46 protein-coding genes, 1 tRNA gene and 1 pseudogene are annotated in these 56,688 nt (G+C 71.6%); 26 read left to right on the top strand and 22 right to left on the bottom strand.

Annotated features, from left to right (window positions below; translation table 11 throughout):
* The first annotated feature begins 1,132 nt into the window (after positions 1-1,132).
* Positions 1,133-2,569, top strand: a pseudogene (locus tag ACH5AO_RS18375) (IS1380 family transposase).
* Between the two features lie 152 nt (positions 2,570-2,721).
* Here the strand turns inward: ACH5AO_RS18375 and pknB are convergent.
* The 6 genes from pknB to ACH5AO_RS18405 form a co-directional block, all read right to left on the bottom strand.
* A complete protein-coding gene (pknB, locus tag ACH5AO_RS18380; RefSeq protein ID WP_398925804.1) occupies positions 2,722-4,710 on the bottom strand; it encodes a Stk1 family PASTA domain-containing Ser/Thr kinase in 1,989 nt (662 codons plus the stop codon).
* A gap of 168 nt (positions 4,711-4,878) precedes the next feature.
* Positions 4,879-6,345: a peptidoglycan D,D-transpeptidase FtsI family protein gene (locus ACH5AO_RS18385; protein WP_398925805.1), complete on the bottom strand. Its 1,467-nt coding sequence runs from the start codon at positions 6,343-6,345 to the stop codon at positions 4,879-4,881.
* A complete protein-coding gene (locus tag ACH5AO_RS18390) occupies positions 6,342-7,790 on the bottom strand; it encodes an FtsW/RodA/SpoVE family cell cycle protein (RefSeq protein WP_398925806.1) in 1,449 nt (482 codons plus the stop codon). The genes ACH5AO_RS18385 and ACH5AO_RS18390 overlap by 4 nt, the downstream gene beginning before the upstream one ends.
* 27 nt (positions 7,791-7,817) lie before the next feature.
* Positions 7,818-9,359, bottom strand: coding sequence for a Stp1/IreP family PP2C-type Ser/Thr phosphatase (locus ACH5AO_RS18395; RefSeq protein ID WP_398925808.1), 1,542 nt, complete (start codon positions 9,357-9,359; stop codon positions 7,818-7,820).
* Positions 9,360-9,500: 141 nt separating this feature from the next.
* A complete protein-coding gene (locus tag ACH5AO_RS18400; protein WP_217127360.1) occupies positions 9,501-10,010 on the bottom strand; it encodes an FHA domain-containing protein in 510 nt (169 codons plus the stop codon).
* A 10-nt stretch (positions 10,011-10,020) separates the two neighbouring features.
* Positions 10,021-10,860: an FhaA domain-containing protein gene (locus ACH5AO_RS18405; protein ID WP_398925810.1), complete on the bottom strand. Its 840-nt coding sequence runs from the start codon at positions 10,858-10,860 to the stop codon at positions 10,021-10,023.
* Between the two features lie 507 nt (positions 10,861-11,367).
* On the opposite strand from ACH5AO_RS18405, the gene ACH5AO_RS18410 reads away from it, so the two are divergent.
* Positions 11,368-11,451: transfer RNA gene (locus tag ACH5AO_RS18410), tRNA-Leu, on the top strand.
* 322 nt (positions 11,452-11,773) lie between these two features.
* Here ACH5AO_RS18410 and ACH5AO_RS18415 read toward each other — a convergent pair.
* Both ACH5AO_RS18415 and ACH5AO_RS18420 read right to left on the bottom strand, forming a co-directional pair.
* Complete coding sequence (locus tag ACH5AO_RS18415; RefSeq protein ID WP_398925812.1) at positions 11,774-14,230, bottom strand: ABC transporter permease; 2,457 nt, start codon at positions 14,228-14,230, stop codon at positions 11,774-11,776.
* Positions 14,224-14,970 (bottom strand): ABC transporter ATP-binding protein, encoded by a 747-nt coding sequence (locus ACH5AO_RS18420; protein ID WP_398925814.1) that lies wholly within the window; start codon positions 14,968-14,970, stop codon positions 14,224-14,226. Before ACH5AO_RS18420 ends, ACH5AO_RS18415 begins: the two co-directional genes overlap by 7 nt.
* Before the next feature lie 182 nt (positions 14,971-15,152).
* Here ACH5AO_RS18420 and ACH5AO_RS18425 point away from each other — a divergent pair, with 182 nt between their 5' ends.
* Entirely contained in the window at positions 15,153-16,436 is a 1,284-nt protein-coding gene (locus ACH5AO_RS18425; RefSeq protein ID WP_398925816.1) for a sensor histidine kinase, read from the top strand.
* A gap of 23 nt (positions 16,437-16,459) precedes the next feature.
* Positions 16,460-17,092, top strand: coding sequence for a LuxR C-terminal-related transcriptional regulator (locus ACH5AO_RS18430; protein WP_398926317.1), 633 nt, complete (start codon positions 16,460-16,462; stop codon positions 17,090-17,092).
* 56 nt (positions 17,093-17,148) lie between these two features.
* On the opposite strand, the gene ACH5AO_RS18435 is transcribed toward ACH5AO_RS18430, so the two are convergent.
* The gene (locus ACH5AO_RS18435) at positions 17,149-17,667 is read right to left on the bottom strand and encodes a hypothetical protein (RefSeq protein ID WP_398925818.1); all 519 of its coding nucleotides are present in this window, start codon (positions 17,665-17,667) and stop codon (positions 17,149-17,151) included.
* Positions 17,668-18,120: 453 nt separating this feature from the next.
* Here ACH5AO_RS18435 and ACH5AO_RS18440 point away from each other — a divergent pair, with 453 nt between their 5' ends.
* The 3 genes from ACH5AO_RS18440 (at position 18,121) to ACH5AO_RS18450 (ending at position 20,870) form a co-directional block, all read left to right on the top strand.
* Positions 18,121-19,560, top strand: a complete 1,440-nt coding sequence (locus ACH5AO_RS18440; RefSeq protein ID WP_398925820.1) for a DUF2252 domain-containing protein — start codon at positions 18,121-18,123, stop codon at positions 19,558-19,560.
* Between the two features lie 88 nt (positions 19,561-19,648).
* A complete protein-coding gene (locus ACH5AO_RS18445; protein WP_398925822.1) occupies positions 19,649-20,488 on the top strand; it encodes a hypothetical protein in 840 nt (279 codons plus the stop codon).
* Positions 20,489-20,540: 52 nt separating this feature from the next.
* Positions 20,541-20,870, top strand: coding sequence for a rhodanese-like domain-containing protein (locus tag ACH5AO_RS18450; RefSeq protein ID WP_398926319.1), 330 nt, complete (start codon positions 20,541-20,543; stop codon positions 20,868-20,870).
* 20 nt (positions 20,871-20,890) lie between these two features.
* Here ACH5AO_RS18450 and paaE read toward each other — a convergent pair whose 3' ends face one another.
* The 5 genes from paaE to paaA are packed head-to-tail and all read right to left on the bottom strand — an operon-like array spanning position 20,891 to position 24,513.
* Positions 20,891-21,949 carry a 1,2-phenylacetyl-CoA epoxidase subunit PaaE gene (paaE, locus tag ACH5AO_RS18455; RefSeq protein ID WP_398925824.1) on the bottom strand — a complete coding sequence of 353 codons (1,059 nt, stop codon included), beginning with the start codon at positions 21,947-21,949 and terminating at the stop codon, positions 20,891-20,893.
* Complete coding sequence (gene paaD, locus ACH5AO_RS18460) at positions 21,949-22,491, bottom strand: 1,2-phenylacetyl-CoA epoxidase subunit PaaD (protein ID WP_398925826.1); 543 nt, start codon at positions 22,489-22,491, stop codon at positions 21,949-21,951. Before paaD ends, paaE begins: the two co-directional genes overlap by 1 nt.
* Entirely contained in the window at positions 22,485-23,219 is a 735-nt protein-coding gene (gene paaC, locus ACH5AO_RS18465; protein WP_398925828.1) for a 1,2-phenylacetyl-CoA epoxidase subunit PaaC, read from the bottom strand. The genes paaD and paaC overlap by 7 nt, the downstream gene beginning before the upstream one ends.
* Complete coding sequence (paaB, locus tag ACH5AO_RS18470; protein WP_030215302.1) at positions 23,216-23,503, bottom strand: 1,2-phenylacetyl-CoA epoxidase subunit PaaB; 288 nt, start codon at positions 23,501-23,503, stop codon at positions 23,216-23,218. The genes paaC and paaB overlap by 4 nt, the downstream gene beginning before the upstream one ends.
* Positions 23,500-24,513: a 1,2-phenylacetyl-CoA epoxidase subunit PaaA gene (gene paaA, locus ACH5AO_RS18475; RefSeq protein ID WP_398925830.1), complete on the bottom strand. Its 1,014-nt coding sequence runs from the start codon at positions 24,511-24,513 to the stop codon at positions 23,500-23,502. The genes paaB and paaA overlap by 4 nt, the downstream gene beginning before the upstream one ends.
* Before the next feature lie 321 nt (positions 24,514-24,834).
* Between paaA and ACH5AO_RS18480 the strand changes: the two genes are divergently transcribed.
* Genes ACH5AO_RS18480 through ACH5AO_RS18490 form a run of 3 tightly spaced genes read left to right on the top strand, consistent with a single transcriptional unit; the run spans position 24,835 to position 27,705 of the window.
* Positions 24,835-25,677: a DUF5819 family protein gene (locus tag ACH5AO_RS18480; protein ID WP_398925832.1), complete on the top strand. Its 843-nt coding sequence runs from the start codon at positions 24,835-24,837 to the stop codon at positions 25,675-25,677.
* The gene (locus tag ACH5AO_RS18485) at positions 25,674-26,915 is read left to right on the top strand and encodes an HTTM domain-containing protein (RefSeq protein WP_398925834.1); all 1,242 of its coding nucleotides are present in this window, start codon (positions 25,674-25,676) and stop codon (positions 26,913-26,915) included. The genes ACH5AO_RS18480 and ACH5AO_RS18485 overlap by 4 nt, the downstream gene beginning before the upstream one ends.
* A gap of 10 nt (positions 26,916-26,925) precedes the next feature.
* Complete coding sequence (locus ACH5AO_RS18490; RefSeq protein ID WP_398925836.1) at positions 26,926-27,705, top strand: TrmH family RNA methyltransferase; 780 nt, start codon at positions 26,926-26,928, stop codon at positions 27,703-27,705.
* On the opposite strand, the gene paaN is transcribed toward ACH5AO_RS18490, so the two are convergent.
* Complete coding sequence (gene paaN / locus ACH5AO_RS18495; protein ID WP_398925838.1) at positions 27,706-29,397, bottom strand: phenylacetic acid degradation protein PaaN; 1,692 nt, start codon at positions 29,395-29,397, stop codon at positions 27,706-27,708. It lies immediately after the preceding gene.
* Between the two features lie 161 nt (positions 29,398-29,558).
* Between paaN and ACH5AO_RS18500 the strand changes: the two genes are divergently transcribed.
* Together ACH5AO_RS18500 and ACH5AO_RS18505 are read left to right on the top strand one after the other, a co-directional pair.
* Positions 29,559-31,073: a 3-hydroxyacyl-CoA dehydrogenase gene (locus ACH5AO_RS18500; protein ID WP_398925840.1), complete on the top strand. Its 1,515-nt coding sequence runs from the start codon at positions 29,559-29,561 to the stop codon at positions 31,071-31,073.
* On the top strand, positions 31,070-31,660 hold the full coding sequence (locus ACH5AO_RS18505) for a TetR/AcrR family transcriptional regulator (RefSeq protein WP_398925842.1): 591 nt from the start codon (positions 31,070-31,072) through the stop codon (positions 31,658-31,660). Before ACH5AO_RS18500 ends, ACH5AO_RS18505 begins: the two co-directional genes overlap by 4 nt.
* Positions 31,661-31,755: 95 nt before the next feature.
* Here ACH5AO_RS18505 and ACH5AO_RS18510 read toward each other — a convergent pair whose 3' ends face one another.
* Positions 31,756-32,241 (bottom strand): Lrp/AsnC family transcriptional regulator, encoded by a 486-nt coding sequence (locus ACH5AO_RS18510; RefSeq protein WP_398926321.1) that lies wholly within the window; start codon positions 32,239-32,241, stop codon positions 31,756-31,758.
* 185 nt (positions 32,242-32,426) lie between these two features.
* Here ACH5AO_RS18510 and pdhA (ACH5AO_RS18515) point away from each other — a divergent pair, with 185 nt between their 5' ends.
* The 6 genes from pdhA (ACH5AO_RS18515) to ACH5AO_RS18540 all read left to right on the top strand — a co-directional run bounded on the left by pdhA (ACH5AO_RS18515) (position 32,427) and on the right by ACH5AO_RS18540 (position 39,650).
* The gene (pdhA, locus tag ACH5AO_RS18515; RefSeq protein WP_398925844.1) at positions 32,427-33,566 is read left to right on the top strand and encodes a pyruvate dehydrogenase (acetyl-transferring) E1 component subunit alpha; all 1,140 of its coding nucleotides are present in this window, start codon (positions 32,427-32,429) and stop codon (positions 33,564-33,566) included.
* Positions 33,566-34,570: an alpha-ketoacid dehydrogenase subunit beta gene (locus ACH5AO_RS18520; RefSeq protein WP_398925846.1), complete on the top strand. Its 1,005-nt coding sequence runs from the start codon at positions 33,566-33,568 to the stop codon at positions 34,568-34,570. The genes pdhA (ACH5AO_RS18515) and ACH5AO_RS18520 overlap by 1 nt, the downstream gene beginning before the upstream one ends.
* Positions 34,570-36,024, top strand: a complete 1,455-nt coding sequence (locus ACH5AO_RS18525) for a dihydrolipoamide acetyltransferase family protein (RefSeq protein ID WP_398925848.1) — start codon at positions 34,570-34,572, stop codon at positions 36,022-36,024. Before ACH5AO_RS18520 ends, ACH5AO_RS18525 begins: the two co-directional genes overlap by 1 nt.
* A gap of 157 nt (positions 36,025-36,181) precedes the next feature.
* Positions 36,182-37,213, top strand: coding sequence for an NTP transferase domain-containing protein (locus ACH5AO_RS18530; RefSeq protein ID WP_398925850.1), 1,032 nt, complete (start codon positions 36,182-36,184; stop codon positions 37,211-37,213).
* Positions 37,213-38,559 (top strand): molybdopterin molybdotransferase MoeA, encoded by a 1,347-nt coding sequence (locus ACH5AO_RS18535; RefSeq protein ID WP_398925852.1) that lies wholly within the window; start codon positions 37,213-37,215, stop codon positions 38,557-38,559. Before ACH5AO_RS18530 ends, ACH5AO_RS18535 begins: the two co-directional genes overlap by 1 nt.
* A complete protein-coding gene (locus tag ACH5AO_RS18540; protein WP_398925854.1) occupies positions 38,556-39,650 on the top strand; it encodes a potassium channel family protein in 1,095 nt (364 codons plus the stop codon). Before ACH5AO_RS18535 ends, ACH5AO_RS18540 begins: the two co-directional genes overlap by 4 nt.
* Positions 39,651-39,677: 27 nt before the next feature.
* Here the strand turns inward: ACH5AO_RS18540 and ACH5AO_RS18545 are convergent, their stop codons facing one another.
* Both ACH5AO_RS18545 and ACH5AO_RS18550 read right to left on the bottom strand, forming a co-directional pair.
* Complete coding sequence (locus tag ACH5AO_RS18545) at positions 39,678-40,526, bottom strand: ABC transporter permease (RefSeq protein WP_398925856.1); 849 nt, start codon at positions 40,524-40,526, stop codon at positions 39,678-39,680.
* The gene (locus tag ACH5AO_RS18550) at positions 40,523-41,551 is read right to left on the bottom strand and encodes an ATP-binding cassette domain-containing protein (RefSeq protein ID WP_398925858.1); all 1,029 of its coding nucleotides are present in this window, start codon (positions 41,549-41,551) and stop codon (positions 40,523-40,525) included. The genes ACH5AO_RS18545 and ACH5AO_RS18550 overlap by 4 nt, the downstream gene beginning before the upstream one ends.
* 248 nt (positions 41,552-41,799) lie before the next feature.
* Between ACH5AO_RS18550 and ACH5AO_RS18555 the strand changes: the two genes are divergently transcribed.
* On the top strand, positions 41,800-42,783 hold the full coding sequence (locus tag ACH5AO_RS18555) for an NAD(P)H-quinone oxidoreductase (RefSeq protein WP_398925860.1): 984 nt from the start codon (positions 41,800-41,802) through the stop codon (positions 42,781-42,783).
* 173 nt (positions 42,784-42,956) lie between these two features.
* On the opposite strand, the gene ACH5AO_RS18560 is transcribed toward ACH5AO_RS18555, so the two are convergent.
* Positions 42,957-43,619: a hypothetical protein gene (locus ACH5AO_RS18560; protein ID WP_398925862.1), complete on the bottom strand. Its 663-nt coding sequence runs from the start codon at positions 43,617-43,619 to the stop codon at positions 42,957-42,959.
* 191 nt (positions 43,620-43,810) lie between these two features.
* On the opposite strand from ACH5AO_RS18560, the gene ACH5AO_RS18565 reads away from it, so the two are divergent.
* Positions 43,811-44,356, top strand: a complete 546-nt coding sequence (locus ACH5AO_RS18565; protein WP_398925864.1) for a bacterial proteasome activator family protein — start codon at positions 43,811-43,813, stop codon at positions 44,354-44,356.
* A 121-nt stretch (positions 44,357-44,477) separates the two neighbouring features.
* On the opposite strand, the gene ACH5AO_RS18570 is transcribed toward ACH5AO_RS18565, so the two are convergent.
* A complete protein-coding gene (locus ACH5AO_RS18570; protein WP_398925866.1) occupies positions 44,478-46,121 on the bottom strand; it encodes a protein kinase in 1,644 nt (547 codons plus the stop codon).
* A gap of 346 nt (positions 46,122-46,467) precedes the next feature.
* Here ACH5AO_RS18570 and ACH5AO_RS18575 point away from each other — a divergent pair, with 346 nt between their 5' ends.
* The 4 genes from ACH5AO_RS18575 to ACH5AO_RS18590 all read left to right on the top strand — a co-directional run bounded on the left by ACH5AO_RS18575 (position 46,468) and on the right by ACH5AO_RS18590 (position 52,126).
* A complete protein-coding gene (locus ACH5AO_RS18575; RefSeq protein ID WP_398925868.1) occupies positions 46,468-48,102 on the top strand; it encodes a protein kinase in 1,635 nt (544 codons plus the stop codon).
* A gap of 391 nt (positions 48,103-48,493) precedes the next feature.
* Complete coding sequence (gene pdhA, locus ACH5AO_RS18580) at positions 48,494-49,714, top strand: pyruvate dehydrogenase (acetyl-transferring) E1 component subunit alpha (RefSeq protein WP_398925870.1); 1,221 nt, start codon at positions 48,494-48,496, stop codon at positions 49,712-49,714.
* Position 49,715: 1 nt separating this feature from the next.
* Entirely contained in the window at positions 49,716-50,708 is a 993-nt protein-coding gene (locus tag ACH5AO_RS18585) for an alpha-ketoacid dehydrogenase subunit beta (RefSeq protein ID WP_217127327.1), read from the top strand.
* Positions 50,709-50,719: 11 nt separating this feature from the next.
* The gene (locus ACH5AO_RS18590) at positions 50,720-52,126 is read left to right on the top strand and encodes a dihydrolipoamide acetyltransferase family protein (protein WP_398925872.1); all 1,407 of its coding nucleotides are present in this window, start codon (positions 50,720-50,722) and stop codon (positions 52,124-52,126) included.
* 85 nt (positions 52,127-52,211) lie between these two features.
* Here ACH5AO_RS18590 and ACH5AO_RS18595 read toward each other — a convergent pair whose 3' ends face one another.
* Both ACH5AO_RS18595 and ACH5AO_RS18600 read right to left on the bottom strand, forming a co-directional pair.
* Positions 52,212-53,162 (bottom strand): Bro-N domain-containing protein, encoded by a 951-nt coding sequence (locus ACH5AO_RS18595; RefSeq protein ID WP_398925874.1) that lies wholly within the window; start codon positions 53,160-53,162, stop codon positions 52,212-52,214.
* A gap of 250 nt (positions 53,163-53,412) precedes the next feature.
* Positions 53,413-54,312, bottom strand: coding sequence for a D-alanyl-D-alanine carboxypeptidase family protein (locus tag ACH5AO_RS18600; protein WP_398925876.1), 900 nt, complete (start codon positions 54,310-54,312; stop codon positions 53,413-53,415).
* Between the two features lie 280 nt (positions 54,313-54,592).
* On the opposite strand from ACH5AO_RS18600, the gene ACH5AO_RS18605 reads away from it, so the two are divergent.
* A complete protein-coding gene (locus ACH5AO_RS18605) occupies positions 54,593-55,249 on the top strand; it encodes a GntR family transcriptional regulator (protein ID WP_398925878.1) in 657 nt (218 codons plus the stop codon).
* Entirely contained in the window at positions 55,246-56,559 is a 1,314-nt protein-coding gene (locus ACH5AO_RS18610; protein ID WP_398925880.1) for a nitrate/nitrite transporter, read from the top strand. Before ACH5AO_RS18605 ends, ACH5AO_RS18610 begins: the two co-directional genes overlap by 4 nt.
* The last annotated feature ends 129 nt before the right edge of the window (positions 56,560-56,688 follow it).

Below are 56,688 nucleotides of genomic sequence, written 5' to 3' on the forward strand. Positions count from 1 at the left end.
TACCACCCGCTGAAACAACTCCCACAACCCGTCCGGGACCAGCCGCTCCACGATCGTCATGCCTTAAGGTTACGAACCCAAATGAGACGACGTCTTAGAGTGACATGTTGTCACTCTCGAATTGTCGCGTGTCACAGCACCGACAGGTCGTGCCCCCGGAGTTGTCGTGCCAGGATCGGTCCGCCTGGCTCGCCATGCGGTGAAAACCAGCTCAATCAGCACCGGCGGGCGTTAAGACGTCACTGCAATTGCAGATTTAGGAGAATAGAACGCAGGAGCCCCAAAACCCAAAAGAATTGAGTCATGAGGCTCCTCCGGGTTGTGTCTATGCCATCCTAAGAGGAAGGTTTAGCCACAGTGGCCGACAGGCGACTGAACGGACGAGATTTTGCCCTTGTAGTTGATGCTTCCGGAAACCATGACGCAGTAGCCCTTCGCGTAGAGTGACACTGGGCCTGCGTATGATGCGTAATTCCCGAGGTCAGTCTTGTAGTAGGTGCAGCTCGATATCGAGGTTCCGGAACACCTGAACAAACTGACCATCATTTCCTTATAAACTCCGGCGCCGCCGTTGGAGTTCGCGACGGTCACCGCACAATTGTTTCCGGAGGATGAATCGTAGTAGAGGTGAACCACTCCGTACGACGGGCTTCCATCCGGGTATCCGGAGCTATTGCTGGTTACCAGTGGGTAGCTATTAATCAGGTTGCCGTTGCATCCGTACCCAGCAGCGCTAGCTGTGGGAGCAAGGGTGAACGATAGTCCCAGCATTGCAAAAAGCACCGTGAGTGCTGAGAGTGCTCTTCTTTTCATGACACCTCATTGTGGCCTTTAGGGGCTTGTGTGCGTCCGTTACCGCTCAGTTGATCTTGGTTGAGTGCTTGGATGCTACAGGTTGCCAGCCGCACGGGACAAGGGTTTGGGTGTCGGATGGGATAATTGGCCACGAATGTTTACGTAGAGAAATAAACGCCTCGACCTTCTCTATATGGAGAAAATCGAGGAATTCGTGAGTGTCTATCGTTATTGCGGCATTGATTAGCCTCGCCGTTTCGCTCGGGTACGACTGGCCTTGGGTCGGAAACGCGAAAGTGCCTTCCTGGCCTGGGACGATGAACCTTGCTGAGGGGTTCTGTCGGTCCAGGCGGAGGGCACTTTCTACGTGCAGAGTATCGGGTTGCGTCCCAAGGTCTGTGTCAGTGCCGATGGTTCGGGGGTGATCGGGCATGCCGGGGCACGGTTGCTGGCTGATCTTGCCGATGCCACAGGGCTGACCGCCGCGTACTCCGCCGCTCTCAGGCCGCTTCGGCCGCGCGGGACCGGGCATGATCCGGGACGGGTCGCCACCGACCTGGTGGTGATGCTCGCCGACGGCGGTGAGGCGGTCGCGGATCTGGCCGTGCTGCGGGACCAGGGCGAGGTGTTCGGCCCGGTCGCCTCGACACCCACGGCTTGGCGGTTGCTCGCAGACACCGACGAGGCCGCACTCGCCTCACTGTGAGCGGCCCGCGCTTCAGCCCGGGAAGTCGCCTGGATGCAGACCGCCGAGACCGGCGGGGGCATACCTGCTGCGCGGGCCGGCGGACGCGAGCTTCCCGGCCTGGTTCTGGACCTCGACGCCACACTGGTCGCCTGCCACTCGGAAAGGAACAGGCAGCCCCGACCTACAAGGGCGGCTTCGGTTTCCATCCGCTGCTGTGTTTCCTCGCGAACACCGGCGAGGCCGTGTCGGGGCGGCTGCGGCCCGGTAACTCCGGAGCCAACACCGCCGCAGACCACATCGCGGTGTTCGACCAGGCGCTCGTGCAGATCCCCGACGCGCACCGGCACGGCACCGACATCCTCATCCGCGCCGACAGTGCCGGATCCGCGAAAGCCTTCCTCGCCCACGTCCGCGGCCTGCGGAAACAAGGAATCCGTACCTTCTTCTCGGTCGGATACGCCATCACCGAGCCGGTCCGCCGCGCTGTCCGGGCCACGCCCGCCCGGCTCTGGTACCCCGCCCTGGACCAGGACGGCACCCTGCGGGACGGCGCCGAGGTCGCCGAGCTGACCGGCATGGTCGACCTGGCCGGCTACCCGGACGGCACCCGCATCATCGTGCGCCGCGAGCGGCCGCACCCCGGAGCCCAGCTGTTCCTGTTCGACCAGGACGAGGGTCTGCGGCACCAGGTGTTCCTCACCGACACCCCTTACTCCAGCGGTGGCTCCGCTCAGTTCCTGGAGGTCCGCCACCGTGGGCATGCCACCGTCGAGGACCACATCCGGTACGGCAAGGCCACCGGCTCCGGCCGCTTCCCCCTCCCGCCACTTCGTCGTCAACACCGTCTGGCTCGAACTCAGCCTCACGGCGATCGATCTGCTGGCCTGGACCCGCGTCCTGCTGCTGGACGGAGAGCTGGCCGCCGCCGAGCCGAAGAAGCTCCGCTACCGGCTGCTGCATGTCGCCGCACGCCTCACCCGCGGCGGCCGCCGCCTGTGCTTGCGGATATCGGCGACCTGGCCCTGGAGACACGAACTGACCACGGCCTTCCACCGCCTCGCCGCACTGCCCCGTCCCGCTGGCTGACCAGTAAATCCCGGACCGCCGACGACCCGAAGGACCTTGGAGAAACCCGACCACCGCGCCGGGTCTCCGCCATGTCCGAACACCGAAATCACGTCGGCCACCCGACAGTGGCCCCTCAGCGACGCCTCATCCCCTCAACCGAAACGGCGAGGTTAGCCGGTGAGACCGCCGAAGATACCGTCGTTATTGCCCCTGTTGTCGCCGCCCTGCTGGCCGCCGATGGCGATCAGGGTGACCTTGTCACCCTTCTTGACCTGCTGGCCTTCCGGCGGGGTGCTCTGAAGCACCGTGGCGTTGTCGTCGCCCCCGCCCTGAACCCTCTCGAGTTGCAGGCCTGCCTGGGCGAGTACCTGCTTGGCTGCAGCGACCGTCATCTGAGTGACCTTCGGCATGGCGAAGGTCTGGTTCTCCTTGGCCTTGCCGATCTGGATGGTCACCGGCGAGTTCTTGGCGAGCTGGGTGCCCTGCTGGGGATCGGTGCCGATGACCTTGCCGACCAGGGCCTGGTTGTCCGTCTCCACCTCGACGCAGTTGCCGACGAGTTCGTTGGCGGTCATCTGCGCCGTGGCCTCGTCACAGGTCCTGTTGGTGACGTCGGGCACGGTGGCCTTGTCCGCCTCCTTGGCGACGGTGAGGGTGATCGTGCTGCCCTTCTCCTGCTCCGTGTCGCCCTCGGGGTCCTGTCCGATGACCACACCCGGGGTCTGGTCGGAGACCTCCGTCTCCTGTTCGACCGTGAAACCCTTCTCCTCGAGCTGGGACTTCGCCTTCTCGTAGGTGAGGCCCTGCACGTCTGGCACCGCCACCTTCGGCGCCCCGGTGGACACGGTCAGGGTGACGGTGGAGTCCTTGTCGACCTCGGTGCCCGCGTCGGGGTCCTGGTCGCAGATCTTGCCCTTGCTCTGGTTCTCGCAGGGTGCTTCTTCGAAGGTCAGTTGCAAGTCGCCGTTGACGGCGAGTTTTTCGGCGTCCGCTTTGGTCTCGCCGACGAAGTTCGGGGTCGCGATCATGTCATTGCCCACGCCGTCGCCGCTGGTGGCCCAGCGGCCGATCAGGATCGCGCCGATGAGGACCAGGACACCCGCCACGACCAGCAATATCGTCGAGGTGTTGGTCTTCTTCGGCTGGCGTCGGCGGCTCTGGCGGTCGTCGTAGCCGTAGCCGCCGTCGTCCGGGTTCATGGGCGGCAGCATCGAGGTCGCCGCCGCGGCGCCGGCGTCCTGGCGCAGGGCCGTCGTCGGCTGCTCGTCGGGGTAGCCGCCGTAGCCGACCGCGCCCAGTGCGGCGGTCGCCGCGACGGGCTGGCCGTCGAGGCAGGCCTCGATGTCGGCGCGCATCTCGTCGGCCGACTGGTACCGGTAGTCAGGGTCCTTGACCAGCGCCTTCAGCACGATCGCGTCCATCTCGGGCGTGATCTCGGGGTCGAAGACGCTCGGCGGCTGCGGCTCCTCCCGTACGTGCTGGTAGGCGACCGCGACCGGGGAGTCGCCCACGAAGGGCGGCCGGACGGTCAGCAGCTCGTACAGCAGGCAGCCGGTGGAGTACAGGTCGGAGCGCGCGTCGACCTGCTCGCCCTTGGCCTGCTCCGGCGAGAGGTACTGGGCGGTGCCGATGACGGCCGAGGTCTGGGTCATCGTCATGCCGGAGTCGCCCATCGCGCGGGCGATGCCGAAGTCCATGACCTTGACCTGGCCGTTGCGCGTCAGCATGACGTTGGCCGGCTTGATGTCGCGGTGGACGATGCCGGCCCGGTGGGAGTACTCCAGGGCCTGGAGGATGCCGATGGTCATCTCCAGCGTCCGCTCCGGCAGCAGCTTGCGGCCGCTGTGCAGGAGCTCACGGAGCGTGGAGCCGTCGACGTACTCCATGACGATGTACGGGATGGAGACCCCGTCGATGTAGTCCTCGCCCGTGTCGTAGACCGCGACGATCGCGGGATGGTTGAGCGAGGCGGCCGACTGGGCCTCCCGGCGGAACCGGGCCTGGAAGGACGGGTCGCGTGCGAGGTCCGCGCGGAGCGTCTTCACCGCCACCTGGCGTCCGAGCCTGGTGTCATGCGCGTGGTAAACCTCCGCCATGCCACCACGGCCGAGCACCGGGCCCAGCTCGTACCGGCCGCCGAGGCGACGCGGCTCTTCCATAGCTACTACCAGCCCTCTCCGTCGGTCCCGGGCGGCACACGCGTGCCGCCGGAGGCTGCCGTCCGGGCCTACCGTACCCGGCTCTTTTTGTGTGACCTGGCCAAGTGCGTCAGCCGATACGGGACCGGTACCGCAACGTGCACCGATGTGAAGTAAAAGTGACCGGGGTCACTGCTTGCCCTTGAGGACCGCCTCCATCACGTCCTTGGCGATCGGTGCGGCCAGGCCACCGCCGGTGATGTCGGCACCGGTCGCTTTGCTGTCCTCGACGACGACGGCGACGGCGACCGGGGAACCCTGGTCGGTCTTGGCGTACGAGATGAACCAGGCGTAGGGCTTCTCGCTGTTGTTGATGCCGCGCTCGGCGGTACCGGTCTTGCCGCCGACGGTGACTCCGTCGATCTTGGCGTTGCCTCCGGTGCCGTCCTCGACGACGGTCTCCATCATTTCCTGGATCTTCTGGGCGTTCTCCGAGGAGAGGGGCTGGGACAGCTCCTGCGGTTCGGTCGTCTCGATGGTGTCCAGGTTCGCGGCCTTGAGCTGGTCGACCATGTACGGCTTCATCAGCTTGCCGTCGTTGGCGATGGCGGCGGTGACCATGGCCATCTGGAGCGGGGTGGCGCGGTTGGAGGCCTGGCCGATGCCGGCCATGGCGTTCTGCGACCTGTTGTCCTCGGGGAAGATGCTCTCGGCGGCGCGGACGGGGGTGTCCAGCTCGGGGTTGTTGTAGCCGAACTTCTCCGCGTACTCGATCATCTTCTCGTTGCCGACCTCGTGGCTGAGCTTGCCGAAGACGCTGTTGCAGGAGTACTGCATCGCCACGCGCAGGGTGGCGTTCTCACAGGGGATGTTCCCGTGGTTGCGCAGGGGCGTGGTGGTGTCCGGCATGATCCACGGTTCCGGAGTGTCGGTCTTGGCGTCGATGTCGTCGACCAAGCCCTCCTCCAGCGCCGCCGCGGCGGTGACCACCTTGAAGGTGGAGCCCGGCGAGTAGGTCTCGCGCAGTGCCCGGTTCAGCATCGGGTCGTCGGGGTTGTTCTTCTTCTGGACCGCCTGCCAGGCCTTGGCGTCCTCGTCGGAGGTCCCGGCGAACTTCGACGGGTCGTACGACGGCGTGGAGGCCAGTGCCAGGATCTTGCCGGTCTGCGGGTCGATCGCGGCGACGGCGCCCTTCTTGTCGCCGAGGCCCTCGTACGCGGCCTTCTGCGCGGCGGCGTCGAGGGTGGTGACGACGCTGCCGCCCTCCTTCGGCTTGCCCGTGATCATGTCGAGGGTGTTGCGGAAGAAGAGCCGGTCGTCGTTGCCGGTGAGGATGCCGTCCTCCAGCTTCTCCAGCTGGTTGGCGCCGAAGGCCTGCGAGGAGAAGCCGGTGACCGGCGCCCACATGGCACCGTCGGTCCAGGTGCGCTTGAACTTGTAGTCGCCGCTCTTGGACTCGACGGACCCGGTGATGGCCTTGCCGTCGACGATGATGTTGCCGCGCGGGGTGGCGTAGCGCTCGATGTTGACGCGGCGGTTCTCGTCGTCGGAGGCCAGCTCGTCGGCCTGGACGTACTGCAGCCAGTTGCCCCGGATGAGCAGGGCGAGGATGAGCAGGCCGCAGAAGATCGCGACCCGGCGCAGGGGCTTGTTCACGGGCGGACCACCTGGGTCATCTCGGCGTCGGGATTGGTGGCGGGGGCGGGCGCCGGACGGCGGGCGGTGTCGCTGATCCTGAGCAGGATGCCGATCAGCGCCCAGTTGGCGATGACGGAGGAACCGCCGTACGCCAGGAAGGGCATCGTCATACCGGTCAGCGGGATGAGACCCATGACGCCGCCGGCGACGACGAAGACCTGGAGCGCGAAGGCGCCGGACAGGCCGATGGCGAGCAGCTTGCCGAACGGGTCGCGGGCGGCGAGGGCGGTGCGCACGCCGCGCTCCACGATCAGCGCGTAGAGCAGGAGCAGCGCCATGACGCCGGCCAGGCCGATCTCCTCGCCGAAGGTGGCGAGGATGAAGTCGGAGTTGGCGGCGAAGCCGATGAGGTCGGAGTTGCCCTGGCCCCAGCCGGTGCCGAGGGTGCCGCCGGAGCCGAAGGCCCACAGGGCCTGCATGGCCTGCTCGGAGTGGACGATGCCGTCCTGGACCCCGGCGCGGCTGAGCTCGAACTCGTGCATCGGGTCGAGCCAGGCCTGCACGCGGGTCTGGATGTGCGACTCGAAGCTCGCCACGCCGACGGCGCCGACCGCGGACATCAGCAGACCGAAGACGATCCAGCTGGTCCGCTCGGTGGCGACGTACAGCATGATCACGAACATGCCGAAGAACAGCAGCGAGGTGCCGAGGTCGGTCTCGAAGACCAGGATCAGGATGGAGATGATCCAGACGACGATGATCGGGCCGAGGTCGCGTCCGCGGGGGAGGTAGAGCCCCATGAAGCGGCGGCTGGCGAGGGCCAGGGCGTCGCGCTTGACCATGAGGTAGCCCGCGAAGAAGACCGCGAGGACGATCTTGGCGAACTCGCCGGGCTGCAGGGTGCCGAGACCGGGGATCTTGATCCAGATCTTGGCGCCGAAGACGTTGTGGCCGAGGCCCGGGACCAGGGGCAGGAGCAGCAGGATCAGCGCGCCGGCCATGGAGATGTAGGTGTAGCGCTGCAGGACGCGGTGGTCCTTGAGGAAGAGCAGTACGGCCATGAACAGGGCGACACCGAGCGCGGAGTACATCAGCTGGCGTGGCGCCGCCTCGACGAACGTGCTGCTCGCCTGCAGTCGCTTCGACTGGTCCAGGCGCCAGATGGCGACCAGGCCGATGCCGTTGAGCAGGGTGGCCAGTGGCAGCATCAGCGGGTCCGCGTACGGGGCGAACTTCCGTACGGCGAGGTGACCGACGCCCGCCATCAGGCCGAGGCCCAGGCCGTAGCTCAGCAGCCCGGTGGGCAGCTCGTCGTTGATGGCCAGCCCTACGTTGGCGTAGGCGAAGACCGGGATGACGACGGCGAACACCAGGAGCGCGAGCTCGGTGTTGCGGCGGCTGGGTGCGCCGATCGCGCCGATCGTGGACGTGTGCTGCGTCGACGGGTTGGTAGTACTGCTCATCGTGTGACAGGGCCTCTCACGGCTTGCCTACTGCTTACCGCACAGGGAGACGACCTTCTGCTCCTCCTCCGAGAGGCTGGGGCCAGGGCTGGAAGTGGGTGCGGTCGTGGACGGGGGCGTGGACTGCTCCGGTGCCTTCGCCGAACCCGAGGGGTTCGGTGTCGGCGAGACCTTGGACGTGAAGGAGGCGGGTGTGGTTCCCGTGGTGCCTCCGGCCTCGCCCTCGCCGGTCTTCGCGTTCTTCTCGCTCTCGGCGGAGCGCCGCTCGGCCTGCTTCTTGCACGCGGAGGCCTGTACCGACAGTTCCTCGATCTTCGCGCGGGCGCCGTAGAGGTCGCCGTCGGCGATGGTCGCCTCGACCAGCTTCCGCTGGTAGGGCGGCAGGTACTTGAGTTCGATCTCCGGGTGGTCCTTCTTGATCTTGGAGAGGGAGACCCAGGCCAGGTCCTGGCTGATGCCCTGGTACAGGGCGACGTGCTCGCCGTTGGTGCCGACGTAGTACTGCGTCTGGGTCCAGCGCCAGCCGCCGTACATGCTGCCGCCGAGGACGGCGAGCGTGAGCAGGCTGTAGACGGACCGCTTGAGCCACCGGCGATTCTTGGCGGGTTTGACGAAGTCGTCGTCGCCGTAGGCGAAACCGTCGGTGGGGATGAAGCCGGTGATGTCACCGCTGCCGGGCGGGCCGAACTCGCCCCCGCCGCCCTCCTGGCGTCGGCGGCCGAGGCCGGAGGCGCGGCCGGCCGGGGTCTGCATGATGCCGTTGTCGGAGAGCTGGTTCTGGTTCTCGGCCACGGCGCCGACCACGACCGGGGTGTCGGACAGCTGCCCGGCGAGGGTGTCGCCGGTGTCGAGGTCCAGGACGTCGGCGACGATCACGGTGATGTTGTCGGGGCCGCCGCCGCGCAGGGCCAGTTCGATCAGGTTCTGGACGGTCTCCTCAGGACCCTGGTAGCTGGCCAGGGCCTCCTCGAGGGTCTGGTGGGAGACCACGCCGGACAGGCCGTCGGAGCAGATCAGGTAGCGGTCGCCGGCCCGGACCTCGCGGATGGAGAGGTCGGGTTCGACGTGCTCGCCGCTGCCGAGGGCCCGCATGAGCAGGGAGCGCTGCGGGTGGGTGGTGGCCTCTTCCTCGGTGATCCGGCCCTCGTCGACCAGACGCTGCACCCAGGTGTGGTCCTGGGTGATCTGGGTGAGGACGCCGTCGCGCAGGAGGTAGGCGCGGGAGTCGCCGACGTGCACCATGCCGAGGCGCTGACCGGTCCACAGCAGGGCGGTCAGGGTGGTGCCCATGCCCTCGAGCTGGGGGTCCTCCTCGACCATCATGCGCAGCTGGTCGTTGGCGCGCTGGACGGCGGTGCCGAGCGAGGTGAGCACGTCGGAGCCGGGGACGTCGTCGTCGAGGGCGACGATGGTGGAGATCGCCTCGGAGGAGGCGACCTCGCCGGCGGCGGCGCCGCCCATGCCGTCGGCGATGGCGAGCAGGCGGGGACCGGCGTAACCGGAGTCCTCGTTGCCCTCCCGGATCATGCCCTTGTGCGATCCGGCGGCGAAGCGCAGAGACAGGCTCATGCGCACCTCGCCAGTCGGCTCCGGGTACAGCCGGTCGTGTCGAGCCACACTGCCCACCCTCCGGTCGGGAGCGCGCCGGGACCCTGGGTGGGGACCCCCACTGCGTGCTCGCTCCGCTCGCGCTCATTCATTGGTGTAGCACTACTTCCGCAGCTCGATGACGGTCTTGCCGATGCGGATCGGTGCGCCCAGCGAAATCGGTGTGGGGGTCGTCAGCCGGGTCCGGTCCAGGTAGGTGCCGTTGGTGGAGCTCAGGTCCTCGACGATCCACTGGCCGTCGCGGTCCGGGTAGATCCTGGCATGGCGGCTGGAGGCGTAGTCGTCGTCCAGCACGATGGTGCTGTCGTGTGCCCGGCCCAGGGTGATGGTCTGGCCCTGGAGGGCGACGGTGGTGCCGGTGAGGGTGCCTTCGGTCACGACCAGCTTGGTGGGGGTGTTCCGGCCGCGGCGGCCGCCGCCGGACTGCTGGCGCTGCTGCGGAGGCGCCTGGCGGGCGGCCTGCTGTGGCCGGCCGGCGTCCCGCCGTGATCCGCGCTGGGTGACACGAGTGCCGAACAGGTCACTCCGGATGACCTGCACGGCCACGATCACGAACAGCCACAGTACGGCCAGGAAACCCAGCCGCATGACCGTGAGGGTCAGCTCTGACATTGCCCCCGCTTCACCCTTCGGCTTGCCTATAGATAACGGTGGTGCTGCCCACGACGATCCGCGAGCCGTCGCGGAGCGTAGCGCGGGTGGTGTGCTGCCCGTCCACCACGATGCCGTTGGTGGATCCGAGATCCTGGATCGTCGAGGGCGTTCCGGTCCGGATCTCGCAGTGCCGGCGGGAGACGCCGGGATCGTCGATCCGCACGTCGGCTTCGGTGCTGCGGCCCATCACGAGGGTGGCCCGGGAGATCTGGTGGCGGGTGCCGTTGATCTCGATCCAGTAGCGGGTGCGTCCGCCGGGCACGGCGGGTGGCCGCTGGCCGCCCGCGGGCGGCGGATAGCCGTAACCACCGCCGGGCGGCGGCGCGGCCGGCATGGGCGGGGCGCCTACGGGGCCGGCCGACGGGTAGCCGTAGCCGCCGGGGCGGCCGGCCGGCGGTGCGCCGCCGGGAGCGCCGGGGGCCTGGCCGGCGGAGGAGGAGGCGAGCGTGCGGCTGCGGACCCGGTACAGGCCGGTGTCGAGGTCGTCCGCCTTCTCCAGGTGCACCTTGATGGGACCCATGAAGGTGTAGCGCTGCTGCTTGGCGTAGTCGCGCACCATGCCGGCGAGCTCGTCGCCGAGCTGGCCGGAGTACGGGCTGAGCCGCTCGAAGTCCGGAGTGCTCAGTTCGACGATGAAGTCGTTGGGTACGACGGTGCGGTCGCGGTTCCAGATGGTGGCGTTGTTGTCGCACTCACGCTGGAGCGCTCCAGCGATCTCCACGGGCTGCACCTCGGACTTGAACACCTTGGCGAAGGTGCCGTTGACCAGACCTTCGAGACGCTGCTCGAACTTCTTCAGGACTCCCATGGGGCACCTCCTCCGTAGCTGCCGTCCTGTGTACTGCCCGGCGCACCGTTTCGTGCACCGCCTACCTGGTACTGCTTACTGATCGTATCCACGCGCCGGTCGATCGGCTGGTTCCCCCTGTCGGCCCGGTCGACGGGTGTCGACGCCTGACGAAGTTCCCTCCGGGGCCCCTCTTCGAACTCCTTCGGTCGTGCTCGTGCGCGTCGTTCTGCCATGGATCGTAGAGGGGGCCGCAAACCAGTGTCCCGCACCCGGCTGTGGACTCCGCCCGGCTCCTGTACAGACGGGGACTACCGGTACGAGGTTGATACGTGAAGCGGTCGCCGCCGCGACATCGGGGCCCGGGGGAGGCCGGCCGGGGCGATCCGGGCTCGTCGGGGCCGGTGGGGGGAGGCGGGGTGGCCGTGGGGAAAGGGATGTGAATCCATCCCGGCCAGCGTGCTAATGTTCTGGGTGTCGGAAGGCGCAGGGCCCCAGAAGGGGCAGGGCGCGGAAGACACACCCAATGCGCGGGTGGCGGAATAGGCAGACGCGCTGGATTCAGGTTCCAGTGCCCGCAAGGGCGTGGGGGTTCAACTCCCCCCTCGCGCACACCGTCGAAACGGGCGGCATCCCTCGGATGCCGCCCGTTTCGCATGCTCGGAGTGAGTGTGGCGGCCGGGGGGCGTGTGAGGAACATCTCATGATCCTTTTCTCTGTGGAGTGGTGTGCCGTTCCCCTTCGGGAGGGCGTGGCGAGGGTCTCCGGGGGGCCCTCGGAAGCACGTGGGGAGGGGCGGGTCGGCGGGGCATCCGGAGCGGGCCCCGCGGGCTCACTCGCGGACACCCGCCGGTTCCGGAGGGGGTCTCACGGGCTGGCCTACGAACCCCCGCCGGTTCGGAACGACCGTGGACACCCGCCGGTCCATGAGGGGTCACTCACGGACACCCGCCGATTCTGGTGCGGGCCGGCGCAGGGCGAGGGCGGCGGGGACGACCGCGGAGGCCATGGCGAGTACGGCGCAGGCGGCCGTGACGGCGGCGAGCGTGGACCAGGGGAGGGCGATCGGGACGGGGGCCGAGAGCAGAAACAGGGCTGCCCATATGCCGGCCAGGTTGAGCGCGGTCACGGCCAGGCCCAGGACCGCGCCGACCGCGACCACCGTCAGAGACTCCGCGGCCACCACGCGCAGCACCTGCCACCGTGTGGCCCTGGTCAGCCGCAGTACCGCGAGGTCGCGCACCCGGTCGGAGGTCGCCATGACCATGGTGTTGGCCAGGGAGACGCCCGTGTAGAGCAGGGCGATGCCGAGGACCAGCAGGAGACCGTAACGGGTGGTGCGTTCGCTCCCGGGGGCCGGGGCGGCCGCCCACCGGTCCCCGGCGTGGACCTGACCGCCGAAGGGCCGCACCGCCCGCTCCAGACCGGCGGCCACCGAGCGAGCGTCGGCACCGTCCGCGAGGGCGACGTCCACCCGGTCCACGCGTGCGCCCGGCGCGTTGGCCGGAGTGACGTAGACGCCGTTGTCGCCGGTGCCGGTGGTCATCACAGCGGCGATCCGCAGCGTCCGTTCCGTACCGTCCCCGAGCCACACCCGCACGTGCTGCCCGACCGTGTGCCGCTCCCACTCCTCGTTGACGACGATCGAACCGTCGTCGAGGCCGGTGACCCTTCCCGCGGCGATCGGCAACCGCGCGGTGGCCGTCAGCGCCCCGGGGTCGACGGCCCGGGCCTCGGACCTGATCAGCGCCACGCCCTCCTCCAGGACGTACACCGCGCTCGGCGCGCTCGCCGACACCCGCGCGCCGGGCACCGCACGCAGCCGCTCCAGGGTCCGCGCGTCGAAGGCCCCGTTCCCCGCGGCCGTGACGACGAACGCCGCGGCGGTCCGCTCCCGCGTCTCGGCGGCCCTGGCCCGGTCCAGGGTGGCGGTGGTGCCGAGCAGCGAGCCCGCGAGGGCGACCGTGACCAGCACGGGTGCCGCGACCGCGGCCGTACGGCGCGCCCCGGCGGCCGCGTTCTCCCGCATCAGCATGCCGACCGCCCCCGGCAGCCGGGCCGGAAGCCAGGCCAGCAGCCGGGCCAGCGGACGCACCACAGGCGGGGCGAGCAGCGCGGCGGCGGTGATCAGCAGCATGGGCCGGGTGATGTAGGTCTTGCGGTGCAGCAGGTCGCCCGGATCGTCGAGCAGCGCCACGGCGAGCGTCACCCCGGCGGTCAGCAGCAGGGCCGTGCCGCACAGTCGCCGCCCCCGCGTCATGGCCCCGTTGTCGGCGGACGCCTCGCGCAGCGCCTGGACGGGACCCGTGCGCCCTGCCCGCCAGGAGGCCACGACGGCACCGCTCAGGGCGACGAGGAGCCCCGTCCAGAACGCCACGGGGTACGGCCAGCCCGCGTCGCCGATGGTGAACCAGCCCGGCGCCAGCTCCACGTCGACCACCCACGCGGCCAGCAAGGGTGCCGCGTACCCGCCGAGCCCGCAGCCGGTGGCCGAGGCGAGCACCCCGACCAGCAGGGCCTCGGCGGCCACCGTGCGCCGTATCCGACCGGGTGTGGCCCCCGCGGCGCGCAGCAGCCCGAACTCCCGGCGCCGCCGGTCGACCGTGAAGGCGAAGGTGGACGCCACCACGAACACCGAGACGAAGGCGGAGATCCCGCCCGCCGTGCCGAACAGGGCGTTCATCGCGGTCAGCGCCTTGCTGTCGCGTTCGGGATCCGCGTCGGCGTACCGGCGGTCGTCCCCGGTGAGGACCTGGACACCCTCGGTTCCGCGCACCGCTTCCCGTACGGCGGCCGGGTCGGCGTCGACGACCAGCTGGACGACGGCCGGGGACAGTTCGGCGGCGCGCGCGTCGGTGTGGAAGACGGCGTGCTCGAAGCCGCGGTCGGCCACCGTGCCCACGACCCGCACGGTGCCGTGGTCCGTGCGCACCCGCGTGCCGGGGCGTGCCCAGTCGCCGCTGACGACGACCTCGTCGTCCGCGCGGGGCGCACGGCCCGCCTCGAGGGTGTACGGGGCGTACGGGGCGGTGGACCAGGGGTGGCCGGTCAGTTCGCCGGGACCGCCCCTGGCGCGGACGGGGTAGGAGCGGTCCTCGACGACCGTGCCGAGCCGGCGCAGCTTCGCGACGGTCGCCGCCGGCACCGCGCGCGGGTGCGCCAGTTCCTCGGTCTTCTCGCCGTTCGGCGTCGGTACGCGCAGGGTGTCCGCGCCCTTGACCACGGCCGGGGCGGCGGCGAACCGCTCCGGCTCCCGCGCGGGGGCGTCGAGGGAGGAGGCGAGGGCGAGCCCCATGACGGTGAGGAGGGCCACGCCCAGCGCGAGGGCGGTGAAGCTGCCGGCGAAGGTGATCCACCGGGTGCGCAGGGTGCGCAGGGCGAGGCTCAGCACGGTACGGCCTCCAGCCTGGTCATCCGCGCGGCGACGGCGTCGGCGTCCGCCCCGGCCAGCTCGCCATGGACGCGGCCGTCGACCAGGAAGACCACGCGGTCGGCACGAGAGGCGGCCACCGGGTCGTGGGTCACCATGACGACCGTCTGTCCCTCGCGGTCGGCCATGCCGCGCAGCAGCGTGAGCACCTCGTGTCCGGTACGGGAGTCCAGCGCGCCGGTGGGTTCGTCGGCGAACAGTACATCGGGGCGGGTGATCAGGGCACGGGCCAGGGCGACGCGCTGTTGCTGCCCGCCGGACAGCTCGGCGGGCCGGTGCCGGGCGCGGTCGTCGAGGCCGACCTGGTGGAGTGCCTCACGGATCCGGGCCCGCGGCACGCGCCGGCCGGCCAGCCGCAGCGGGAGGGCGACGTTCTGCTCGGCGGTCAGTGCCGGCAGCAGGTTGAAGGCCTGGAAGACGAAGCCGACGCGCTCGCGGCGCAGCAGGGTCAGCCGTCTCTCACCGAGCCCGGTCAGCTCGGTGCCGCCGACGGTGACCGAGCCCGAGGTGGGCTGGTCGAGGCCCGCGGCGCACTGCAGCAGTGTCGACTTGCCGGAGCCGGACGGGCCCATCACGGCGGTGAAACTCCCGCGCGGGAAGGTGAGGGACACCTCGTCCAGGGCGATCACCGCGTCGTCGCCCGACCCGTACCGTCGGCTCACCCGGTGCAAGACGACCGCGTCGCCGTTCCTCTGGCTCATGTGTCCCACTCCCCTGTCCGGGCCCGGCCGGTGCCGGGCTGGTCGTCCGAGGAGAACGAAACCGTCCGGGAGCCGGTCGGCGCAGTGCGGCAGGGACGAGAAAAAAGGTAGGGCCAGGCATACCCCGAAACCTCCGCCTGGGCCGATGGCCCCGCACGGCGCCGACTTCTACCGTGATCCGCATGCAGCCTCGAAATTCCTGGCAGGCCATGTCCCGTCCCGGCTACGCGCTGTCCGCGTGGCCGTGGCGCTCGGCCGGATACCTGCTCACCGGTGCGGTGACCGGTGCTGTGGTGCTCGTGGGCCTCGTCGTGTCGGCGGTGGCCGGCGGGGTGCTCGCACCGGTCCTGGTGGGGCTTCCGCTGCTGCTCGGCACCGCCCTCGCGGGCATACCGGTGGCCCGGCTGGAGCGGTGGCGGCTGCGGCTGGTCGACCGTGATCCGGCAGTCGATCCGCACCTGCCGCCCGCCGCTCCCGGCCTGCGGGTCTGGCTGACCGCCCGGCTGCGGGAGCGGGCCACCTGGCGGGAGCTCGGTCACGCCCTGCTGTTCGCGGGTCTGCTGTGGCCGGTCGACGCCCTCGTGCTCACGGTCGGCCTGCTCTTCCCGGCGGCCGTGACCGCCACCCCGTTGCTGATGGCCACGGTCGGGGACGGCAGGGAGGCGAAGGTCCTCAAACTGTGGACGGTCACCACCTGGCCGGCGGCGGCCGGTGCCGCCCTGCTGGGGATCGTCCTGCTCACCCTGGGCGCCTACCTGCTGGGCGTCGTGTCGGGCGCCCGCGCGGGGCTGAACCGGCTGCTGCTCGCCCCGCGCGAGACCGGCCTGGACGCCAGGGTGACCGAACTGACCCGGTCCCGGGTGCGGCTGGTGGAGGCCTTCGAGGCGGAACGCCGACGCATCGAGCGCGATCTGCACGACGGGGCCCAGCAGCGTCTGGTCGCCCTGACCATGACGCTGGGCCTGGCCCGCCTGGAGGCGCCGCCCGGGCCGCTCGCCGACCGGCTCGCCAAGGCCCACGACGAGGCGGGCCGGGCGCTCGGGGAGCTGCGGGAGCTCATCCACGGCATCCACCCCCAGGTCCTCGCCGACTACGGGCTCGAGGCCGCGGTCGCCGACGCCGCCGACCGGTCCGCCGTACCCGTGGACGTGGACCTGGACCTCACCGGCCGGCTGCCCACGCCGGTCGAGGCCGCCGCGTACTTCGTGGTGTGCGAGGCGCTCGCCAACGTCGCCCGGCACAGCGGGGCGAGCCGCGCACGGGTGGACGGCGGGCACCACGACGGGCGGCTGCTGCTGGAGGTCCGCGACGACGGACGGGGCGGTGCGCGGGCGGGGGAGGGCAGCGGGCTGACCGGACTCTCCGACCGGGTGTCGGTGCTCGATGGCAGACTCACCCTGTCCAGTCCGGTGGGTGGACCGACCCTGCTGCGTGTGGAGATCCCTTGCGCCCCCTGCTCCCCCTGACAGACGGCCGAGCACTGCGCGTCGTGCTGGCCGAGGACAGCGTGCTGCTGCGGGAGGGCCTGATCGGTCTGCTCCAGCAGTGCGGGCACGAGGTCGTCGCGGCGGTCGGTGACGCCGAGGCCCTGGTCGCCGCGGTCGGTGGACACGAAACCGACATCGTGGTGACGGACGTCCGGATGCCCCCGGACTTCCAGGACGAGGGCCTGCGCGCGGCCGTGCGGCTGCGCGCCGAGCGGCCCACGCTGCCCGTTCTCGTGCTCAGCCAGTACGTGCAGCGCCGGTACGCCTCCGACCTGCTGGACTCCGGTGACGGCACCGGCATCGGTTATCTGCTCAAGGACCGGGTCGGCCAGATCGAGGAGTTCGTGACCGCGTTGAGCCAGGTCGCGGACGGCGGCACGGTGGTCGACCCCGAGGTCGTACGGCAGTTGCTGCGCCACCGCCGTGACCCGCTGGAGCGGCTGTCCCCGCGGGAGCGGGAGGTGCTGGCGCTGATAGCGCAGGGCAAGTCCAACGGTGCGATCGCCCGTGAGCTGGTGGTGTCGGAGGCCGCTGTCGGCAAGCACATCGGCAGCATCTTCACGAAACTGGACCTGCCGTTGACGGACGAGACGCATCGGCGTGTCCTCGCGGTGCTGGCTTACCTCCGGGCGTGACTCGGCAGGCGGGCCGGACGGTTCTCCCGCCGCCCGGCCGTCACGTACGACCGGTATCAGGGCGTCGCCCGCGCGAACGTGCGGGCGAACCCCTCGCCCGGTGAGCGGTCCAGGTCCTTCCATAAGGCGTCGTCCGCGAACCAGTGGTCCACGGTGAGCACGTTCAGGGATGCGGCACACGCGGGGATCCGGCGGCCCGGGCGCCTCGGTGGCCTCGTCCACCGAGGCGCCCGTCGCCGGGCCGGTTCCACCTGCTCGCACACGGCCGCGAGCAGCTCCGAGGCGGGGACGGGGCTCGGGGAGCGACGTAGGCGTCGGGGAGATCCTGGAGCGGGCCGGAAGTCACCGAGGACGCGCTGTACTTCCACTTCGGCTCCAAGGAGGAGCCGGCGCTCGGCGTGTTCGAGGAGCACCTCGTGATCTTCCTGCCGCCCCAGTCCGGCAAGCCGCGGGAACTCGTCGACTTCGGCCTGGCGCCGGCGCTGCGGCAGCGGACCGAGCCGCTGGTGCGGGCCGGCGTCGGACCGGCCCTGGACCAGGGGGCTGGGACCGGACCGTACCCCGGTGTTCGGCATGTGGATCGATCCGGACCACCCGGGCCTTGGCCGAGGTGAAGGCGGGAGGCGAACCGTTGCCGCACGTCGGCCCGACGGAGACGGCGCAGCTGCTGGTCGCGAGCTTCTCCGGAGTGCGGCTCCTGTCACAGCCGCGCTGTCGGCGGCAGGACCTGGAGCATCGGGTCACCGTGCTGTTCCCCCACACGCTGCCGGACATGGCCGTTCCGGCACGGCTGGACACCTCCCAGGACCGTGCCGGGCGGCTGCTCGCCGAGGGGCGGCCGCTGTCGGCGGGGTCGGAGGCGGCGGAAGCCGGACAGGGTCCGGACTTCTCCACACCGGCAGAGTTGTCCACAGGGTCTGACGCGTTTCGGCCACCGGCTGTACGGTCGGCACGATCGATGTCGACGCGTGTGTACGGCACGTAGGTGTACGGGGGAGGCGGTCGCCGTGACCGAAACTGTTGCCGGAATGTCCGGGACTCGTGAGCCCGCCGGTGCGACCGGGACCGGGGGTACGGTCCCGGTGCGGCGGCTGCCGCGGGTGCCGGGATTCGCCGAGTGGCCCGCCGAGGGCAGCCCCAGGGACGAGGGCAAGGCCCTGCGCGGGCAGGTCCCCCGCGGGGCACACGCCACCCTCGACCCGGACGCCTCCCGCCCTGACGCCGTGAGCGCCGTCGAGGAGTCCAGCCGGGGCCGGCTGCCCGAGCTCGCACCGATCCGGGTGGGCAGGATGGCGGCGACACCGTTCGCCTTCCTGCGCGGATCCGCGGGCCTCATGGCGTACGACCTGGCCCGCACGCCGACGACCCGGATCGGCGCCCAGATCTGCGGCGACGCCCACGCGGCGAACTTCGGTCTCTACGGCGACGCGCGCGGCGGCCTGGTCATCGACCTGAACGACTTCGACGAGACGGTGCACGGCCCCTGGGAATGGGACCTCAAGCGGCTCGCCACCTCCCTGGTGCTCGCCGGGCGGGAGGCCGGCGCCGACGAGGACACCTGCCGCGCCGCGGCCCACGACGCCGCGGGCGCCTACCGCCGCACGATGCGGCTGCTGTCCAAGCTGCCGACGCTGGACGCCTGGAACGCCATCGCGGACGAGGAACTGGTCTCCCACACCGACGCCCACGACCTGCTGGGCACCCTGGAGCGCGTCTCCGCGAAGGCCCGCGCGAACACCAGCGGCCGGTTCGCAGCCAGGTCCACCGAGCCGACCGGGGACGGCGGACGCCGCTTCGTCGACGCGCCGCCGGTCCTGCGCCGCATACCGGACGGCGAGGCCGCCGCGGTGGCCGCCTCGCTGGAGCAGTACCTCGGCACGCTCCCACCCGACCGCCACCCGCTGCTGGCCCGGTACGCGGTGCACGACGTGGCGTTCCGCGTCGTCGGCACAGGCAGCGTGGGCACCCGCTCGTACGTCGTGCTGCTCCTCGACCACCGGGGCGAGCCGCTGGTCCTCCAGGTGAAGGAGGCCCGCCCCTCGGCCCTCGTGCCGCATCTGTCGGCGGCCGGGTTCGACGTCCCCGAGGCCGTCCACGAGGGCATGCGGGTGGTCCACGGCCAGAAGCGGATGCAGGTGATAAGCGACAGCCTGCTGGGCTGGACGACGGTCGACGGCCGCCCCTTCCAGGTGCGCCAGTTCCGCAACCGCAAGGGCAGCGTCGACCCGGCCGCGCTGGCCGCCGACCAGGTCGACGACTACGCCCGGATGACCGGCGCCCTGCTGGCCCGCGCCCACTCCCACAGCGCCGATCCCCGCCTGATCGCCGGCTACTGCGGCAAGAACGACGAACTGGACGCGGCCGTGGCGGCCTTCGCCGTCGCCTACGCCGACCGCACCGAGGCGGACCACGCGGACCTGGTGACCGCGGTGCGGTCGGGACGGATCGCGGCGGAGACGGGGGTGTGAGCGGGCGTCCGGGGGCAGGCGCGCGTGGCCGGCCGGGGAGCGTGCCGCCGGAGCGTGACGTGCCGGGCGGGTGGCCTACGCTGTCCGGGTGACGACCTCGGAAGGTGAGCAGAGTGGCGGCGCCGGCGCGGAGCGGACCCCCGGCGGTGGTGGTGCGGCGCGGCCCGAGGAGCGGCTGGAGCAGGCCGTACGCGCGGCCGAGCAGGCGCTGATCGAGTTCGAGATCGCCGTGGAGACCTTCCGCGTCGAGGTCGAGAACTTCTCCCGGCTGCACGAGCAGAAGCTCGGCCCGGTGTACGCCCGGCTCGAAGAGCTGGACGCCCAGATCCTGGAGGCCAGGGCCGCCCGCAGCGACGACCCCGAGGACCGGCGCCGGGCCGACGAGGCGCGCGCCCGGCTGATGCCCATCCCCGGCGTCGAGGAGCTGCTCAACGGCTGGATGGACGGTGACGGCCTCTTCCCCGAGGCCACCGCCATGCTCACCGACCAGCCGGTGCGGCCCCCGCGGCGGGTGCGGCCCAGCGAGGAGGCCCGCAAGCTCTACCGCGACCTCGCCCGCAAGGCCCACCCGGACCTGGCGCAGGAGGACGAGGAACGCGCGCGCCGTGAGGAGTTCATCACCCGCGTCAACGCCGCCTACGCCCGTGGCAACGAGGACGAGCTGCGCGAACTCGCCGAGGAGTGGGCCGCGGGACCGGAGCTGAAGCGCTTCCCCAGCGCGAGCGAGGAGCTCTACGCCCGCCTCGAATGGCTCGCCCGGCGCAAGGAACTGCTCACGCTGGTCGCCAGGGAACTGGAGGACGGCGCCATCGGCTCGATGCTGCGCCTCGCCCCGGACGATCCCGACAGGCTCCTCGAGGAGATCGCCGAGCAGCTGCGGACCCAGGTGACCGAACGCGAGGCGGAGCTGGCGGCGCTGCTGGCCTGAGCCGGGGCCCGCCCGGTCGGGTAGCGTCGGGGGCATGAGTTTTGGAGCTGGTGTGCCCACGGTCCGGGTCGCGGACCTCGAGGACGGCGACTTCCTGCTGGACGTCCGCGAGGACGACGAGTGGAAGGCCGGTCATGCCGCGGGGGCGCTGCACATCCCCCTCAGTGAGTTCGTGGCCCGCTACGGCGAGCTGACCGAGGCCGCGCCGCAGGACGGCCGGGTCCATGTGATCTGCCGTTCCGGCGGACGGTCGGCGCAGGTCACCATGTATCTGGCCCAGCAGGGCGTCGACGCCGTGAACGTGGACGGCGGGATGCAGGTGTGGGAGGCCGCCGGACGTCCCGTCGTCACCGACGACGGGGCACCGGGACACGTGCTGTAGCGGACGTCCGGCGCCCGCCTCTACCGGTCGAAGTCCAGTTGCACCCGCTCCGTCACCGGGTGCGACTGACAGGCCAGGACATAGCCCGCCTCCGTCTCCTCCGACTCCAGCGCGAAGTTGCGGTCCATCCGCACCTCGCCCGAGACGAGGAAGGCGCGGCAGGTTCCGCACACCCCGCCCTTGCAGGCGTAGGGCGCGTCGGGCCGGTTGCGCAGCACCGTGTCCAGCAGGGACTCGCCGTCCTGGACGGGCCAGGTCCCGCCGCGTCCGTCGAGCCGGGCGGTGACCGTGCTGTGCGCGGGGGCGGGCGTGGTGGCGGCGGTCTCCGTACCGGAGTCCACATGGAAGATCTCCTGGTGGATGCGGGAGCGTGCCACACCCAGCCCGCGCAGTGCCCGCTCGGCTCCTTCGACCAGGCCGTACGGACCGCACAGGAACCAGCCGTCCACCTGTCCCACGGGCAGCAGGACCGGCAGCAGCCCGGTCAGCCGCTCCTGGTCCAGCCGTCCGGACGGCAGTCCCGCCTGCTGTTCCTCCCGGGAGAGCACCGTGACCAGCTGGAACCGCTCGGGGTAGCGGTCCTTCAGGTCGGCGACCTCCTCCAGGAACATCGTCGAGGCGGCCGTCCGGTCGCTGCGGATCAGGCAGAACCGGGCGGCGGGCTCGCGGGCCAGGAGGGTCGAGACGATCGACAGCACCGGTGTGATGCCGCTGCCGCCGACGATCGCCGCGTACCGGCCGGGCGCGGGTGGGAGCGTGAAGCGGCCGGCCGGGGTCATCACCTCCAGTTCGTCGCCGGGGCCGATCTCCTTGAGCGCGTACGTGGAGAAGGCGCCGCCCTCGACCAGCCGCACGCCGACCCGGAGCGTGCTCGGTGCCTCGCCGTCGGGTGCGGGGGAGCAGATGGAGTAGGTGCGCCGGATGTCCTCGCCGTCCGCGACGCGCCGCAGGGCCAGGTGCTGGCCGGGGGCGTACCGGTACTCCTCGGCCAGGTGCGGGGGGACGGTGAGGGTGAGGGCGACGGAGTCGTCGGTGAGCCGGTCGACCGCGGCCACCCGGAGCCGGTGGAAGCGGGCCATCACAACTCCTTGAAGTGGTCGAACGGTTCACGGCAGGCCAGGCAGCGGCGCAGTGCCTTGCACGCGGTGGACGAGAAGCGGCTGAGCAGTTCGGTCTCGGCCGAGCCGCAGTGCGGGCAGCGGACGGGCACCGGTGCGTCCTCCGGCCGGCTCGCGCGGGTGCGCGTCGGCCCGAGCTCCACCCCGACCGGCCCGGAGGCCGCCCGTGCGCGTGGTGGTGCGATGCCGAACTCCCTTAGTTTTCGGCGCCCTTCGTCCGTGATGTCGTCGGTCGACCAGGCGGGCGCGAGCACCCGGCGCACGGTGACCTCGCGCACTCCGTGCTCGCGCAGCACCCGCTCGATGTCGAGGCTCATCGCCTCGACGGCCGGGCAACCGGTGTACGTCGGGGTCAGCTCGACCTCGACGGTGTCCGTGCCGCGTGCGCGCACCGCGCGCACGACACCCAGTTCGCGCAGGGTCAGCACGGGCAGTTCAGGGTCGGGCACCGAACCGGCGAGCTCCAGGAGTTCGGCCTCCAGCGGGGTGGGGGCGGTCACCATGTCGCCCCCGGGTGGCTGCGGTGCAGGTGCTGCATCTCGGCGAGCATCCGGCCGAACGGCTCGGTGTGCAGGCCCTGACGGCCGGCGCCGGCCGTCCACGCTCCCGTGCGCGGGCCCTCGGGCACCGTGAGCGTGGCCCGGCGCAGCACCTCGCCGATCCGCTCCAGCCAGGCCGTTTCCAGACCGGCCCAGTCGACGTCCAGGCCCTCGACGGGCTGGAACATCTCGCCGGTGTGGCGCCACAGCGCGTCCACGGCGCGCTGCATCCGCGCGTGGCTCTCCTCCGTGCCGTCACCGAGCCGCAGCGTCCACAGCTCGGCGTGGTCGCGGTGGTAGGCGGTCTCCTTGACCGCCTTGCCGGCCAGCGGCGCGAACGGGCCGTCGCCGGCGGCCAGTGCGCCGTAGAGGAGGTACTGGTGGGCGGAGAAGTACAGCTGGCGGGCGATGGTGTGGGCGAAGTCGCCGTTGGGCTGCTCCACCAGCTGGAGGTTGCGGAAGGCACGCTCCTCGCGGAGATAGGCCAGCTCGTCCTCGTCGCCCGCCATCGACAGCAGTACCCGGGCCTGGCCCAGCAGGTCCAGCGCGATGTTGGCGAGGGCGACCTCCTCCTCCAGCACGGGGGCGTGGCCGGCCCACTCGCCCAGGCGGTGGGAGAGCACCAGCGCGTCGTCGCCGAGGGCGAGCGCGGCCGTCGTGCGGGCGGTGTCCTCGGCGGGGGTCGTGGTCACAGGTGCCGCACCCCCTCGGGGATCTCGTAGAACGTGGGATGCCGGTAGGGCTTGTCGGCGGCCGGTTCGAAGAACGGGTCCTTCTCGTCGGGCGAGGAGGCGGTGATCGCGGACGACGGGACGACCCAGATGGAGACGCCCTCGCCGCGCCGGGTGTACAGATCGCGGGCGTTGCGCAGGGCGAGCTCCGCGTCCGGTGCGTGCAGGCTGCCGGCGTGGGTGTGGGACAGCCCGCGGCGCGAGCGCACGAAGACCTCCCACAGGGGCCAGTCGGTGTGGGTCATGCTCGCGTGGCTCCTGTCTCGTCGTTCGTGTGCTTGGCCGCGTGGGCCGCCGCGGCCTCCCTGACCCAGGCGCCGTCCTCGTGGGCCTGCCTGCGCCGGGTCAGCCGCTGTTCGTTGCAGGGGCCGTTGCCCTTGAGGACGTCCCAGAACTCCGACCAGTCGATCGCGCCGAAGTCGTGGTGCCCGCGCTCCTCGTTCCACTTCAGGTCCGGGTCGGGGAGGGTCAGGCCGAGGGACTCGGCCTGAGGGACGCAGATGTCGACGAAGCGCTGGCGCAGCTCGTCGTTGGAGTGGCGCTTGATCTTCCAGGCCATCGACTGCGCGGAGTGCTGGGACTCGTCGTCGGGCGGGCCGAACATCATCAGCGACGGCCACCACCAGCGGTCCACCGCGTCCTGCGCCATCGCGTGCTGCTCCGGGGTGCCCTTGCTGAGGGCCAGCAGCAGCTCATACCCCTGGCGCTGGTGGAAGGACTCCTCCTTGCAGATGCGGACCATCGCGCGTGCGTAGGGACCGTAGGAGCAGCGGCACAGGGGCACCTGGTTGGTGATCGCCGCGCCGTCCACGAGCCAGCCGATGGCGCCGACGTCCGCCCAGGTCAGCGTCGGGTAGTTGAAGATCGAGGAGTACTTCTGGCGGCCGGAGTGGAGCTTGTCGAGCAGCTCCTCGCGGCTGGTGCCGAGGGTCTCGGCGGCGCTGTACAGGTACAGGCCGTGCCCGGCCTCGTCCTGCACCTTGGCCATCAGGATCGCCTTACGGCGCAGCGAGGGGGCGCGGGTGATCCAGTTGGCCTCCGGCTGCATGCCGATGATCTCGGAGTGCGCGTGCTGGGCGATCTGCCGGACGAGCGTGGCCCGGTAGGCGTCCGGCATCCAGTCGCGCGGCTCGATCCGCTCGTCGGCGGCGACGGCCGCGTCGAAGGCGCGCGCGTGGCCGGCGGTGTCGCCGGCGTCGGCCGGTGCGTCGTACGCCTGGCTGCCGGCCGTATCGCGGGCGGCTGCTGTCGCCATGAGGTCCCCCTCGACTGGATGCTTCCCGGAGCACGCTCCCGACCGATCGTTCGGTTCGTGCGATTCCATGGTGGGACGGGTGCCGCGAGGTGTCAACCGCTGTGGATAACCTGCGGGGACCGCCCGTGGACCACCTGTGGACCGCCCGTGGACGACGGTGCTCGGTCCGCGGTGTGGCGACGGCCACGGAACGGGATCCCGGCGGGACTGTGCCCGGACGGCCGGTGCTGAGTACCGTTCCGTGCGACGCGGCGGATCGGTACCGGGCCCTCGCGGCGGGGCGGAAACGGTGACGGACCGGGATCGATGGATCGGGGCGGGATGAACGCGTACGACAAGGGCTCGGACGCCCGGCACGGGCCCGCCGGGCAGGACGTGCCCGGCCCGCGCCCCGCCCTGCCCGGACCCGCGTCACCGGTGGGCCCGCCGGGCCCCCTGACCCCTCCGCCCGATCCGGGGCGGTCCGCGGACGGCCCGTCCGCGCCGGACTTCCCCGCCGCCCCGCCCGCCGGACCCCGCGCCGGGGTGGCCGCACTCTCCCTGCGCTACCGGATCGCCGCCGCGGCGGCGATCGTGGTCGTCGCGGTCGCGGTCTGTGTGCACCTCGGCATGGTGTTCCTGCACGTCGCGCCGGCGAACACGGTCAGCAAGAAGCACGGCGAGACGGTCGAGAACTGGATCTACCCGGAGTTCGAGCAGAACTGGAAGCTGTTCGCGCCGAACCCGTTGCAGCAGGACATCGCCGTCCAGGTGCGTGCCGAGATCCGCGCGGCGGACGGCGGGACACGGACCACCGGCTGGTACGACCTGTCCGCGCAGGACGGCCGCGCCATCGACGGCAACCCCCTGCCCAGCCACACCCAGCAGAACGAGCTGCGCCGCGCCTGGGACTTCTTCGTCGCCACGCACGACGACGACAACCGGCCGGTGGGCCTGCGCGGGGCGCTGTCCGAGACGTATCTGCGCCGGATCGCGGTGCTGCGCCTCGACCGCGCGGACGCGGCCGGTCCGGGCGGTGCCGTCGAGCGCGTCCGGATCCGCTCACGGACCACCCAGGTGCCGCCGCCCGAGTGGAGCGGTGAGGAGATCTCCGACACCCCCGTGTACCGCACGCTGTCCTGGTGGCCGGTGCCCGAGGACGAGGCCCGGGGAGGCGTGGGGTGAACCGCTTCCCGTCGGCGCTGTCCCGCGCGACAGCCCGCGTCACCGACTCCGCGCTCGGCCCCCACCAGACCGCCGTGATCCGCATCGGCTTCAGCCTGACCTGGCTGCTGTTCCTGCTGCGCGAGTTCCCCCACCGCCAGGAGCTGTACGGCCCCGACGGCCCCTGGAGCCGGGACCTCGCCGAGCAGCTGGTCGCGACGAACGGCGCCTTCACGCCGCTGCTGTGGTCGGACGGCCAGGTCTGGTTCGAGGCCGTCTACGCGCTCGCCGTGCTGTGGAGCCTCCTGCTGCTGCTCGGCTGGCGCACCCGCACCATGTCGGTGCTGTTCATGGTGGGCGTGCTGGCGCTGCAGAACCGCAGCGTCTTCATGGGGGACGGCGGCGACAACGTCCTGCACCTGATGTCGATCTACCTGGTGTTCACGCGCTGCGGTCAGGTCTGGTCCCTGGACGCGCGGCGTGCGCGCCGTGCGGCCGGGGCGCGTGCGCGGGGCGAGCGGCCGCGCGACCGGGTCGGTCCAGTGCTGTGGGGTGTGCTGGGCCTCCTGCTGCTCCTGGCGACACTGGTGGGCCGGACGGACGGCGACCGGTTCATACCGTTGCTGCTGTGGAGCGTGTGGCTCGCGCAGGCGCTGTGGTGGCTGGTCGGACGCGGCGCGAGGACCGGGCAGCCGCGGATCCTGCTGGACGTCGTCACGAACACCGTGCACAACGGAGCGCTGCTGGTGATCATGGCCGAGGCGTGTCTGATCTACGCCACGGCCGGCTGGTACAAGGTCCAGGGCTCCCGCTGGCAGGACGGCACCGCCGTCCACTACCCGCTGCACCTGGAGTACTTCTCCCCCTGGCCGGCCCTCGCGGACCTGCTGTCGGCCAGCGGCACCATGGTGATGCTGGTGACCTACGCGACGGTCGCCGTGCAGGTCGCCTTCCCGTTCACGCTGTTCAACCGGCGGGTCAAGAACGTCCTGCTGGCCTTCATGATCCTGGAGCACGCGGTCATCGCCGTCGTGCTCGGACTGCCCTTCTTCTCCCTGGCGATGATCGCGGCGGACGCGGTCTTCCTGCCGACGGCCTTCCTGCGCCGCCTGGGGGACCTCGTGGCACGCGCGTGCGGGCGGCTGCGCCCGCGCGGGACGTGGATCCCGCGGCCGCGGCCCCCGGCCGACCGCACCGCCGGAGGGGGCCCGGTGGAGGCCGCCCCGGCACCCGGCGGGGCGCCGGGCCCGCGCACGTAGGCTGCACACCATGACCGACCCCGCCCCCGATACCCCGGCCGGCCTCGTGTCCGCCTGGCACCGCCTGGCCGGAGCCGCCGTGCTGCTCGACGGCTTCCACGCCCTCAAGCACGCCGTGCGCTTCGGGGCCGAGGTGCGGGTGGCGCTCACCGCGGACCGGGCCGGCGCGCTCGCGCTCGCCGACGAACTGGCCGGGGACGTGCGGGAGGCGCTGGCGGAGCTGCTGACCGAGGTGCCCCACGGGACGTACGCCGCCCTCGTGCCGCGCCCGCATCCCACCGCCGTGGCCGCCCTGGCCGTACGCCCCTCCCGCGCGGACAACCTCGAGACGCTGGCGCGCACCCCGCGCACCGCCCCCGTGGTGGTCCTGGACAATCCGCGCAACCTCGGCAACGCGGGCGCGGTGATCCGGCTGGCCGCCGGTTTCGGGGCGACCGGGGTCGTCACCACCGGCACGCTCGACCCCTGGCACCCCACCGTCGTGCGCGGCGGGGCGGGGCTGCACTTCGCCACCGCCGTGGAGCGGCTGACCGTCGACGAGCTGCCGCCGGGGCCGGTCTTCGCGCTCGACCCGGAGGGCACGGACATCCGCTCGCTGGAGCTGCCGGACGACGCGCTGCTCGCCTTCGGCTCCGAGCGCAGCGGGCTGTCGGCGGAGCTCCGCGCGCGGGCCGACCACCTGGTGGCGCTGCCGATGCGCCCCCAGGTCTCCAGCTACAACCTCGCGACCAGTGTGGCCATGACGCTGTACCACTGGAGCGCCACCGGGGGCGCACCCCACGCGCCCTAGCTAGACCTCCCGGCGCACCTCGACCACGCGGAACCGGTTCGCGACGAACGCGCCGTCGCACAGGGCGGCGTTGGCCGCCGGGTTGCCGCCGGAGCCGTGGAAGTCGGAGAAGGCGGCCGTCTGGTTGACGTACACCCCGCCGGTGAGGTTCAGGGAGAGCTGGGCGGCCTCCTCCAGGCAGACCTCCCGGACCTGCTCCTCGACCTCCGGGGAGGTCGTGTACGCGCCGACCGTCATCGCGCCCTTCTCGCGGATCGTGCGTCGCAGCAGCCGGACCGCGTCGTCGGCCGAGTCGACCGCGACGGCGAAGGAGACCGGGCCGAAGCACTCGCTCATGTAGGCGGCCTCGGCGTCCGGCTTGGCGCCGTCGAGCTTCACGATCACCGGAGTGCGCACCACCGCGTCCGGGAACTCCGGGTGGGCGATCTCGCGGGAGGCGAGGGCGACCTCGCCGAGACCGGCGGCGGCCTCCAGGCGGGCCTTCACGTCCGGGTTGACGATCGCGCCCAGCAGCGCGTTGGCGCGCGCGTCGTCACCGAGCAGTCCGTCGACCGCCTTCGCGAGGTCGGCGGTGACCTCGTCGAAGGACTTGGGGCCCTGGTCGGTGGTGATGCCGCCGCGCGGGACGAGCAGGTTCTGCGGGGTGGTGCACATCTGGCCGCTGTACAGGGACAGGGAGAACGCCAGGTTGGACAGCATCCCCTGGTAGTCGTCGGTCGACTCCACGATCACCGTGTTGACGCCGGCCTTCTCGGTGTACACCTGTGCCTGGCGGGCGTTGTGCTCCAGCCAGTCGCCGAACTCGGTGGAGCCGGTGTAGTCGATGATCCGGATCTCGGGACGGGTGGCGAGCTCCTTGGCGATGCCCTCGCCGGGCCGCTCGGCGGTGAGCGCCACCAGGTTCGGGTCGAAGCCGGCCTCGGTGAGCACCCGGCGGGCCACCTGGACGGTGAGGGCGAGCGGCAGCACCGCGCGGGGGTGCGGCTTGACCAGGACCGCGTTGCCGGTGGCCAGGGAGGCGAACAGGCCCGGGTAGCCGTTCCACGTCGGGAAGGTGTTGCAGCCGATGACCAGGCCGATGCCACGCGGCACCGGGACGAACCGCTTGGTGAGCGCGAGCGGGTCGCGCTTGCCCTGGGGTTTGGTCCACTCCGCGGTGCCGGGCGTGCGGACCTGCTCCGCGTACGCGTAGGCCACCGCCTCCATGCCGCGGTCCTGCGCGTGCGGGCCGCCGGCCTGGAGCGCCATCATGAAGGCCTGGCCGGAGGTGTGCATGACCGCCTGGGCGAACTCCGTCGTCCGGTCGTTGATCCGCTTGAGGATCTCCAGGCAGACCACCGCGCGGGTCTCCGCGCCCGCGTCCCGCCAGGCGCGCATTCCGGCCTTCATGGCGGGAAGCAGCTCGTCGGGGTCCGTGTGCGGGTAGCTCACGCCCAGCTCGATGCCGTAGGGGGAGGTCTCGCCGTCCACCCAGCCGTCCGTGCCGGGCTGGCCGAGGTCGAGGCGGGTGCCGAGCAGGGCGTCGAAGGCGGCCTTGCCCGCCGCCACGTCCAGGCTGCCGTTCTCCCCGTAGGCCTTGGGGTGTTCGGGGTGCGGGGACCAGTACGCGCGCGTGCGGATCGTCTCCAGCGCCCGGTCCAGGGTGGGACGGTGGCGGGCGACCAGCTCGTGCGCGGTGAGTTCGGCGGCCATGCGGGACCAACTCCTCGTCTCAGGAACTCTTCGTCGAGCTCATGGACCTGTGCGGAAACGTAGTCAGGGATGGGCGGTCAGAGTTAGAGTAACCGAACGATCGGTCGGGACAAGGGGGTCCGCCGCATCTGTGGACAACCCCGTGCGGGAGGATCGCGCACATGACAGCACTCGACCTCAGCAGTCCCGTGGCCGTGGTCGGCACCGGCACCATGGGGCAGGGAATCGCCCAGGTCGCGCTGGTCGCGGGCCACCCCGTACGGCTGTACGACGCCGCCGACGGCCGGGCCCGCGAGGCGGCCGACGCGATCGGAGCCCGACTGGACCGGCTGGTGGAGAAGGAACGGCTCACCGCCGCCGAACGGGACGCCGCGCGCGCCCGTCTGCGGCCCGCCGGCCAGCTCGGTGAGCTCGCCGACTGTGCCCTGGTCGTCGAGGCCGTCCTGGAGCGCCTGGACGTCAAGCAGGAGCTGTTCCGGGCACTGGAGGACATCGTCTCCGACGACTGCCTGCTCGCCACCAACACCTCCTCCCTCTCCGTCACCGCGATCGGCGGCGCCCTGCGCGTCCCCGGCCGCTTCGTGGGCCTGCACTTCTTCAACCCCGCGCCGCTGCTGCCGCTCGTCGAGGTCGTCTCCGGGTTCGCCACCGACGTCGCGTACGCCACGCGCGCGTACGAGACGGCCCGCGCGTGGGGCAAGACGCCCGTCGCCTGCGCCGACACCCCCGGCTTCATCGTCAACCGCGTCGCCCGGCCCTTCTACGCCGAGGCCTTCGCGGTGTACGAGTCCCAGGGCGCCGACCCGGCCACCATCGACGCGGTCCTGCGCGAGTCCGGCGGTTTCCGGATGGGCGCCTTCGAACTGACCGATCTCATCGGGCAGGACGTCAACGAGTCCGTCACCCGCTCGGTGTGGGAGTCCTTCTTCCACGACGTGCGCTTCACCCCCTCGCTCGCCCAGCGCCGCCTGGTCGAGTCCGGCCGCCTGGGACGCAAGACCGGCCGCGGCTGGTACGACCACGGCGCCGACGCCGAGCGTCCCGAACCGCGCACCGCCGAGCCCGCGCAGCCGCCCGCGTACGTCGTCGCCGAGGGTGACCTGGGGCCCGCCTCCGAGCTGCTCGCCCTGATCCGCGAGGCCGGCATCCAGGTGCGCGAGGAGGCCGAGGACGAGGGCACCCGCCTGGTGCTGCCCGGCGGCGGGCAGCTGGTGCTCGCCGACGGCCAGGCCTCCGTGGAGTTCGGCGACGTCGTCTACTTCGACCTCGCCCTCGACTACCGCGCGGCCACCCGCATCGCCCTGTCCCACTGCCAGGACACCTCCGCGCGGACCGTCGCCGAGGCCACCGGGCTGTTCCAGGCGCTCGGCAAGAAGGTCAGCGTCATCGGGGACGTCCCCGGAATGATCGTCGCGCGGACGGTGGCCCGGATCATCGACCTCGCGGTCGAGGCCGTCGCCAAGGGCGTCGCCACCGAGGAGGACGTCGACACCGCGATGCGACTGGGTGTGAATTACCCCCTGGGCCCCTTCGAGTGGAGCCGCCGCCTCGGCCGCGGCTGGGCCGGCGCCCTGCTGGACGAGATGCACGAGATCGACCCGTCCGGCCGCTACGCGCCCTCCCTCGCGCTCTACCAGTACGCGTGCGCCGGCCGAGAGAGGGAGGACACCCCGTGACCACCGCCAGGCGCGACACGTACACCCCGGAGACGCTGCTGTCCGTCGCCGTCCAGGTGTTCAACGAGCGCGGCTACGACGGCACCTCCATGGAGCACCTCTCCAAGGCCGCCGGCATCTCCAAGTCGTCGATCTACCACCACGTGGCCGGCAAGGAGGAACTGCTGCGCCGCGCGGTGAGCCGGGCCCTGGACGGGCTCTTCGCCATCCTCGAGGAGGAGCACGCGCGCGTGGGGCGCGCCGCCGAGCGGCTGGAGTACGTCGTACGGCGCATGGTCGAGGTGCTGATCGCCGAGCTGCCGTACGTGACGCTGCTGCTGCGGGTGCGCGGCAACACGGACACCGAGCGGTGGGCGCTGGAGCGGCGCCGCGAGTTCGACCACCGGGTGGCGGCGTTGCTGAAGGCGGCGGCGGCCGACGGGGACGTGCGCGAGGACATAGAGGTGCGCCTGGTGACCCGGTTGGTCTTCGGCATGATCAACTCGATCGTGGAGTGGTACCGGCCGGACGGGCGCGGCATGAGTGAGCGCGAGGTGGCCGACGCGGTGGCCCAGCTGGCCTTCGGGGGGCTGCGCAAGGCGTCCTGAGCGGGGCCTCGCCTCACCCCTGCGGCTCCTTCCAGGTCTTCAGAGGGCCCTCACCTCACTCCTGTGGTTTCCCAGGCCCTCAGAGGGTCCTCGCCTCACCCCTGTGGCTCCAGGTCCTCCTCCTCGAACACCAGCAGCGTGCGCGTGCTGAGCACCTCGGGGATCGCCTGGAGCCGGGTGAGCACCAGCTCGCGCAGCGCCCGGTTGTCGGGTGTGTGCACCAGCAGCAGGACGTCGAAGTCGCCGCCCACCAGCGCGATGTGCGAGGCGCCCGGGAGCCGCCGGAGCTGCTCGCGAACCGTGCGCCAGGTATTCTGGACGATCTTCAAGGTGATGTAGGCGGACGTTCCGTGACCGGCCCGCTCATGGTTGACGCGGGCCCCGAAGCCACGGATGACGCCGTCCTCGACCAGCCGGTTGATGCGTGCGTACGCGTTCGCGCGGGAGACGTGGACCCGCTCGGCGACCGAGCGTACGGACGCGCGGCCGTCCGCCTGGAGCATCCGCAGGATGTCCTGGTCGATGTCGTCCAGGGGCCGCGCGGGGGTGAACGGCCCGGTCCCCTCCCGGTCATCGGCCATTTGTTCAGCTGCCACCTGCCCCCACCTCTCCGCCATGGACGTCCTGCACCCATCACAGGATGTGGAGAACCGTTTGTCCACAGCCTGGTGCCACCCGTAGCCAAAATGCGCCGACGACCGAACAATCGGTTGGTGAGGCGCGTCACAGACGCCGTGCCTCCGACATCCCACGAGGAGGTGCCGTCATGACGGTCATGGAGCAGCGGGGGGCCTACCGGCCGACCCCGCCGCCCGCCTGGCAGCCCCGTACCGACCCCGCGCCGCTGCTGCCCGACGCGGAGCCGTACCGCGTGCTCGGCACCGAGGCGGCCGCCGGGGCCGACCCGCAGATGCTGCGCCGGCTGTACGCGGAGCTGGTGAAGGGCCGCCGCTACAACGCGCAGGCCACCGCCCTCACCAAGCAGGGACGTCTCGCGGTCTATCCCTCCAGCACCGGCCAGGAGGCCTGCGAGGTCGCCGCCGCGCTCGTCCTCGAGGAGCGCGACTGGCTCTTCCCGAGCTACCGCGACACCCTCGCCGTCGTCGCGCGCGGGGTGGACCCCGTGGAGGCCCTCACCCTGCTGCGCGGCGACTGGCACACCGGCTACGACCCCCGCGAGCACCGCGTGGCGCCGCTGAGCACCCCGCTCGCCACCCAGCTGCCGCACGCCGTCGGTCTCGCGCACGCCGCCCGCCTCAAGGGCGACGACGTGGTCGCGCTCGCCATGGTCGGCGACGGCGGCACCAGCGAGGGCGACTTCCACGAGGCGCTGAACTTCGCCGCCGTCTGGCAGGCCCCGGTCGTCTTCCTCGTCCAGAACAACGGCTTCGCGATCTCCGTACCGCTCGCCAAGCAGACCGCGGCACCGTCGCTGGCCCACAAGGCCGTCGGCTACGGCATGCCCGGCCGCCTGGTCGACGGCAACGACGCCGCCGCCGTGCACGAGGTCCTGGCCGACGCCGTGCGCCGTGCCCGCGCGGGCGGCGGCCCGACCCTGGTCGAGGCGGTCACGTACCGCGTGGAAGCCCACACCAACGCCGACGACGCCACCCGCTACCGCGGGGACGCCGAGGTCGAGACCTGGAAGCGGCACGATCCGATCGCGCTGCTGGAGCACGAGCTGACCGGGCGCGGACTGCTCGACGAGGCCGGCGTCGAGACCGCCCGCCAGGACGCCGAGGCCATGGCCGCCTCCTTGCGCGCCCGCATGAACCAGGACCCGGCGCTCGACCCCATGGACCTCTTCACCCACGTCTACGCCGAGCCCACCCCCCAGCTCCTGGAGCAGCGCGAGCAGCTGCGGGCCGAGCTGGCGGCCGAGGCCGAGCCGGAAGGGGCGCAGTGATGACCACCGTCGCCGTCAAGCCGGCCACCATGGCGCAGGCCCTCACGCGCGCCCTGCGCGACGCCATGGCCGTCGACCCGTCCGTGCACGTCATGGGCGAGGACGTCGGCACCCTCGGCGGTGTCTTCCGGGTCACCGACGGACTCGCGAAGGAGTTCGGCGAGGACCGCTGCACGGACACCCCGCTGGCCGAGGCGGGCATCCTCGGCACGGCCGTCGGCATGGCCATGTACGGGCTGCGGCCGGTCGTGGAGATGCAGTTCGACGCGTTCGCCTACCCGGCGTTCGAGCAGCTCGTCTCGCACGTCGCGAAGATGCGCAACCGCACGCGCGGGAAGCTGCCCCTGCCGCTCACCGTCCGCGTCCCCTACGGCGGCGGCATCGGCGGCGTCGAGCACCACAGCGACTCCTCCGAGGCGTACTACATGGCGACCCCGGGTCTCCACGTCGTCACGCCCGCCACCGTCGCCGACGCCTACGGGCTGCTGCGCGCCGCCATCGCCTCCGACGACCCCGTCGTCTTCCTGGAGCCCAAGCGGCTGTACTGGTCGAAGGACTCCTGGAACCCGGAGCACCCGACGGCCGTTGAACCGATAGGCCGTGCGGTGGTGCGGCGCTCGGGGTGGAGCGCCACGCTCATCACGTACGGGCCGTCGCTGCCCGTCTGCATGGAGGCGGCCGAGGCGGCCCGGGCCGAGGGCTGGGACATCGAGGTCGTCGATCTGCGCTCCCTGGTGCCGTTCGACGACGAGACGGTGTGCGCCTCGGTACGGCGGACGGGGCGCGCGGTCGTCGTCCACGAGTCGGGTGGCTTCGGCGGCCCGGGCGGGGAGATCGCGGCCCGGGTCACGGAGCGCTGCTTCCACCACCTGGAGGCGCCGGTGCTGCGTGTGGCCGGGTTCGACCTGCCGTACCCGCCGCCGATGCTGGAGCGCCACCACCTGCCCGGAGTGGACCGGATCCTGGACGCCGTGGGGCGTCTGCAATGGGAGGCCGAGAGCTGATGGCACAGGTGCTGGAGTTCAAGCTGCCCGACCTCGGTGAGGGGCTCACCGGGGCGGAGATCGTGCGCTGGCTGGTCGAGGTCGGTGACGTCGTCGACGTGGACCAGCCGGTCGTCGAGGTCGAGACGGCCAAGGCGATGGTGGACGTGCCCTGCCCCTACGGCGGTGTCGTCACGGCCCGCTTCGGCGCGGAGGGCACCGAACTGCCCGTCGGCGCCCCGCTGCTGACGGTGGCGGTGGGCGAGCCGGCCGACGACCGTCCGGCCGGGGACGCGAGCCCCGCGGAATCCGAGGACGCGCGCGGCCGGACCCCGGCCGCCGAGGGCTCCGGCAACGTCCTGGTCGGCTACGGCACCGCGGAGGCCCCGGCCCGGCGCCGCCGCGTCCGTCCGCCGCGGACGACACCTACGACCCCCGCGCTCCCCGCCGCGTCCACGACCCCCTCCGCCTCTTCCGCACCGTCCGCCCCCGTGGCGAACGGACGGCCCAGGACCGCGCGGCCCGCCGCCGCGCAGGCCCGCACCCCGGGCGTGGCGGACGGCCCCGTTCCCGTGATCTCGCCCCTGGTGCGCAGGCTGGCCCGGCAGAACGGCCTGGACCTGCGGGAGCTGACCGGGTCCGGCCCCGACGGCCTGATCCTCCGTGCGGACGTGGAGTACGCCCTGCGCGCCGCCGCAGCCCAGGGCCGTACGGGCGCGCCGACCGGCGAACCGCACACGCGGGCCGGCCGGGCGGGCGCGCCGGCACCGGCCGTGGGCACCCCGGGCGTGACCCGTGTCCCCCTCAAGGGCATCCGCGGGGCCGTTGCCGACAAGCTCTCCCGCAGCCGCGCCGAGATCCCCGACGCGACCTGCTGGGTGGACGCCGACGCGACCGAACTGATGCGGACCCGCGCGGCGATGAACGCGGCGGGCGGGCCGAAGATATCCGTCATCGCCCTGCTGGCCCGCATCTGCACCGCCGCACTCGCCCGCTTCCCCGAGCTCAACGCCTCGGTGGACACCGAGGCCAGGGAGATCGTCCAGTACGACGACGTGCACCTCGGCTTCGCCGCCCAGACCGACCGGGGGCTCGTCGTCCCCGTCGTCCGGGACGCGCACGCGCGGGACGCCGAGGCGCTCACGGTCGAGTTCGCCCGGCTGACCGAGGCGGCCCGGTCGGGCACGCTGACGCCCGCGGACCTCACGGGCGGCACCTTCACGCTGAACAACTACGGCGTGTTCGGCGTCGACGGCTCCACGCCGATCGTCAACCATCCCGAGGCCGCCATGCTCGGCGTCGGCCGCATCGTCCCCAAGCCGTGGGTGCACCAGGGCGAGCTGGCGGTGCGGCAGGTCGTGCAGCTCTCGCTCACCTTCGACCACCGGGTCTGCGACGGCGGCACCGCGGGGGGCTTCCTGCGGTACGTGGCGGACTGCGTCGAACAACCGGCGGTGCTGCTGCGGTCGCTGTGAGCCCGCTTCAAGTCCCCGGTCTTCCGGGCCTCCTGGGTTCCCCCGGTCTCCCGGGGGTTCCCGGTCTCCCCGGTCTCCCCGGTCCCCCGGGTCTCCCCGGTCGTGTCCCGGTGCCCCCGCGTTCCCTGTGATCGCGGGGGGCGCGCATACTCGGAGGGTGACCGAGCATCAGCCACCCGGCGATCCTTCCGGTGGTCCTTCCGGTAGTCCCGGCGCCCCCTCCGGTGATCCTCCCGGAGATCCCCTCGGGAGCCCCGGCTCCGCGTACGACGCCCTCGTGCTCGCCGGTGGCGCCGCCCGGCGGCTCGGGGGCGCGGACAAGCCCGGCGTGCGGGTGGGTGGACGGGCGCTGCTCGACCGGGTGCTCGCGGCCTGCGCCGACGCCCGGGCCACGGTGGTCGTCGCCGGACCCCGCCCCACCGCACGACCTGTGATCTGGGCCCGCGAGGAACCCGCGGGCGGCGGGCCCCTGGCCGCGCTCGCCGCCGGGCTCCGGCACACCACGGCCGACCACGTCGTCGTCCTCTCCGCCGACCTGCCGTTCCTCGACCGCCGCACGGTAAGGGGGCTGTTGACGCCCCTGCGCCACGACGCCACCACCGACGGCGTGCTGCTGACCGACTCCGGCGGCCGGGACCAGCCGCTCGTCGCCGCGTACCGGACCGGTCCCCTGCGCCGCGAACTGGCCGCGCTCACCGGCCGGCACGGCGAGCTGACCGGGCTGCCCCTGCGCCGGCTGACCGGCTCGCTCGACCTCACCCGCATCTTCGACCCGGTGGCGTCCTTCGACTGCGACACCTGGGACGACATCGCCACCGCCAGGGCACGCATCAGGGAGCATGGACACGTGTTGGACGAATGGATCTCCACAGTCAGGGACGAGCTGGGCATCGACCTGGACGTCGACACCGGCGTGCTGCTCGACCTCGCCCGTGACGCCGCCCACGGGGTGGCCCGGCCCGCCGCGCCGCTGACCACCTTCCTCGTCGGCTACGCGGCCGCACAGGCGGGCGGCGGCCGGGAGGCCGTCGCCGAGGCGGCCCGCAAGGCCGCGGCGCTCGCCCTGCGCTGGGCCGACGAGGAAACCCCCGACGCCCCCAAAGCCACCCCCGAAGCCGACGCCACCCCTGAAGCCCTCGAAGCCCCCCACGTCACCCCCGAAGCCCCCGACACCCGCCCGGACGCCTGATGACCCCGCGCACCGTCCGGGCCGACAAGAACGCCGACGACCTCGACGTCGAGGAGGCGCTCGCTCTCGTGAGGAAACAACCCGGCGGAACCACGGAAACCCCCCGCCACCCGCACCACGACGCCACCGCCTGGACCGACGCCCGCGCCATCGCCGAACGCGCCCCGCGCCACGGCGGCGGCACCGGCTACCTGACCCCGGTCGCCGTCCCCCTCGCCTCCGCCCTGGGCCTCACCCTCGCCGCCCCCCTCACCGCCCTCACCGACCTGCCCTCCTTCGACACCTCCGCGATGGACGGCTGGGCGGTCTCCGGCCCCGGCCCCTGGTCCGTACGGGAGGAGGGCGTCCTCGCCGGGCACGCCGCGCACCCGCCGCTCACCGACGGCGAGGCCGTCCGCATCGCCACCGGCGCCCGCGTCCCCCCGGACACCACCGCCGTGCTCCGCAGCGAACACGGCCGCACCGACGACAAGGGCCGGCTGCACGTCACCGCCGCCACCCGGCCGCCGCACACGGTCACCCACGGCCAGGACATCCGCCCCCGCGGCCAGGAGTGCCGCAGCGGCGACCAGTTGCTGCCCGTGGGTGCCCCGGTGACCCCGCCCGTCCTGGGCATGGCCGCCGCCGCCGGATACGACACGCTCACCGCCGTCCCCCGCCCCCGCGTCGACGTGTTCGTCCTCGGCGACGAACTCCTCGGCGAGGGACTGCCGCACGACGGGCTGATCCGGGACGCGCTCGGCCCGCTGCTGCCGCCCTGGCTGCGCGCGCTCGGTGCGGAGGTGACCGCCGTACGCAGGATCGGCGACACCGAACAGGCGCTGTACGAGGCCATCACGGCGTCCGGCGCCGATGTCGTCGTCACCACCGGCGGCACCGCCGCGGGTCCGGTCGACCACGTGCACCCCACGCTGCGCCGCATCGGCGCCGAACTCCTCGTGGACGGCGTCAAGGTGCGCCCCGGCCACCCCATGCTCCTGGCCCGCACCAAGGCCGACCAGTACCTCGTCGGCCTGCCCGGCAACCCCCTCGCCGCCGTCTCCGGCCTGCTCACGCTCGCCGAGCCCCTGCTGCGCACCCTTGCCGCGCGCCCCGCCCCCGAGCCGTACGCGCTGCCGCTGCGCGACGGGGTGCAGGGGCACCCGTACGACACCCGGCTGGTCCCGGTGGCCCTGCGCGGTGACCGGGCGCTGCCGCTGCTCTACAACGGCCCGGCCATGCTGCGCGGCATCGCGGCGGCCGACGCGCTCGCCGTCGTACCCCCCGGCGGCGCACGGCCCGGCCAGGAGACGGAGCTCCTCGACCTGCCCTGGGCGTCCGGGGGAATCGGGGTGTGTTTCACGTGAAACTTCCGGGCCAGGACGCCATCGCCCGACAGGCGGACGAACACCTGGTGACCCATCGGGTGAAACTCCCGAGGAAACTGGTGGAGCACCCGGTCCGCCAGGTCGCCAAACGGCTGTCGTGGGCCCTGGTGGTGCTGGTGGTGACGGCGTTCGTCGTGTACGCCGACCACGACGGCTACAACGACAACTCCGACGGATCCCTCGATCTCCTCGACGCGTTCTACTACGCGACCGTCACCCTCTCCACCACCGGGTACGGCGACATCACGCCGGTCAGTGACAGCGCCCGGCTCACCAACATCTTCGTCATCACGCCGCTGCGCGTGCTGTTCCTGATCATCCTGGTCGGCACCACCCTCGAGGCCCTCACCGAACGCACGCGGGAGGAGTGGCGACTGAACCGCTGGAGGTCCGCGTTGCGCGATCACACCGTCGTCGTCGGGTTCGGCACCAAGGGCAGGTCCGCGATCAAGACCGTCTGCGCGACCGGGCTCCGGAAGGAGCAGGTCGTGGTCGTCGACCCCAGCGCGAAGGCGATCGACGCGGCCACGGCGGACGGCTACGCGGGTGTCATAGGGGACGCCACGCGCAGCGAGGTGCTGAAGCGGGCCGAGGTGCAGCGGGCCCGGCAGATCATCATCGCGACGCAGCGCGACGACACGGCGGTCCTCGTGACGCTGACGGCGCGGCAGCTCAACCGGGGCGCGAAGATCGTGGCCGCGGTGCGCGAGGAGGAGAACGCCCCGCTGCTGAAGCAGTCGGGTGCCGACGCGGTCATCACCAGCGCCAGCGCGGCCGGGCGACTGCTCGGGCTGTCCGTGCTCAGCCCCTCGGCCGGCATGGTCATGGAGGACCTCATCCAGCAGGGCTCCGGGCTCGACATCGTGGAGCGGCCGGTCATAAAGGCCGAGGTGGGCAAGGTGCCCCGCGAGGTCGACGACCTGGTGGTGAGCGTCGTCCGAGGGCACCGGGTGCTCGGCTACGACGACTCGGACGTCGGGACGCTGGAACTGACGGACCGGCTGATCACGATCGTGCGGGCGACGCCGGGCACACAGATCGCGCCCGACGTCCGTCCGTTCCGTGGCTGAGGCGGCCGGCCTCCTCGCGGCCGCCGTCTACTTCCTGTTGTAGAGCCGCATCGTGACCGGTCCGAAGACCACCACGAACAGTCCGGCCCAGCCCAGCGTCCAGGCGATCTCGTCGGCCGGCCAGTCGCCCGCCATCAGTCCGCGCACCGCGGACGCCAGGTGGGTGACGGGGCTGTTGTTGACGAACGCCTGGAGCCAGCCCGGCATGGTGCGCGGGTCGACGAAGACGTTGGACAGGAAGGTGAGTGGGAAGATCACCATCATGCTGACGCCCATCACCGACTTCTCGGTGCGCAGCATCAGCCCGAACATGGTCCAGATCCATGAGAAGGCGAACGAGAACAGCACCAGCAGCGCGATCCCGGCGAGCACTCCGGCCACCCCGCCGTCGGCGCGGTAGCCGAGGATCATGCCGACGGTCAGCATCACGACCGACGCGATGGTGTAGCGCAGGGCGTCGCCGAGCAGATAGCCGACCATCGTCGACGGCCGCCAGATCGGCAGGCTGCGGAACCGGTCGAAGACGCCCTTCTCGATGTCCGTGTTGACCGAGACGCCGGTGTACATGGTGATCATCACGACCGACATCACCAGGATGCCCGGCAGCAGGAACTGGATGTACTCCTTCGGCGACCCGGCCAGCGCCCCGCCGAACAGGTACGTGTACATCAGCACCATCATGATCGGGAACGCCGTCACGTCGAACAGCTGCTCCGGCACGTGCTTGATCTTCAGGATCGCCCGCCAGCCGAAGGTCAGCGAGGCCGACCAGGCGCTGGGCCGCGGCGGGCGCTCCTTGGCGACCAGCAGTTCGGCGAGGGAGTCGGTGCGTACCGGGGCGAGTTCGGTGCTCTCGGTGGTCGTCGTGGTGCTCATGCCGCCACCTCGTCCTTCGGGTCGTGGGAGTCGTCCTGGCCGGATGCGTCGGGTACGTGCGTGTCGTGGCCGGTGAGGGCCAGGAACACCTCGTCCAGGCTGGGCTGGCCGAGCGAGAAGTTGTCGACGGTGACACCGGCCCGGGCCAGTTCGCTCAGCGCGCGGGCGGCCTGCTCGGCGGCGGTGTCGTGGTGCGCGGCGGCGAGGCGGGCGGTCAGCGCCACCGGGTCGGGCTCGGGCTGTACGCGCGCGTCGAGGGTGCGGCGCAGCAGGTCGGCGGCGAGCGGCCGCTGCTGCGGATCCCGCAGCCGCAGGTGGACGGATCCGGCACCGACGGACGCCTTCAGTTCGCCCTTGGTACCCTCGGCGATCACCTTGCCGCGGTCGATGACGGCGATCCGGGACGCCAGCTGGTCGGCCTCGTCCAGGTACTGCGTGGTCAGCAGCACCGTCGTGCCCTGGGCGACGACCGCGCGCACGATGTCCCACACCTGGTTGCGGCTGCGCGGGTCCAGGCCGGTCGTCGGCTCGTCGAGGAACAGCAGGTCGGGGGTGTTGAGGATGGACGCGGCGATGTCGATGCGGCGCCGCATGCCGCCGGAGTAGTGCTTGACCTGTTTCCCCGCCGCGTCCGTGAGGCCGAAGGCCTCCAGCAGTTGGGCGGCGCGGGTGCGGGCGGCGGGCTTGCGGTGGCCGAGGAGCCGGCCCAGCAGGACCAGGTTCTCGGTGCCGGTGAGGTCCTCGTCCACGGAGGCGTACTGGCCGGTGAGGCTCACCCGGCCGCGCACCTCGTCGGCCTCGCGCACGATGTCGTGCCCGAAGACATGGGCCTCGCCGCCGTCGGGCCGCAGGAGGGTGGCGAGCATCTTCACGGTGGTGGTCTTGCCGGCGCCGTTCGGCCCGAGGACCCCGTACACCGTGCCGGCCGGCACGGCGAGATCGACACCGTCCACGGCCCGCGTCTCACCGAAGGTCTTGACCAGGCCCGCGGTCTCGATCGCCAGGCCGGACGTCTGCGTGCTCATGCTTCGGGTCCTTCCGCGTGCTCGGGCTACGCATGGACAGACCTTCACCGTCGCGCAAACTCATCGCTCCCGCACGGGGATTTCCGCCAGGACCGGTCCTACGGCCGAGACAGGACCGGCCCTACGACCGAGACAGGGCCGGTCCTACGGCCGAGGACAGGACCAGCCTTACGGCCGGGAAGGGGGCGACCCGGGCCGTAGGCCGCGGTGCACCGGACTCCTGGCACCCCAGGAGTACCGTCCCCCTCATGCATGCGATCACGATTCCCGAACCCGGTGGGCCCGAGGCGCTGGTGTGGGACGAGGTCCCCGACCCCGTGGCCGGCCCCGGCGAGGTCCTGGTCGAGGTGGTGGCCGGTGCCGTCAACCGGGCCGACATCCTCCAGCGGCAGGGCTTCTACGACCCCCCGCCCGGCGCCTCCCCCCACCCCGGCCTCGAATGCTCCGGACGGATCGCCGCGCTCGGTGACGGGGTGAGCGGCTGGGCCGTCGGCGACGAGGTCTGCGCGCTACTCGCCGGCGGCGGCTACGCGGAGAAGGTCGCCGTCCCGGCCGGACAGCTCCTGCCCGTCCCCGAGGGCCTCACCGTCGACCAGGCCGCGGCGCTCCCGGAGGTCGTCTGCACGGTCTGGTCGAACGTCTTCATGGTCGCCCACCTCCGCCCCGGCGAGACTCTCCTGGTGCACGGCGGCTCCAGCGGCATCGGCACCATGGCGATCCAGCTCGCGAAGGCCGTCGGCGCGCGGGTCGCCGTCACCGCCGGCACCGGGGAGAAGCTGGAGCGCTGCGCCGAACTCGGCGCCGACATCCTGATCAACTACCGCGAGCAGGACTTCGTCGCCGAGCTGAAGCGGGCCACCGACGGCCACGGCGCCGACGTCATCCTCGACAACATGGGCGCCAAGTACCTGGACCGCAACGTCCAGGCCCTCGCCGTCAACGGCCGGCTCGCCATCATCGGCATGCAGGGCGGGGCGAAGGGGGAGCTGAACATCGGCGCCCTGCTCGGCAAGCGCGCCGCCATCAGCGCGACCTCGCTGCGCGCCCGGCCCCTGGAGGAGAAGGCGGCGATCGTGGCGGCCGTACGCGAACACGTCTGGCCGCTCGTCGCCGGCGGCCGCGTCCGCCCGGTCATCGACCGTGAGATCCCGATGCCGGACGCGGCCACCGCCCACCGGGTCGTGGAGGACAGCGGCCACATCGGCAAGGTCCTGCTGGTCACACCGGGCTGAGCCCGGACGGCCGGGGCGGGGTCTGCCCCCATGTCCGGCGCGGCACGTCGCCCGCGTCCACCGGGGGCGGGCCCCCCGGCCCGAGCGCGGCCCCGCCCTGCGCGTGCCCCGGAGCGCGCGTGCCCCATGGCCCGCACGGTCCGCCAGGAGGTCCCCGGCGGGACTCCCCCGGCTCAGGACGTGCCGCCCCCCTGGCGCATGCGCAGGGCCACGAAGGCGAGGCCGAAGCCGAGTCCGATGAGCACCAGACCGCTGCCGAGCGGCAGGATGCGCAGTACGGGCTCGGTGGAGGCCACCGCGTTCGGCTCCGCCGCCCGCGAGGTGGTGGAGGGCACCGGGACCGCCGCCTGTGAAGCCGGGGACACCGGTGACGCCTGTGACCGGGGGACGGTGTCGCTCCCGCCGGGTGCCCGGGACGCGTCGTCGTCGTTACCGGAGCGCGGTACGCCGGTTGCGTCCGGCCGCCCGTTCATGTCCTCGGCGCGTCCCGGCTTCCGCGGTACGGCACCGGCGTCCGCGCCCTCCCGGTCGTCGTGCCCACGCTCCCGCTCCCGTTCCCGCGGTCCCTCTTCGGCCACCCCGTGCCGCTCCGGCCGTCCCCGGCCCTCACCGGGCCGGTTCTCGGCCCGCGACGGCTCCCCGGCGGGCGACGACGAGGACGACGACGAGGACGAGGGGGACGACGAGGAAGACGAGGGGGACGGGGCCGAGGGGTCGGGGGCGGCCCCGTACGCCGCCCTCGCGTCGAGGGGCGCCGGGACGGGGCCGTACGGCGTCACCGCCGCCCCCGCGACCAGAACAACCGTCGCCCCCACTACACGCAGCCATGGAGTCACGACCGTGACCTCCCGCGCCGGCCGGTGCTCGGTCACACCGTCGGCAAGATGGGCCGGATGGACGCCCAACAGCCTCGCATCACCGGATGATCCCGGCATTCCGGATGCGTCCGTCAGGTGGACCCCCCTGGGAAGTCCAGCTTCCGGGGGGACCGCCCGAACGGCACCCGGTCGTGCGCGACAATGGCGGCATGGAGATGCCGAGGAACGAACGATCGCCGGAGAATCCGCAGATCCTGGTCGTCGGCCAGGACGGCATGGCGCTCGGCGCCGGCGGCGGCGGTGGGGACGAGGACTCCCGCGAGACCCCGCTCACGGAACAGGTGGAGCAGCCGGCGAAGGTCATGCGGATCGGCAGCATGATCAAGCAGCTGCTGGAGGAAGTGCGCGCGGCTCCCCTGGACGAGGCCAGCCGGGTCCGCCTCAAGGAGATCCACGCCAGTTCGGTGAAGGAACTGGAGGACGGCCTGGCCCCGGAGCTGGTCGAGGAGCTGGAACGGCTCTCCCTGCCCTTCACGGACGAGACCACCCCGAGCGACGCCGAGCTGCGGATCGCGCAGGCCCAGCTGGTGGGCTGGCTGGAGGGCCTGTTCCACGGCATCCAGACCACGCTCTTCGCCCAGCAGATGGCCGCACGCGCCCAGTTGGAGCAGATGCGCCGCGCCCTCCCGCCCGGCGCCGGCGACGGCCAGGAGGACCCGCACATGGGCGGCCGCTCGGGCGGCCCGTACCTGTAACCACCCCACCGTCCCTGCCCGGACGACAAGAGCGACACGGACGACACGAGCGACACGGACGACACGAAAGGGGCCCGGCATCCGATGCCGGGCCCCTCCGCCGTGTCGCGTACGGCCGGGGTCAGGACGGAGGGTTGCCCGTCGAGACCTTGAGCGTGATCTGCGGCATGTCCTCGGGGTCGACGTCCGTGCCCGCGGGCGGGAACTGGTCCCGGACGGATCCCTCGCCGTAGGTGTTCTCGTCCACGTTGAGGATCTTGATGTCGCTCCAGCCGGCGGCCTGGAAGCACTCCTTGACCGACCCGATGTACTTGAACTTGAAGTTCGGCAGCCGGACCTTGTCGGGGTCGTTGTACGACTCCTGCGGCTCCTCGCACTCCTCCTTGTCGATCACCTTCGACGTGTCGGGTCCGCGGTAGCCCTCCGCCTTGGTCGCCGACGCCGACGCCGAAGCACCGCCTCCGCCGCCGGCCTGTGGATCGTCCTTGTCGCCGTTCATCATCAGCGCCGCGATCAGCCCGCCGACGGCGACGAGCGAGACGACGACCGACCCGATGATCACCGGCTTGTTCCGGCCGCCACTCGAGCCGCCCGAGCCGCTCGGTCCGGACGTCTGAGGCGTGATGTTGTACGGCGGCGGGGTCTGCGGCCCCGGCTGCGGAGCGTACGGCGACGGGGTGGGCGTCTGGTAGCCGCCCTGCTGCGGATAGCCGTACGCGGGGGACGGCGCCGGGGTGCCGTAGGGGTGGGGCGTCGGCTGGTACGGCGTCTGCACGTTGCCCGTGGGCGGCGGGGCCGCGCGGTCGACCGGCGGGAACACCGCGGAACCGACGCCCGCGCCGCTCTGCGCCTGCGCGCCCGGCACGATGCTCGGCGGGGCCGGCTGGAAGGACTGCGCCACCCGCAGGCACTCCCCGCGCATGGACTCCGCGTTGGGGAAGCGCTCGTTCGGATTCTTCTTCAGCGCACGGGCGATCAGCGCGTCCACGGCCGGCGGCAGCGAGCGGTTGATCGAGGACGCGACCGGCGGCTCCTCCTGCACGTGCGCGTACGCGATGGCCAGCGGCGAGTCCGCGTCGAACGGCAGCCGCCCGGTGACCAGCTGGAACAGCATGATGCCGACCGAGTAGAGGTCGGAGCGGGCGTCCACGCCCCGGCCGAGCGCCTGCTCCGGGGAGAGGTACTGCGGGGTGCCGACGACCATGCCGGTCTGTGTCATCGACGTCACACCGGACTGCATGGCGCGGGCGATGCCGAAGTCCATGACCTTGACCACGCCGCGCTTGGTCATCATCACGTTGCCCGGCTTGATGTCGCGGTGGACCAGCCCCATCTCGTGGCTGATCTCCAGCGCCGCCAGGACGTCCGCGGTGATCTTCAGTGCCTTGTCGGCGGGCATCGCGCCCTGCTGCCGCACGTCCTCGTCGAACACGGAGCCGAGCGGGCGGCCCTCGACGTACTCCATGACGATGTACGGCGTCGTCATGCCGTCGACGTCGTCCTCGCCCGTGTCGAAGACCGAGACGATGTTGGTGTGCGTGAGCTTCGCCACGGACTGGGCCTCGCGGCGGAAGCGCTCACGGAAGGCCTGTTCCCTGCCCAGTTCCGTGTGCAACGTCTTGATGGCGACCTGGCGGTCGAGCACACTGTCGTAGGCGAGGTGGACCGAGGCCATGCCGCCCTGGCCGAGCAGGTCCCGCAGTTGGTAACGTCCGCCGGCGAGCGCCCGCCCCGCGTTGTGGCCTTGTGCGCCGTGCTGGCTCATGTTCCGCGTCCCCCGTAGCCTCTCCGGCGCCGCCGTCGGTGGCCGAACCGTCGTAGATCCCATGCGCTATTCCCGGCCAAGTCTGCCCCAGGCCACTGACACGTCAAGCGCGGTGCCCGTTCCGTGACCGTACGCGAAGGAAGCGTCGCGGAAGCGTTACAGCGGTCGTACTGCCGGTACACGGAATTTGCACGACAGTACGGAGTGCGGGTTTCATGGCCGGTCCGTCTCGTGCCGGTCCAGGCAGCCCGTCTCGGACCGGGGGCACACGCTGAGGCTGTAGCGTGGCCGACGAAGACCGTGACAACACCGCGCGCACCGCGGGCAGAAACGACGGCGAGGACTGATGGCACAGCAGCAGCGCGCTCAGGGCCCGTCCGACCCCGAGGCGACTGGCGGCGGCATCTCGGACGCGCCGGACAACTGGGGCAACGGCGGGCTCGTCGGCGACGGCCGGTACCGGCTGACCCACCGGCTCGGCCGGGGCGGCATGGCCGAGGTGTTCGCCGCCGAGGACGTACGTCTCGGCCGCACGGTCGCCGTCAAGCTGCTGCGCGCCGACCTCGCCGAGGACCCCGTCTCCAAGGCGCGCTTCACGCGCGAGGCGCAGTCGGTGGCCGGTCTCAACCACCACGCCATCGTCGCCGTCTACGACTCCGGCGAGGACGTCGTCGGCGGCCAGTCGGTCCCGTACATCGTGATGGAGATCGTCGAGGGCCGCACCATCCGCGACCTGCTGATGAACGCCGAGGCCCCGGGCCCCGAGCAGGCGCTGATCATCGTCTCCGGCGTCCTGGAGGCGCTCGCCTACTCGCACCAGCACGGCATCGTGCACCGCGACATCAAGCCGGCCAACGTCATCATCACCCACAACGGTGCCGTGAAGGTGATGGACTTCGGCATCGCCCGCGCGCTGCACGGCGCGTCCACGACGATGACCCAGACCGGCATGGTCATGGGCACCCCGCAGTACCTCTCCCCGGAGCAGGCGCTCGGCAAGGCGGTCGACTACCGGTCCGACCTGTACGCCACCGGCTGCCTGCTGTACGAACTGCTGGCGCTGCGGCCCCCCTTCACCGGTGAGACGCCGCTGTCGGTGGTCTACCAGCACGTCCAGGACATCCCCACGCCCCCGTCGGAGGCCTCCGACGCCTGCCCGCCGGAGCTGGACGGGCTGGTCATGCGCTCCCTCGCCAAGGAGCCCGACGACCGCTTCCAGACGGCCGAGGAGATGCGCGGGCTGATCCAGTACGCGCTGCAGATGCTCTACGAGCAGGGCGGTCACACCGGCACCTGGAACACCGGCCCGGTGGAGACGCACGAGGGCCCGCGCACTCCGGCGGCCGGCTTCGCGGGCACCACCGTGATGCCGCACCCGGACGTCGCCGGTACGGCGGCGATCCCGCAGCCGATCCTGCCCTCCGGGTACGGCGGCGACGACGGTGGTTTCGAGGGCCACGGCAACAAGGGCAGCGGCCGCGGCAAGCTGTGGATCCTCGCGGTGCTCGCGGTGATCGCCGTCGCGGCGGGCGTGGCGCTGGCGCTGAACAAGGACGACGGCGGGGGCGGGGGCAAGACCGACCCGTCTCCCTCCGTGACGCAGAGCACCGAGGACGAGAAGTCCAGCGAGAGCCCGAGCGACGAGGCCACCGAGGAGACGACCGACCCGGGCACCGAGACCGAGACCGATCCGGGTTCGGGATCGGGCGGGAACTGGGACCAGCCGTACACGCCGCCCCAGGAGCCGACGTACACGGAGACGGAGAGCGAGGCGCCGAGCGCCCCGTCGACGCCCGCGCAGCCGACCCAGACGGGCGGCACCGAGGACGGCGGCACCGGGGACGGCGGTACCGAGGACGGCGGCACCGGGGACGGTGGCACGGGGGACGGCGGCACCGAGAACGGCGGCACGGAGAACGGCGGCACGGACGCGGGCGGCGAGAACGCCGGCGCGGGCAGCCTCGAAGGTGTGACCGGCTGACCCCCGGCCGTACCGGCTGCTCCGGTCACACCCCTGCTCACCCTCGTCCACCCCCGCGCGGCGTACCACTTCCGGACGCGAAACTCGACCCTTCCCGTGCCCGGGGTGACCGGGATAACGTGCCGTTGCTCCGGCCTCCTGCGAGGCTGTGACCAGCGCGCCTTCGGGACCTTCCCCGATTTACTTGGAAATCCAAGCAAAATCGCAGGTCAGAGGGGTTTCACAGAGATGTGGAGCACTGGGTAACGTGCCTCTTGCAGGGCGCTCGCCGGGGCACCTGTCACGCCTGTTCCCGGACGAGTGGCACCCACCCCGTGCCCGGTGGTCGAGAACAGGTGAGCCGCACTGGCCTACCGGCAACCCCGGGGGCCGGACCGACGGAGGAGCACACGTGACCGTGGAGAGCACTGCCGCGCGCACACCGCGACGCAGCGCCGGAACGAAGGCCGGCACCACCGGCACCAAGCGCACCACCAGCACCACCAAGAAGGCCGCCGCCAAGAAGGCCGCCGGCGCCGGGAAGAGCGCCGAGCCGGGCCTCGTCCAGCTGCTGACGCCCGAGGGCGAGCGCGTCAAGAACGCCGAGTTCGACGGTTACGTCGACGGCATCACCGCCGACGAGCTGCGCGGCCTGTACCGCGACATGGTGCTCACCCGCCGCTTCGACGCCGAGGCCACCGCGCTCCAGCGCCAGGGCGAGCTGGGCCTGTGGGCCTCGCTGCTCGGCCAGGAGGCGGCGCAGATCGGTTCCGGCCGGGCGCTGCGCGACGACGACTACGTCTTCCCCACCTACCGCGAGCACGGCGTCGCGTGGTGCCGCGGGGTGGACCCGACCAACCTGCTCGGCATGTTCCGCGGCGTGAACAACGGCGGCTGGGACCCGAACGGCAACAACTTCCACCTGTACACGATCGTCATCGGCTCGCAGGCCCTGCACGCCACGGGCTACGCGATGGGCGTCACCAAGGACGGCGCGGACAGCGCGGTCATCGCCTACTTCGGTGACGGCGCGTCCAGCCAGGGCGACGTGGCCGAGGCCTTCACCTTCTCCGCGGTCTACAACGCCCCCGTGGTGTTCTTCTGCCAGAACAACCAGTGGGCGATCTCCGAGCCGACCGAGAAGCAGTCCCGGGTGCCGCTGTACCAGCGCGCGCAGGGCTTCGGCTTCCCGGGCGTCCGGGTGGACGGCAACGACGTGCTGGCGAACCTGGCCGTCACCAAGTGGGCCCTGGAGCGGGCGCGCGCCGGTGAGGGCCCGACGCTGGTCGAGGCGTTCACGTACCGCATGGGCGCGCACACCACCTCCGACGACCCGACCCGCTACCGGGGCGACGAGGAGCGCCTGGCCTGGGAGGCCAAGGACCCGATCCTCCGCCTTCGCCGCTACCTCGAGGCCTCAAACCACGCGGACGAGGGATTCTTCGCGGAACTGGAGACCGAGAGCGAGGCGTTGGGCAAACGAGTGCGCGAAGCGGTCCGTGCCATGCCGGACCCGGACCACTTCGCCATCTTCGAGAACGTGTACGCGGACGGACACGCGCTCGTGGACGAGGAGCGTGCGCAGTTCGCCGCGTACCAGGCGTCGTTCGCGGACGAGGACGGGGGCAAGTGACATGGCGGAGACCGTGACTTCCAAGAACATGGCCCTGGCCAAGGCGATCAACGAATCGCTGCGGCACGCCCTGGACACGGACCCCAAGGTCCTCGTCATGGGCGAGGACGTCGGCAAGCTCGGCGGCGTGTTCCGGGTGACGGACGGGCTGCAGAAGGACTTCGGCGAGAGCCGCGTCATCGACACCCCGCTCGCCGAGTCGGGCATCGTCGGTACGGCGATCGGCCTGGCCCTGCGCGGCTACCGGCCGGTGGTGGAGATCCAGTTCGACGGCTTTGTCTTCCCGGCGTACGACCAGATCGTCACGCAGCTCGCGAAGATGCACGCCCGCTCGCTGGGCAAGGTCAAGCTCCCCGTCGTCGTGCGCATCCCCTACGGCGGCGGCATCGGCGCGGTGGAACACCACTCCGAGTCCCCGGAGTCGCTGTTCGCGCACGTGGCGGGCCTGAAGGTGGTCTCCCCGTCGAACGCGTCGGACGCGTACTGGATGATGCAGCAGGCCATCCAGAGCGACGACCCGGTGATCTTCTTCGAGCCCAAGCGGCGCTACTGGGACAAGGCCGAGGTCGACACCGAGGCGATCCCGGGCCCGCTGCACACCGCGCGCGTGGTGCGCGAGGGCACGGACCTCACCCTCGCCGCGTACGGCCCGATGGTGAAGCTCTGCCAGGAGGTTGCCGGTGCGGCGGCCGAGGAGGGCCGCTCCCTGGAGGTGCTGGACCTGCGCTCGGTCTCCCCGATCGACTTCGACTCCATCCAGGCGTCGGTGGAGAAGACCCGCCGCCTGGTCGTCGTCCACGAGGCACCGGTGTTCTTCGGTTCCGGCGCGGAGATCGCCGCGCGGATCACGGAGCGCTGCTTCTACCACCTGGAGGCCCCGGTGCTGCGGGTGGGCGGTTACCACGCCCCGTACCCGCCGGCCCGTCTGGAGGAGTCCTACCTCCCGGACCTGGACCGGGTGCTCGACGCCGTCGACCGCTCGCTGGCGTACTGAGGGAGAGGGTCGTGACGACGATGACTGACGCGTCCGTACGCGAGTTCAAGATGCCGGACGTGGGTGAGGGTCTCACCGAGGCCGAGATCCTCAAGTGGTATGTCCAGCCGGGTGACACGGTCACCGACGGCCAGGTGGTCTGCGAGGTCGAGACGGCGAAGGCGGCCGTCGAGCTGCCCATCCCCTACGACGGCGTGGTCCGCGCGCTGCACTTCCCCGAGGGCACCACGGTCGACGTGGGTACGTCCATCATCGCGGTGGACGTCGCGGGCGGCGCGGCGCCGGAGGCACGGGAGGAGGCACCCGCCCCCGCTCCCGCCGAGGAGACCGTGACGCCCGAGGAGCGGCCGGCGGCCCGTCAGCCGGTCCTGGTCGGCTACGGCGTGGCGACGTCCTCGACGCGCCGCCGCCCCCGCAAGGCGCCGGCCCCGGACGCCGCCGTCCGTCAGGCGGCGGCAGCGGTCCAGCAGGAGCTGAACGGCCACAGTGCCCCCGCCGTCGCCCAGGAGCGCCCGCTGGCGAAGCCCCCGGTGCGCAAGCTGGCGAAGGACCTGGGCGTCGACCTGACGACGGTCACCCCGACCGGCCCGGACGGCATCATCACCCGCGAGGACGTCCACGCGGCGGTGGCGGCGGTCCAGGCCCCGCGGGAGCAGCCCGCCCCCGTGTCCGCACCCGCCCCACAGGCTCCGGCCGCCCCGGTGTCGTACGACACGGCCCGCGAGACCCGCATCCCGGTCAAGGGGGTCCGCAAGGCCACGGCGGCGGCGATGGTCGGCTCGGCGTTCACGGCGCCGCACGTCACGGAGTTCGTGACGGTGGACGTGACGCGGACGATGAAGCTGGTCGAGGAGCTGAAGCGGGACAAGGAGTTCACGGGCCTGCGCGTGAACCCCCTGCTGCTGATCGCCAAGGCACTGCTGGTCGCGATCAAGCGGAACCCGGAGATCAACGCCTCCTGGGACGAGGCGGCCCAGGAGATCGTGGTCAAGCACTACGTCAACCTGGGCATCGCGGCGGCCACCCCGCGCGGCCTGATCGTGCCGAACATCAAGGACGCTCACGCCAAGACGCTGCCGCAGCTGGCCGAGTCCCTGGGCGAACTGGTCTCCACGGCCCGCGAGGGCAGGACCTCCCCGTCCGCCATGCAGGCGGGCACGGTCACGATCACCAATGTCGGCGTCTTCGGCGTCGACACGGGCACGCCGATCCTCAACCCCGGCGAGTCCGCGATCCTCGCGGTCGGCGCGATCAAGCTCCAGCCGTGGGTCCACAAGGGCAAGGTCAAGCCCCGCCAGGTCACCACCCTGGCCCTCTCCTTCGACCACCGCCTGGTCGACGGCGAGCTGGGCTCCAAGGTCCTGGCCGACGTGGCGGCGATCCTGGAGCAGCCGAAGCGGCTGATCAGCTGGGCCTGACGCCCACGAACCGCTAGATTCACGAGAGCAGAAGGGGCGCCGCAAGTTCGGATTGCGACGCCCCTCCTGCCGTGTGCCGGCCGGTCTATGAGAGCACGTACACCGGAGCCCCGTCCTCGGCCCCACCCCGCGAGCGGATGCAGGCGTGCTTGCGCAGCAGCCGGAGACAGTCGTTGACGCGTCGGACGGAGAGCCCCGTACGGGCGGCGATCGACTCCAGCGGCTCCCGTAGCTCACCCTGCTCGACGAGCACCGGCGCGATCACCACGGCCACCGCCCGCACGTCCTCGGTCACGGACAGCCGCTGCCGCCAGTCGGCCAGCACCGACTCGGTGGTGGGCCGCGCGGTGAGGAGGGCCGTGGGCGTCCGACGTTCGAGGACGAGGGTGTCGAACCGGTCCGCGATGCGTTCCATCGCCCGGACCATGGCCTGCTGGGTGACCAGCAGTTCCCTCTGCAGGGTCACCGTCTCCTTCTGCAAAGCGATCGACTCGCGCTGCCCGGCGGCCAGTTTCTCGTCCAGCTGGAGGTTGTGCGTCTCCAGCCGGACGATGGCCTCGGCGACCTGCTCCGGCATGGCGTAGGCGATGGGGGCGCCGGGCTCGGAGGGCTGCACCTCGGCCTCGTCGAGAGTGTACGAACCCTCGCGCTGGACGGTCTCGATCACCTCGGCGACCCACTGCTTGAAGGGGGCGCAGGACGGTTTCGTGCAGGCGTTGACGAGGAGGATGAGACCTTGGAGAGAGATGACTTGCAAGTCTCGACGCCACTCCCTACCTGCGGGAATGCTGAGACCGTAACCTCCAGTTACGGTCTCGATACACTCTCGGTGCTCGTCGGGGACATGGTCTGCGAGTGCCTTCCGGGAGTTGGTGTGGCCGAGTTCCTTGCAGACGTCCACCGCCGGGAACCAGTGCGTCCCGTCCGGCATCGTCAGCCTCCGCACCCGGGCGCCGGTTGCCGCGTAGACGAAGTCGCTGACGTCGATGGCCTCGTGCCGCTCGGCGGAGTTCGGTCGCTTGCTGGGTTCGTTCATGTGAATTACCTCCGCTGCGGAACGTAGGGCGGGGTGGAACGCATATGCCAGCCAGTTCGATGATGTTCACGACTGCGAGCGAACGTGAAGGAAAGCCGCTGTGCCGGCTTGTGGCGACGTGTATGGCGAGTGCCCGGCGCGAGCGGGATCGGCGGCGCGACGACATCTCTCGTAGCCCCATACGAAGGCCGTGCGAGGCATGCGGAAGGGGCCCACCCGTGCGGGTGGGCCCCTTCCCGGTTCGGTGATGTCAGATCTTGCCGAAGCCGTAGCCCAGGAGCTTTTTGGCGTCCTTCTCGCGCTGGGTGGAGGACGACGAGGCGAGGACCGTGCCGATGACCGTCTTGCCGTTCCGGGTCGCGGCGAAGACCAGGCAGTACTTGGCCTCCGGGCCCGAGCCGGTCTTCACGCCGATCGTGCCGCTGTAGTTGCTGAGCAGCGTGTTCGTGTTGGTCCACGGCGCCATCGTGCGGGTGCTACCCGTCTTCGTCTTGGTCTTCGCCGTGTACTTCTTCGTCTTCACGATCGAGCGGAACGTGGAGTTCTTCATCGCGCTGCTCGCGATCTTCGTCAGATCGCGCGGCGTCGAGTAGTTGCTGCCCTTCCCGATGCCGTCGAAGGAGTCGAAGTGGGTGTTCTTCAGGCCCAGCTTCTTCGCCTCGGAGTTCATCTTGCCGATGAACGACTTCACGCGGGCCGAACGCGTCGAGCCCGAACCGAACTTGTCCGCCAGCGCGTACGCCGCGTCACAGCCGGACGGCAGCATCAGCCCGTACAGCAGCTGGCGCACGGTGACCTTGTCGCCGACGATCAGCCGCGCCGACGAGGCGTTGTTCTTCACGATGTAGTCGCTGTACGCCATCTGGATCGTGACCTTGGCGTCCAGGTTCAGGTTCTTCTGCGCGAGCACGACCTTCGCGGTCATGATCTTCGTCGTCGAGCCGGTCGAACGGCGCGTGTCCGCCGCCTTCGTGTACAGCGACTTGCCGTTCGCGTTGTTCATCACGTAGCCGCCCTTGGCGACGATCGTGGGCGCGGCGGCGGCCTGCGCGGGTGCCGCGTAGAGGGCGCCGGAGGCGAGCACGGCGCCGGTGGTCACGGCGACGCCGACGGCTCTGCGGACACGGATGCCCTGAATGTCGATCTTCAAGTCGAATACCCCGATTACCTGGAATGACCGTACGCTGCGGCCGAGTTGAGGTGCGACCACACATGACGGGGCCGCACCTGTGTGACTCGTGCGAGGCACGGATGGTTGTACGAGGGCGGGAGATCCAGGGTTCTCCTCGTCGAGGGCGACGGGACGCCCCCGCTTCCGGACGGCGGAGCGGTGAGTGGCGGCCGGGTCCCGCGACTGCTGCTGAACGGCGCCCGTATCCGCATCGTGGACGAGGACTTCCACGCGTACGTGTTGTATCTATCCTGTCCGCATGAGCAGTCCGACCACCGTGAAGCGACCACCCGCCACCGACCGCGTCTACACCCACGTCAAGCAGGGCGTCCTGGAGCGCCGTTACGAGGGCGGGACGCTGCTCACCGAGGGCGAGCTGGCCGAGGCCGTGGGGGTCTCGCGGACCCCCGTGCGCGAGGCGCTGCTGCGGCTGGAGGCCGAAGGGCTGATCAAGCTCTACCCGAAGAAGGGCGCCCTCGTCCTGCCCGTCTCCGCGCAGGAGATCGCCGACGTCGTCGAGACCCGGCTGCTCGTCGAGGAGCACGCCGCCAGGAAGGCCGTACCCGCGCCGCCCGGACTCATCGAGCGCCTCGAGGAGCTGCTCGCCCGGCAGAAGGAGCAGGCCGCCGCCGGTGACTTCGCCGCGGCCTCCGTCACCGACCGGTGCTTCCACGCCGAGATCGTCCGCAGCGGCGGCAACGAGATCCTCTCCCGCCTCTACGACCAGCTCCGCGACCGCCAGCTGCGGATGGGCGTCGCCGTGATGCACTCCCACCCCGACCGGATCGCCAAGACCCTCGCCGAACACGGTGAGATCCTCCGGGCGCTGCGCTCCGGCGACGCGGAGGCGGCCGTCGAGGTCGTGCACCGGCACGTCGGCTGGTTCTCCCACCTGGCCCGGGGCGAGGTGCGATGAGCGGCACGCGTACGAAGGCGTCCGGCACGCTGCCCGGGGACCCTCCCGGCGGACGGCGCGCCCTCGCCGTGTGGGGGATCGGCGTCTCCGTCTACTTCGTCGCCGTCATCTTCCGCACGTCGCTGGGCGTGGCCGGCCTCGACGCCGCCGACCGCTTCGGCGTGGGCGCCTCCGCCCTGTCCACCTTCTCCATCCTCCAGCTGCTGGTCTACGCCGGCATGCAGATACCCGTCGGGCTGCTCGTCGACCGGCTCGGCACCAGGAAGGTGCTGGGCATCGGCGTCGTGCTGTTCACGGCCGGGCAGCTGGGCTTCGCGTTCTCACCGTCGTACGGCATGGCGCTCGCCTCGCGGGCGCTGCTCGGCTGCGGTGACGCGATGACGTTCATCAGCGTGCTGCGGCTGGGCACCCGGTGGTTCCCGGCCCGGCGCGGGCCGCTGGTCGCGCAGATGGCGGGGCTGGCCGGAATGGCCGGGAACCTCGTCTCCACGCTGGTCATCGCGCGGCTGCTGCACGGCGTCGGCTGGACGGCGGCGTTCGCGGGCAGCGCGCTGGCCGGTGTCGTGGTGTTCGTGCTGCTCCTGTTCTTCCTCAAGGACCATCCCGAGGGGTACGAACCGGAGCCGGTCCCGCACCAGGGGGCCGCTTACGTGCGCCGGCAGATCGCCGCCTCCTGGCGGGAGCCGGGGACGCGGCTGGGGCTGTGGGTGCACTTCACCACCCAGTTCCCGGCGATGGTGTTCCTGCTGCTGTGGGGGATGCCGTTCCTGGTGGAGGCGCAGGGGCTGTCGCGGGCGGTCGCCGGTGAGCTGCTGACCCTCGTCGTGCTGTCCAACATGGCCTTCGGGCTCGTCTACGGCCAGGTCATCGCCCGGCACCATGGGGCGCGGCTGCCGCTGGCGCTGGGGACGGTGGGGGCGACGGCGGTGCTGTGGGCCGCGACGCTGGTCTATCCGGCGGACACGGCGCCGATGTGGCTGCTGGTGGTGTTGTGCGTGGTGCTGGGGGCCTGCGGGCCGGCGTCGATGATCGGGTTCGACTTCGCGCGGCCGGCGAATCCGGCCGAGCGGCAGGGGACGGCGTCGGGGATCACGAACATGGGGGGCTTCGTGGCCTCCATGACGACGTTGTTCGCGGTCGGGGTGCTGCTGGACGCGACGGGGGACGACTACGCCGTCGCCTTCTCGTCCGTGTTCGTGCTGCAGGTGTTGGGTGTCACCCAGATTCTGCGGTTGCGGAGGCGGGCGGCTCGGGCGGAGCGGGAGCGGTTGGTCGCGAGCCGGGTGAGTTCGGTGCACGTGCCTGTGTAGGTGCCCGGTGTCGTCGCTGGGCGGGGGTGGGTCGCGCGGCCCGGCGCTTGCCGGGATGCCGTCGCGCCCACCCGTGCCGCCCTGGGGGTACCTCCCAGGCCCTTAAGGCACTGGGGGAGGCACGACTGC

The organism is Streptomyces sp. NPDC018964, assembly GCF_044390325.1.
Classification (GTDB): Bacteria; Actinomycetota; Actinomycetes; order Streptomycetales; family Streptomycetaceae; genus Streptomyces.

Bases quoted from the DNA above. Each gene is read 5' to 3' on its own strand.
- pknB (WP_398925804.1), bottom strand. From the start codon at position 4,710: ATGGAAGAGCCGCGTCGCCTCGGCGGCCGGTACGAGCTGGGCCCGGTG.
- ACH5AO_RS18390 (WP_398925806.1), bottom strand. From the start codon at position 7,790: ATGAGCAGTACTACCAACCCGTCGACGCAGCACACGTCCACGATCGGC.
- ACH5AO_RS18395 (WP_398925808.1), bottom strand. From the start codon at position 9,359: ATGAGCCTGTCTCTGCGCTTCGCCGCCGGATCGCACAAGGGCATGATC.
- ACH5AO_RS18400 (WP_217127360.1), bottom strand. From the start codon at position 10,010: ATGTCAGAGCTGACCCTCACGGTCATGCGGCTGGGTTTCCTGGCCGTA.
- ACH5AO_RS18405 (WP_398925810.1), bottom strand. From the start codon at position 10,860: ATGGGAGTCCTGAAGAAGTTCGAGCAGCGTCTCGAAGGTCTGGTCAAC.
- ACH5AO_RS18420 (WP_398925814.1), bottom strand. From the start codon at position 14,970: ATGAGCCAGAGGAACGGCGACGCGGTCGTCTTGCACCGGGTGAGCCGA.
- ACH5AO_RS18425 (WP_398925816.1), top strand. From the start codon at position 15,153: ATGCAGCCTCGAAATTCCTGGCAGGCCATGTCCCGTCCCGGCTACGCG.
- ACH5AO_RS18435 (WP_398925818.1), bottom strand. From the start codon at position 17,667: ATGCCGAACACCGGGGTACGGTCCGGTCCCAGCCCCCTGGTCCAGGGC.
- ACH5AO_RS18440 (WP_398925820.1), top strand. From the start codon at position 18,121: ATGTCCGGGACTCGTGAGCCCGCCGGTGCGACCGGGACCGGGGGTACG.
- paaE (WP_398925824.1), bottom strand. From the start codon at position 21,949: ATGGCCCGCTTCCACCGGCTCCGGGTGGCCGCGGTCGACCGGCTCACC.
- paaD (WP_398925826.1), bottom strand. From the start codon at position 22,491: ATGGTGACCGCCCCCACCCCGCTGGAGGCCGAACTCCTGGAGCTCGCC.
- paaB (WP_030215302.1), bottom strand. From the start codon at position 23,503: ATGACCCACACCGACTGGCCCCTGTGGGAGGTCTTCGTGCGCTCGCGC.
- paaA (WP_398925830.1), bottom strand. From the start codon at position 24,513: ATGGCGACAGCAGCCGCCCGCGATACGGCCGGCAGCCAGGCGTACGAC.
- ACH5AO_RS18480 (WP_398925832.1), top strand. From the start codon at position 24,835: ATGAACGCGTACGACAAGGGCTCGGACGCCCGGCACGGGCCCGCCGGG.
- ACH5AO_RS18490 (WP_398925836.1), top strand. From the start codon at position 26,926: ATGACCGACCCCGCCCCCGATACCCCGGCCGGCCTCGTGTCCGCCTGG.
- paaN (WP_398925838.1), bottom strand. From the start codon at position 29,397: ATGGCCGCCGAACTCACCGCGCACGAGCTGGTCGCCCGCCACCGTCCC.
- ACH5AO_RS18500 (WP_398925840.1), top strand. From the start codon at position 29,559: ATGACAGCACTCGACCTCAGCAGTCCCGTGGCCGTGGTCGGCACCGGC.
- ACH5AO_RS18510 (WP_398926321.1), bottom strand. From the start codon at position 32,241: ATGGCCGATGACCGGGAGGGGACCGGGCCGTTCACCCCCGCGCGGCCC.
- pdhA (WP_398925844.1), top strand. From the start codon at position 32,427: ATGACGGTCATGGAGCAGCGGGGGGCCTACCGGCCGACCCCGCCGCCC.
- ACH5AO_RS18520 (WP_398925846.1), top strand. From the start codon at position 33,566: ATGACCACCGTCGCCGTCAAGCCGGCCACCATGGCGCAGGCCCTCACG.
- ACH5AO_RS18525 (WP_398925848.1), top strand. From the start codon at position 34,570: ATGGCACAGGTGCTGGAGTTCAAGCTGCCCGACCTCGGTGAGGGGCTC.
- ACH5AO_RS18535 (WP_398925852.1), top strand. From the start codon at position 37,213: ATGACCCCGCGCACCGTCCGGGCCGACAAGAACGCCGACGACCTCGAC.
- ACH5AO_RS18545 (WP_398925856.1), bottom strand. From the start codon at position 40,526: ATGAGCACCACGACGACCACCGAGAGCACCGAACTCGCCCCGGTACGC.
- ACH5AO_RS18550 (WP_398925858.1), bottom strand. From the start codon at position 41,551: ATGAGCACGCAGACGTCCGGCCTGGCGATCGAGACCGCGGGCCTGGTC.
- ACH5AO_RS18555 (WP_398925860.1), top strand. From the start codon at position 41,800: ATGCATGCGATCACGATTCCCGAACCCGGTGGGCCCGAGGCGCTGGTG.
- ACH5AO_RS18565 (WP_398925864.1), top strand. From the start codon at position 43,811: ATGGAGATGCCGAGGAACGAACGATCGCCGGAGAATCCGCAGATCCTG.
- ACH5AO_RS18570 (WP_398925866.1), bottom strand. From the start codon at position 46,121: ATGAGCCAGCACGGCGCACAAGGCCACAACGCGGGGCGGGCGCTCGCC.
- ACH5AO_RS18575 (WP_398925868.1), top strand. From the start codon at position 46,468: ATGGCACAGCAGCAGCGCGCTCAGGGCCCGTCCGACCCCGAGGCGACT.
- ACH5AO_RS18585 (WP_217127327.1), top strand. From the start codon at position 49,716: ATGGCGGAGACCGTGACTTCCAAGAACATGGCCCTGGCCAAGGCGATC.
- ACH5AO_RS18595 (WP_398925874.1), bottom strand. From the start codon at position 53,162: ATGAACGAACCCAGCAAGCGACCGAACTCCGCCGAGCGGCACGAGGCC.
- ACH5AO_RS18605 (WP_398925878.1), top strand. From the start codon at position 54,593: ATGAGCAGTCCGACCACCGTGAAGCGACCACCCGCCACCGACCGCGTC.
- ACH5AO_RS18610 (WP_398925880.1), top strand. From the start codon at position 55,246: ATGAGCGGCACGCGTACGAAGGCGTCCGGCACGCTGCCCGGGGACCCT.